General features: G+C 64.4%; 49 protein-coding genes and 1 pseudogene (1 of these 50 only partly in view). 24 read left to right on the top strand and 26 right to left on the bottom strand.

Features of this window, described 5'->3' with window-relative positions:
* Positions 1–38 precede the first annotated feature (38 nt).
* From LB547_RS17235 to rpsP, 4 genes are all read left to right on the top strand, one after another.
* The gene (locus LB547_RS17235; protein WP_140554780.1) at positions 39–1,004 is read left to right on the top strand and encodes a CPBP family intramembrane glutamic endopeptidase; all 966 of its coding nucleotides are present in this window, start codon (positions 39–41) and stop codon (positions 1,002–1,004) included.
* A gap of 289 nt (positions 1,005–1,293) precedes the next feature.
* Positions 1,294–2,877 carry a signal recognition particle protein gene (gene ffh / locus LB547_RS17230; protein WP_140554779.1) on the top strand — a complete coding sequence of 528 codons (1,584 nt, stop codon included), beginning with the start codon at positions 1,294–1,296 and terminating at the stop codon, positions 2,875–2,877.
* Positions 2,878–2,884: 7 nt separating this feature from the next.
* Positions 2,885–3,211: a chorismate mutase gene (locus LB547_RS17225; RefSeq protein WP_140492160.1), complete on the top strand. Its 327-nt coding sequence runs from the start codon at positions 2,885–2,887 to the stop codon at positions 3,209–3,211.
* A 57-nt stretch (positions 3,212–3,268) separates the two neighbouring features.
* Positions 3,269–3,670: a 30S ribosomal protein S16 gene (rpsP, locus tag LB547_RS17220; protein WP_140492156.1), complete on the top strand. Its 402-nt coding sequence runs from the start codon at positions 3,269–3,271 to the stop codon at positions 3,668–3,670.
* Positions 3,671–3,753: 83 nt separating this feature from the next.
* Here rpsP and LB547_RS17215 read toward each other — a convergent pair whose 3' ends face one another.
* Entirely contained in the window at positions 3,754–4,017 is a 264-nt protein-coding gene (locus LB547_RS17215) for a YMGG-like glycine zipper-containing protein (RefSeq protein ID WP_140492153.1), read from the bottom strand.
* 277 nt (positions 4,018–4,294) lie between these two features.
* On the opposite strand from LB547_RS17215, the pseudogene LB547_RS17210 reads away from it, so the two are divergent.
* Positions 4,295–4,704 (top strand): annotated as a pseudogene (locus LB547_RS17210) (ACT domain-containing protein).
* A 176-nt stretch (positions 4,705–4,880) separates the two neighbouring features.
* Here the strand turns inward: LB547_RS17210 and LB547_RS17205 are convergent.
* Positions 4,881–5,915, bottom strand: a complete 1,035-nt coding sequence (locus tag LB547_RS17205; RefSeq protein ID WP_140492147.1) for an aspartate-semialdehyde dehydrogenase — start codon at positions 5,913–5,915, stop codon at positions 4,881–4,883.
* Positions 5,916–6,378: 463 nt separating this feature from the next.
* Between LB547_RS17205 and LB547_RS17200 the strand changes: the two genes are divergently transcribed.
* The 3 genes from LB547_RS17200 to LB547_RS17190 all read left to right on the top strand — a co-directional run bounded on the left by LB547_RS17200 (position 6,379) and on the right by LB547_RS17190 (position 9,815).
* Positions 6,379–8,241 (top strand): DEAD/DEAH box helicase, encoded by a 1,863-nt coding sequence (locus tag LB547_RS17200; protein ID WP_140514040.1) that lies wholly within the window; start codon positions 6,379–6,381, stop codon positions 8,239–8,241.
* A 116-nt stretch (positions 8,242–8,357) separates the two neighbouring features.
* Positions 8,358–9,071, top strand: coding sequence for a DUF805 domain-containing protein (locus LB547_RS17195; RefSeq protein WP_140492138.1), 714 nt, complete (start codon positions 8,358–8,360; stop codon positions 9,069–9,071).
* A gap of 72 nt (positions 9,072–9,143) precedes the next feature.
* Positions 9,144–9,815: a DUF805 domain-containing protein gene (locus LB547_RS17190; protein ID WP_140759129.1), complete on the top strand. Its 672-nt coding sequence runs from the start codon at positions 9,144–9,146 to the stop codon at positions 9,813–9,815.
* On the opposite strand, the gene LB547_RS17185 is transcribed toward LB547_RS17190, so the two are convergent.
* The 5 genes from LB547_RS17185 to LB547_RS17165 form a co-directional block, all read right to left on the bottom strand.
* The gene (locus LB547_RS17185) at positions 9,805–10,287 is read right to left on the bottom strand and encodes a GNAT family N-acetyltransferase (protein ID WP_140759127.1); all 483 of its coding nucleotides are present in this window, start codon (positions 10,285–10,287) and stop codon (positions 9,805–9,807) included. The two genes, LB547_RS17190 and LB547_RS17185, sit on opposite strands and share 11 nt — an antisense overlap.
* A gap of 5 nt (positions 10,288–10,292) precedes the next feature.
* Positions 10,293–11,396, bottom strand: coding sequence for a 3-isopropylmalate dehydrogenase (gene leuB, locus LB547_RS17180; protein WP_140492129.1), 1,104 nt, complete (start codon positions 11,394–11,396; stop codon positions 10,293–10,295).
* A 248-nt stretch (positions 11,397–11,644) separates the two neighbouring features.
* Entirely contained in the window at positions 11,645–11,995 is a 351-nt protein-coding gene (locus LB547_RS17175; RefSeq protein ID WP_140554775.1) for a VOC family protein, read from the bottom strand.
* 13 nt (positions 11,996–12,008) lie between these two features.
* Positions 12,009–12,392, bottom strand: coding sequence for a RidA family protein (locus tag LB547_RS17170; RefSeq protein WP_140554774.1), 384 nt, complete (start codon positions 12,390–12,392; stop codon positions 12,009–12,011).
* Between the two features lie 113 nt (positions 12,393–12,505).
* Positions 12,506–13,609 (bottom strand): saccharopine dehydrogenase family protein, encoded by a 1,104-nt coding sequence (locus tag LB547_RS17165; protein ID WP_140524555.1) that lies wholly within the window; start codon positions 13,607–13,609, stop codon positions 12,506–12,508.
* A gap of 126 nt (positions 13,610–13,735) precedes the next feature.
* Here LB547_RS17165 and LB547_RS17160 point away from each other — a divergent pair, with 126 nt between their 5' ends.
* A complete protein-coding gene (locus LB547_RS17160) occupies positions 13,736–14,164 on the top strand; it encodes an Lrp/AsnC family transcriptional regulator (protein ID WP_140492118.1) in 429 nt (142 codons plus the stop codon).
* Between the two features lie 45 nt (positions 14,165–14,209).
* On the opposite strand, the gene LB547_RS17155 is transcribed toward LB547_RS17160, so the two are convergent.
* From LB547_RS17155 to LB547_RS17135, 5 genes are all read right to left on the bottom strand, one after another.
* Positions 14,210–14,464 (bottom strand): DUF1344 domain-containing protein, encoded by a 255-nt coding sequence (locus tag LB547_RS17155; RefSeq protein WP_140492115.1) that lies wholly within the window; start codon positions 14,462–14,464, stop codon positions 14,210–14,212.
* A gap of 200 nt (positions 14,465–14,664) precedes the next feature.
* Positions 14,665–16,035, bottom strand: coding sequence for a sensor histidine kinase (locus tag LB547_RS17150; protein WP_140492112.1), 1,371 nt, complete (start codon positions 16,033–16,035; stop codon positions 14,665–14,667).
* Positions 16,032–16,715: a winged helix-turn-helix domain-containing protein gene (locus tag LB547_RS17145; RefSeq protein WP_140492109.1), complete on the bottom strand. Its 684-nt coding sequence runs from the start codon at positions 16,713–16,715 to the stop codon at positions 16,032–16,034. Before LB547_RS17145 ends, LB547_RS17150 begins: the two co-directional genes overlap by 4 nt.
* A gap of 103 nt (positions 16,716–16,818) precedes the next feature.
* Complete coding sequence (locus LB547_RS17140) at positions 16,819–17,616, bottom strand: hypothetical protein (RefSeq protein ID WP_140492106.1); 798 nt, start codon at positions 17,614–17,616, stop codon at positions 16,819–16,821.
* 32 nt (positions 17,617–17,648) lie between these two features.
* Positions 17,649–17,906 (bottom strand): hypothetical protein, encoded by a 258-nt coding sequence (locus LB547_RS17135; RefSeq protein ID WP_140514048.1) that lies wholly within the window; start codon positions 17,904–17,906, stop codon positions 17,649–17,651.
* Between the two features lie 261 nt (positions 17,907–18,167).
* Here LB547_RS17135 and LB547_RS17130 point away from each other — a divergent pair, with 261 nt between their 5' ends.
* Positions 18,168–18,791 (top strand): methyltransferase family protein, encoded by a 624-nt coding sequence (locus LB547_RS17130; RefSeq protein WP_140759124.1) that lies wholly within the window; start codon positions 18,168–18,170, stop codon positions 18,789–18,791.
* Positions 18,792–18,838: 47 nt separating this feature from the next.
* Here LB547_RS17130 and LB547_RS17125 read toward each other — a convergent pair whose 3' ends face one another.
* A complete protein-coding gene (locus LB547_RS17125; RefSeq protein WP_140492097.1) occupies positions 18,839–19,324 on the bottom strand; it encodes a hypothetical protein in 486 nt (161 codons plus the stop codon).
* Positions 19,325–19,536: 212 nt separating this feature from the next.
* Here LB547_RS17125 and LB547_RS17120 point away from each other — a divergent pair, with 212 nt between their 5' ends.
* A complete protein-coding gene (locus tag LB547_RS17120) occupies positions 19,537–19,902 on the top strand; it encodes a RidA family protein (protein ID WP_140514050.1) in 366 nt (121 codons plus the stop codon).
* Positions 19,903–19,942: 40 nt separating this feature from the next.
* A complete protein-coding gene (locus LB547_RS17115) occupies positions 19,943–21,178 on the top strand; it encodes an amidohydrolase/deacetylase family metallohydrolase (RefSeq protein WP_140514051.1) in 1,236 nt (411 codons plus the stop codon).
* A 231-nt stretch (positions 21,179–21,409) separates the two neighbouring features.
* On the opposite strand, the gene LB547_RS17110 is transcribed toward LB547_RS17115, so the two are convergent.
* Entirely contained in the window at positions 21,410–23,200 is a 1,791-nt protein-coding gene (locus LB547_RS17110) for an NAD(P)/FAD-dependent oxidoreductase (protein WP_140514052.1), read from the bottom strand.
* A gap of 196 nt (positions 23,201–23,396) precedes the next feature.
* Positions 23,397–24,341, bottom strand: coding sequence for a MurR/RpiR family transcriptional regulator (locus LB547_RS17105; RefSeq protein ID WP_140759122.1), 945 nt, complete (start codon positions 24,339–24,341; stop codon positions 23,397–23,399).
* Positions 24,342–24,667: 326 nt separating this feature from the next.
* Here LB547_RS17105 and LB547_RS17100 point away from each other — a divergent pair, with 326 nt between their 5' ends.
* The 5 genes from LB547_RS17100 to LB547_RS17080 all read left to right on the top strand — a co-directional run bounded on the left by LB547_RS17100 (position 24,668) and on the right by LB547_RS17080 (position 30,518).
* Positions 24,668–25,501, top strand: coding sequence for an ABC transporter ATP-binding protein (locus tag LB547_RS17100; RefSeq protein ID WP_140759120.1), 834 nt, complete (start codon positions 24,668–24,670; stop codon positions 25,499–25,501).
* Positions 25,498–26,352 carry an ABC transporter permease gene (locus tag LB547_RS17095; RefSeq protein WP_140492076.1) on the top strand — a complete coding sequence of 285 codons (855 nt, stop codon included), beginning with the start codon at positions 25,498–25,500 and terminating at the stop codon, positions 26,350–26,352. The genes LB547_RS17100 and LB547_RS17095 overlap by 4 nt, the downstream gene beginning before the upstream one ends.
* Before the next feature lie 78 nt (positions 26,353–26,430).
* The gene (locus tag LB547_RS17090; protein WP_140554766.1) at positions 26,431–27,603 is read left to right on the top strand and encodes an ABC transporter substrate-binding protein; all 1,173 of its coding nucleotides are present in this window, start codon (positions 26,431–26,433) and stop codon (positions 27,601–27,603) included.
* Between the two features lie 172 nt (positions 27,604–27,775).
* Positions 27,776–28,867 carry a Gfo/Idh/MocA family protein gene (locus LB547_RS17085; RefSeq protein WP_140728703.1) on the top strand — a complete coding sequence of 364 codons (1,092 nt, stop codon included), beginning with the start codon at positions 27,776–27,778 and terminating at the stop codon, positions 28,865–28,867.
* Positions 28,868–29,081: 214 nt separating this feature from the next.
* Positions 29,082–30,518: an amidase gene (locus tag LB547_RS17080; RefSeq protein WP_140728704.1), complete on the top strand. Its 1,437-nt coding sequence runs from the start codon at positions 29,082–29,084 to the stop codon at positions 30,516–30,518.
* Between the two features lie 241 nt (positions 30,519–30,759).
* On the opposite strand, the gene LB547_RS17075 is transcribed toward LB547_RS17080, so the two are convergent.
* Both LB547_RS17075 and LB547_RS17070 read right to left on the bottom strand, forming a co-directional pair.
* Positions 30,760–32,001 (bottom strand): M24 family metallopeptidase, encoded by a 1,242-nt coding sequence (locus tag LB547_RS17075; RefSeq protein WP_140662647.1) that lies wholly within the window; start codon positions 31,999–32,001, stop codon positions 30,760–30,762.
* Between the two features lie 149 nt (positions 32,002–32,150).
* Positions 32,151–32,714: an invasion associated locus B family protein gene (locus LB547_RS17070; protein WP_224618147.1), complete on the bottom strand. Its 564-nt coding sequence runs from the start codon at positions 32,712–32,714 to the stop codon at positions 32,151–32,153.
* 284 nt (positions 32,715–32,998) lie between these two features.
* On the opposite strand from LB547_RS17070, the gene LB547_RS17065 reads away from it, so the two are divergent.
* The 6 genes from LB547_RS17065 to LB547_RS17040 all read left to right on the top strand — a co-directional run bounded on the left by LB547_RS17065 (position 32,999) and on the right by LB547_RS17040 (position 49,163).
* The gene (locus LB547_RS17065; RefSeq protein ID WP_140759118.1) at positions 32,999–45,454 is read left to right on the top strand and encodes an S-layer family protein; all 12,456 of its coding nucleotides are present in this window, start codon (positions 32,999–33,001) and stop codon (positions 45,452–45,454) included.
* 256 nt (positions 45,455–45,710) lie between these two features.
* Positions 45,711–46,208: a phage tail protein gene (locus LB547_RS17060; RefSeq protein ID WP_140492058.1), complete on the top strand. Its 498-nt coding sequence runs from the start codon at positions 45,711–45,713 to the stop codon at positions 46,206–46,208.
* Between the two features lie 10 nt (positions 46,209–46,218).
* Positions 46,219–46,722 (top strand): phage tail protein, encoded by a 504-nt coding sequence (locus tag LB547_RS17055; RefSeq protein ID WP_140492055.1) that lies wholly within the window; start codon positions 46,219–46,221, stop codon positions 46,720–46,722.
* 12 nt (positions 46,723–46,734) lie between these two features.
* Complete coding sequence (locus LB547_RS17050) at positions 46,735–47,256, top strand: phage tail protein (RefSeq protein WP_140492052.1); 522 nt, start codon at positions 46,735–46,737, stop codon at positions 47,254–47,256.
* Between the two features lie 30 nt (positions 47,257–47,286).
* The gene (locus LB547_RS17045) at positions 47,287–48,609 is read left to right on the top strand and encodes a hypothetical protein (protein WP_140759116.1); all 1,323 of its coding nucleotides are present in this window, start codon (positions 47,287–47,289) and stop codon (positions 48,607–48,609) included.
* Positions 48,610–48,620: 11 nt separating this feature from the next.
* Entirely contained in the window at positions 48,621–49,163 is a 543-nt protein-coding gene (locus LB547_RS17040; RefSeq protein ID WP_224655814.1) for a GNAT family N-acetyltransferase, read from the top strand.
* Positions 49,164–49,309: 146 nt separating this feature from the next.
* Here LB547_RS17040 and LB547_RS17035 read toward each other — a convergent pair whose 3' ends face one another.
* A complete protein-coding gene (locus LB547_RS17035) occupies positions 49,310–49,585 on the bottom strand; it encodes a DUF6916 family protein (protein WP_140492044.1) in 276 nt (91 codons plus the stop codon).
* 499 nt (positions 49,586–50,084) lie between these two features.
* On the opposite strand from LB547_RS17035, the gene LB547_RS17030 reads away from it, so the two are divergent.
* Complete coding sequence (locus tag LB547_RS17030) at positions 50,085–50,882, top strand: SapC family protein (protein WP_140759114.1); 798 nt, start codon at positions 50,085–50,087, stop codon at positions 50,880–50,882.
* Between the two features lie 63 nt (positions 50,883–50,945).
* Here LB547_RS17030 and LB547_RS17025 read toward each other — a convergent pair whose 3' ends face one another.
* The 8 genes from LB547_RS17025 to LB547_RS16990 all read right to left on the bottom strand — a co-directional run.
* Positions 50,946–51,509, bottom strand: coding sequence for a type 1 glutamine amidotransferase domain-containing protein (locus tag LB547_RS17025; protein ID WP_140759112.1), 564 nt, complete (start codon positions 51,507–51,509; stop codon positions 50,946–50,948).
* A 298-nt stretch (positions 51,510–51,807) separates the two neighbouring features.
* Positions 51,808–52,623, bottom strand: a complete 816-nt coding sequence (locus tag LB547_RS17020; RefSeq protein ID WP_181165194.1) for a substrate-binding periplasmic protein — start codon at positions 52,621–52,623, stop codon at positions 51,808–51,810.
* A 38-nt stretch (positions 52,624–52,661) separates the two neighbouring features.
* Complete coding sequence (locus LB547_RS17015) at positions 52,662–53,321, bottom strand: amino acid ABC transporter permease (RefSeq protein ID WP_140492032.1); 660 nt, start codon at positions 53,319–53,321, stop codon at positions 52,662–52,664.
* On the bottom strand, positions 53,318–53,962 hold the full coding sequence (locus LB547_RS17010) for an amino acid ABC transporter permease (RefSeq protein WP_140650083.1): 645 nt from the start codon (positions 53,960–53,962) through the stop codon (positions 53,318–53,320). The genes LB547_RS17015 and LB547_RS17010 overlap by 4 nt, the downstream gene beginning before the upstream one ends.
* Positions 53,959–54,720: an amino acid ABC transporter ATP-binding protein gene (locus LB547_RS17005; RefSeq protein ID WP_263483292.1), complete on the bottom strand. Its 762-nt coding sequence runs from the start codon at positions 54,718–54,720 to the stop codon at positions 53,959–53,961. Before LB547_RS17005 ends, LB547_RS17010 begins: the two co-directional genes overlap by 4 nt.
* A 39-nt stretch (positions 54,721–54,759) precedes the next feature.
* Positions 54,760–55,929 carry an NAD(P)/FAD-dependent oxidoreductase gene (locus tag LB547_RS17000; protein WP_140759110.1) on the bottom strand — a complete coding sequence of 390 codons (1,170 nt, stop codon included), beginning with the start codon at positions 55,927–55,929 and terminating at the stop codon, positions 54,760–54,762.
* A gap of 62 nt (positions 55,930–55,991) precedes the next feature.
* Positions 55,992–57,287 carry an aspartate aminotransferase family protein gene (locus tag LB547_RS16995; protein WP_224519126.1) on the bottom strand — a complete coding sequence of 432 codons (1,296 nt, stop codon included), beginning with the start codon at positions 57,285–57,287 and terminating at the stop codon, positions 55,992–55,994.
* Between the two features lie 86 nt (positions 57,288–57,373).
* Positions 57,374–57,671: the 3' portion of an aldehyde dehydrogenase family protein gene (locus LB547_RS16990; protein ID WP_140492020.1), read on the bottom strand. It continues 1,250 nt past the right edge of the window; 298 of the gene's 1,548 nt are visible here — the last part of the coding sequence; its start codon lies beyond the right edge, outside the window — the gene reads right to left on this strand; its stop codon occupies positions 57,374–57,376.

The following is a 57,671-nucleotide window of genomic DNA, read 5'->3' as shown; positions in this document are numbered from 1 at the left end:
TAGATCATGCGACGCGAAGCACCAGCTTGCGAGAGAGCGTGATATCTGACCCTGCCGCCTTCGAGCACTATCGAAACACAGCCAACGAAAAGACGACCCTGCCGCGCCTGCTTCTCGGGACCGGGATCGTCGTCCTGTTCTGGGCCGTGTCGACGGCGGTCGTGCTGCTGGGCGGCACCTATGCCTTTTTCGCCTGGCGGACAGCGCAAGGCGCGGCTGCGCCCGCCGGCGGCATGCAGGGTTTCCTTGCGTCGCCCGTCGGCATTCTCACCGCGCTCGCGTCTTTCGCCGGCATCTGGATCGGCTTGTGGATCGCCATGCGCTGGGTGCATGGCGAGAAGCTGTCGGCGCTCCTCGGCAACAGCCGTCGCATTTCGCGCTCGGGTTTCATCAAGGGACTGGTCGCGGTGTTGGTCACTTCGCTCGTGTCCGAGGTCCTGCTCTACCTGATGCAGCCCGAGATCGCGCGCGGCTCCATCGCCCTGTCGTCCTGGCTGCTGTTCCTGATCCCGATCCTCGCGCTCACTTTTCTGCAGACATCATCGGAAGAGGCGCTGTTCCGAGGCTACCTGCTGCGCGGTCTTGCCTACCGGTTCAGGAGCCCGTTCGTCTGGGCGCTGCTGCCGGGCCTGCTGTTCACCTCGCTGCACTGGAGCGCGAGCTCCTCGGCCGCCATCAATGCCTGCGTGCTGGTCTCGATCGCCGCTTTTGCACTGCTTTTGACACTTGTCGTCTATGCCACCGGCAATCTCGGCGCGGCCCTTGGCGCCCATCTCGGCAACAATCTGACCGGCTTCCTGCTGATCTCGCATCAGGAGAGCTACAATTCCTTCGCCCTGTTTACCGCCAGACCACTCGAAGGGCCGGGCTGGGCGACGTCGGACGCGGTCCTCATCGCCACGATCGGCATCGCCTGCAGCCTGCTGACGATACTGCTGCTCTTACACCCGCGCTCGCCGCTGAGCGTCTCGGCCGAACCTGCAGACGGAACGAAGGCGACCTGATTGCTGCGCGGGGAGACCGGCGGAACGGTCCTTGTCTTGACTCCGCGGCCGTTTTCCTGTCTACAGCCCCGAATTCCGCGACGAGTATCCCTCCGAGCAAGCCGACCAGGATGCCGAAGCCTCTTTGAGGCCAAGTGCTGTAAACAGATCCTGGAGGCCAACACCCGGCAGCGCTGTGCGCCCCCGGGTGCTTTTTGGTTTTGGCTTTTGCTTGCCACGAGACTTGGACACTTGGCGCGAACGCATTACCTCTCGGGCACCATCAGGTTGCCAGGGAAAAGGAAACAGAATGTTTGAATCACTTCAGGAGCGCCTTGGCTCCATCCTGAACGGCCTGACCGGCCGCGGCGCGCTGTCGGAGGCGGATGTCTCGGCGGCGCTCCGCGAGGTGCGCCGTGCGCTGCTCGAGGCCGACGTGGCGCTGGAAGTGGTGCGCTCCTTCACCGACAAGGTGCGCGAGAAGGCGGTCGGCGCGGCGGTGCTGAAGTCGATCAAGCCCGGCCAGATGGTCGTCAAGATCGTGCATGACGAGCTGGTCGACATGCTCGGCGCCGAAGGCGTCGCCGTCGACCTCAACGCACCGGCGCCCGTCGTCGTCATGATGGTCGGCCTGCAGGGTTCCGGCAAGACGACGACCTCGGCCAAGATCGCCAAGCGGCTCACCGAGCGTCAGAACAAGAAGGTCCTGATGGCCTCGCTCGACACGCGGCGCCCCGCCGCGCAGGAGCAGTTGCGCCAGCTCGGCGAGCAGGTCAAGGTGGCGACGCTGCCTGTCGTCGTCGGCCAGAACCCGGTCGATATCGCCAAGCGCGCCGTGCAGGCGGCCAGGCTCGGCGGTCACGACGTGGTCATCCTCGACACTGCCGGCCGCACCCATATCGACGAGCCGCTGATGGTCGAGATGGCCGACATCAAGAAGGTGTCGGGCCCGCACGAGATCCTGCTGGTCGCCGACTCCTTGACCGGCCAGGACGCCGTCAACCTTGCCAAGAGCTTCGACGAGCGCGTCGGCATCACCGGGCTGGTGCTGACCCGCATGGACGGCGACGGCCGTGGCGGCGCCGCGCTCTCGATGCGCGCCGTCACCGGCAAGCCGATCAAGCTGATCGGCACCGGCGAGAAGATGGACGGGCTGGAGGAATTTCACCCCAAGCGTATCGCCGACCGCATTCTCGGCATGGGCGACATCGTTTCGCTTGTCGAAAAAGCCGCCGAGAACATCGACGCCGAGCAGGCGGCGGCGATGGCCAAAAAGATGCAGTCGGGCAAGTTCGACCTGAACGACCTCGCCCAGCAGCTTCAGCAGATGTCGAAAATGGGCGGCATGGGCGGCATCATGGGCATGATGCCCGGCATGGGCAAGATGAAGGACCAGATGGCCGCCGCCGGTCTCGACGACAAGATGTTCGGCCGCCAGCTCGCCATCATCTCCTCGATGACCAAGGCCGAGCGCGCCAACCCCGACATTCTCAAGCACTCGCGCAAGAAGCGCATCGCCGCCGGCTCCGGCACCGACGCGGCCGAGATCAACAAGCTCTTGAAGATGCATCGCGGCATGGCCGACATGATGAAGGCGATGGGCGGCAAGGGCAAAGGCGGCGGCCTGATGCGCGGCATGATGGGCGGGCTCGCCTCCAAGATGGGTCTCGGCGGCATGATGCCCGGTGGCATGGGCGGCATGCCTGACCTCTCCAAGATGGATCCCAAGCAGCTCGAAGCCTTGCAGAAGCAGGCGCAGGCCGCCGGCATGAAGGGCCTGCCCAGCGGCCTTCCCGGCGGCGGTGGCCTGCCCGGCTTGCCCGGCGGCATGAAGCTTCCCAGGCTTCCCGGTCTCGGCGGCGGTGGCCTGCCTGGCCTCGGCAAGAAGAAGTGAGGACGCGATGAACGAGGAAAAGGACATGGCGGACGCCCGCACCATCCTGGCCGGCTACCGTGCTTCGATCGACAACATCGATGCCGCCCTCATCCACATGCTGGCCGAGCGCTTCCGCTGCACCAAGGCGGTCGGCCTGCTCAAGGCCGAGCATGGCTTGCCGCCGGCTGACCCGGCGCGCGAGCAGCAGCAGATCGCCCGTCTTCGCCAGCTCGCGGACGATGCGCATCTCGACCCGGATTTCGCGGAGAAATTCCTCAATTTCGTCGTCCGCGAAGTGATCCGCCACCACGAACAGATCGCCGCTGCCAACGGCGTGACGAAAACCGGCTGAAGACAAAGATTTAGCCGCAACCCTACCAACGAAATCAGAGCTTTTAGGAGATAAGAAATGGCACTGAAGATCAGATTGGCCCGCGCGGGCTCGAAGAAGCGTCCCTACTACCACGTCGTCGTCGCCGACGCGCGCTCGCCGCGCGACGGCCGTTTCATCGAGTCGCTCGGCTCGTGGAACCCGCTGCTGCCGAAGGACGGCGAGCGCGTCAAGGTTGACGCCGAGCGCGTCAAGCACTGGCTGTCGCACGGCGCCCAGCCGACCGACCGCGTGCTGCGCTTCCTCGATGAGGCCGGCCTCGCCAAGCGCGACGCCCGTTCCAATCCGAAAAAGGCCGAGCCCGGCAAGAAGGCACAGGAGCGCGCCGCGCTTCTGAAGAAGGCGCAGGACGACGCCGCTGCCGCCGTCGCGGCGGCTGCGGCCGCGCCGGCCGAGGCGGAGCCCGCCACGGCCGAGTAATCGATCACCGATCGTCTTTTTCGAAACGGCGGGCCCTTAGCCCGCCGTTTTCTATTTCGAATTCATTGTGCGGATGCTGCCGCTCAATAGCCGCTCGGGCAACGATCGACATAGACATGGCCGCGGCTGTCGCGATAACGGCAGCGGCCCGGTTCGCTGGCCCGCCCGATCAGCGCGCCGGCTACGGCACCGACCGCGCCGCCGACCACGGCGCCCTGGACGGGATCGCCCGCCACCGCCGCGCCGACCGCTGCTCCGCCCAGGCCGCCGACGGCCGCGCCTTTTTCCGTCTGCGAACAGGCGCCAAGCGCTGCCGTCAGCACCAGAATGGTCATGATTTTCTTCATTGTCGTTCCTCTCTCACGGGGATCGCCGTCCTCGCCGCCATGTTCCTAACTCCCAGGCGGCCGATTTGATCCCTAGACATTGAAGGCCGGTGCTTCGCCGCGCCTGCCAAGGCCATGCCGATCTCCGGCAAGCATTTGAAATCGTTGATGTTCTCACGTCGCAGCGCAGTTCTCTCGCCGGGTTGTCCTTGCAGCGCGCCGGCGTGGCTATCGGCCCGCTTCGGTCGCGTATATGAAGAGCCGGCGGGCGTGGCCCCTCAGACCAAGAGCAGGCAATATGGCCGGAGAGACAGATCTGAAGACATTGCTGGCGTCGATGACGCCGCAATTGATTGCCGGCATCCATGTCTTCGCCACGCTGCCGGCGGGTGTATCGGTTCCGGAAGGACTCGAAGCGGTCATGCTGTTTCGCGAACGCGAAGGCACGACATTGATTCTGCTCGAAGACGAGGCGCAGGCAGCCGGACTGGAAGCCGTTTTCCGCTGCCGCATGATAAAACGCTGAACATCCATTCGTCGCTGGAAGCCGTCGGCTTCCTCGCCGCCATCACCGCACGCCTCGCCGCCGCCGGCATGGGCGTCAATCCCGTTTCCGCTTTCTATCACGACCATCTGTTCGTGCCGGCCGACCGGGCAGAGGAAGCGATGAGGTTGCTACGGGAACTGGCGGCGGAAAATCGGACATAGGCCAGCGCCCCCCCTCATCCGCCTGCCGGCACCTTCTCCCCGTATAAGGACGGGGGGAAGGTGAGCTAACGGCCGAAGGCCGAGCCCGCGACTGCGGGCCGCCGGTCGTCCGGCGCCTCGCGGAGGGCCAGCCGCGTAAGCGGCGGTGCGGCCCGCGAGCGAAAGCCAAACAGCCGTCAGGCTGCCTTCTTCTTCGGCTGGATCAGGCCGCGCTCGACCAGCAGTTCGGCGATCTGCACTGCGTTGAGGGCGGCGCCCTTGCGCAGATTGTCGGAAACGATCCACATCGACAGGCCGTTGTCGATGGTCGAATCCTCGCGGATGCGCGAGATGAAGGTGGCGTCCTCGCCGGCCGATTCCAGCGGCGTGATGTAGCCGCCGTCCTCGCGCTTGTCCAAGACCTGGCAGCCCGGCGCCTCGCGCAGGATGTCGCGCGCCTCGTCGGCGGTGATCGGGTTCTCGAACTCGATGTTGACCGCTTCCGAATGGCCGATGAACACCGGCACGCGCACGCAGGTCGCCGTCAGCTTGATCTTGGGATCGAGCATCTTCTTGGTCTCGGCGACCATCTTCCACTCTTCCTTGGTGAAGCCGTCATCGAGGAAAACGTCGATATGGGGGATCACGTTGAAGGCGATGCGCTTGGTGAACTTCTTGACGTCGACCTGGTCGGCGACGAACACGGCGCGGGTCTGCGTGAACAGCTCGTCCATGCCTTCCTTGCCGGCGCCCGACACCGACTGGTAGGTGGCCACGACGATGCGCTTGATGGTGGCCGCGTCATGCAGCGGCTTCAGCGCCACGACGAGCTGCGCCGTCGAGCAGTTCGGGTTGGCGATGATGTTCTTGCGGGTGAACAGCGAGATCGCATCCGGGTTCACTTCCGGGACGATCAGCGGCACGTCGGCGTCGTAGCGGAAGGCCGAGGAATTGTCGATGACGACGCAGCCCTGCTTGCCGATCTTGGGTGACCATTCCTTCGAGACATTGCCGCCGGCCGACATGATGCAGATGTCGGTGTCGGAAAAGTCGTAGGTGTCGAGTGCGCGGACCTTCAGCGTGCGGTCGCCGAACGACACTTCCGTGCCCTGGCTGCGGCGCGAGGCAAGCGCCACCACTTCGCTGACCGGAAAACCGCGCTCTTCCAGTATGTTGAGCATTTCGCGGCCCACATTGCCCGTGGCGCCAACTACCGCAACCTTGAAACTCATAAAGATCTCCTATCCCTCTCCGCTTGGTTGTTGGAGAAAACCCGCCGGCCAGGTGCGGGTTCCGTCCCCCGGGCCGAACCCGGGAGAGGGTGGTCAGGCCAAGGGAATCACACCGTTTTGGTGGTGGTTTTGGCCGTTACTTTGCTGGAACGGGGGGACGCGCCGAAACGCCCGGCGCAATGATGCTCATTGCGGCTGGGGGCATCGAATGCAAGAAGAGCCATCAAAAGGCCGCGCATCGAAAAACGATCCCGTTCGAAGCGGGCTTTTACGCGGTTTGCGGCAGGAGTCAATCAGTGGTGTTTCTTCCTTCCCTCCTTGCGGGAGAAGGGAAGGCGGTGCCGCCTGCCCTGTACAAGAGCGGCGCCAGCAAGTACGAACGGGCGAGATCGTCTGGCTGGCGCTGCGCCAGCCCTGTATGTGCTCCATGATGAGCGCAAGCCCTGAATTCCGAAAGAGTGAGATGTCCAACTTCGAAGCACTTGTTCCTGCGCTGGCAAAGGCGCTGGAAAAACGCGGCTATGCCGAACTGACGCCGGTGCAGAAGGCGGTCCTGGAACTTGGCCAGGCCGACGCGCTGGTGTCGGCGCAGACCGGCTCCGGCAAGACGGTGGCCTTCGGCCTTGCCATGGCGCCGACGCTCCTCGGCGGCGCCGACCGCTTTGCCCATGCCGCGGCCCCGTTGGCGCTGGCGGTGGCGCCGACGCGCGAGCTGGCGCTGCAGGTGACGCGCGAACTGGAATGGCTCTACGAGCTGACCGGCGCCACGGTCGCCTCCTGCGTCGGCGGCATGGACATGCGCACCGAACGGCGCGCGCTGGAGCGCGGCGCCCATATCGTCGTCGGCACCCCCGGTCGGCTGCGCGACCACATCACGCGGAACTCGCTCGACATGTCGGCGCTGAAGGCGGTGGTGCTGGACGAAGCCGACGAGATGCTCGATCTCGGTTTTCGCGAGGACCTGGAATTCATCCTCGACGCCGCCCCCGCCGAGCGCCGCACGCTGATGTTTTCGGCCACCGTGCCGCGCTCCATCGCAACCCTCGCCCAGGGCTATCAACGTGACGCCGTGCGCATCTCGGCCGCCGGCGAGGAGAAGCAGCATCTCGACATCGAATACCGGGCGCTCAGCGTCGCCCAGGCCGATCGCGAGAACGCCATCATCAATGTGCTGCGTTTCTACGAGGCGAAAAACGCGCTGGTGTTCTGCAACACCCGTGCCGCCGTCAACCATCTCACCGCACGCTTCAACAACCGCAATTTTTCAGTCGTCGCGCTCTCGGGCGAGCTCAGCCAGAACGAACGCAGCCACGCGCTGCAGGCGATGCGCGATGGCCGCGCCAAGGTCTGCATCGCCACCGACGTCGCGGCGCGCGGCATCGACCTGCCCAATCTGGAGCTGGTCATCCATGCCGACCTGCCGACCAACCCGGAAACGCTGCTGCACCGAAGCGGCCGCACCGGACGCGCGGGTCGCAAGGGCGTCAGCGCGCTGATCGTGCCCAACAGCGCCCGCAGGCGAACCGAACGCCTGCTGGCGAGCGCAAAGCTGACCGCGACATGGGCAAGTCCGCCATCCGCCGACGACGTGATCCGCCGCGATGACGAGCGCATCCTTGCCGATCCCACCTTCGATGAACCGGTGAAGGACGACGAACGCGGCTTCATCGACGCGCTTCTCGCCAAGCACGGCGCCGAGCAGGTGACGGCCGCCTTCGTGCGGCTGTGCCGCTCGAGCCGCTCGGCGCCAGAGGATCTGATGGACGTCGCGCCGTTCACGCCGTCGCGTGAAAGACCGGCGGGCGAAAACTTCGCGCGCCGCGACGAGGCGCCCAGCCGCCGCGACGATTTCGGCGCCAGCGTCTGGTTTTCGCTGTCGGTCGGGCGCCGGCAGAATGCCGAGCCACGCTGGCTGATTCCGATGCTGTGCCGCACCGGCAGCATCACCAAGCGCGAGATCGGCGCCATCAAGATGCAGCCGGAAGAGACCTTCGTGCAGATCGCCGCCGACTGGGCCGACCGTTTCCTCGCCGCCGTTGGTCCCGACCGCAAATTGCAGGGTAACATCGTGGTGAAACGGCTGGACGGCATGCCGGACCTGTCGCGCGCCGGCTACCAGCCGCCAGGTCCGGACAAGAAACCGCATCGCGGCAAGGCGCCGTTCGACCCGAACGCGCCGAAGCGCAAATTCGAGAAGCGCGCGCCGGCTGGCGACCAGCGCCCCGCCGCATCTGACGCGAAGCCCTGGGCGAAAAAGCCGGGCAAGCCGAAATTCGACAACGCCGGACCGCCGAAACCCAAGAAGGCGAAGAAGCGGCCGAGCTGAGATCTCCCGGCCATGTCGTCACGATGGCTGCCGCGCCAGCCGTCGCATTTTCATGCTGCCCCTTGCGATCCGCCGGAACTTTGAACAGTCTGGTCGGGCGTTCGGGGGATCGGGGCATGCGCGGCGAAGTTCTTCACTATGACGAGACCCAGGGCTTCGGCTTCATCACCGGGGCGGATGGTGAGCGCTATACTTTCGCGCGTGAGGATCTGCGCCGCGAAATCGCAATTGCCCGAGGCACGGCCGTTGAATTCCAGCCCGGCGGCGGCCAGGCGCGCGACATCTTCCCGGCCGGCGCCCAATCCGCGCCTCCAACCGGCGTGGCCGCCGGCGCCCATGCGCGAACCGGTGCGTCCGTCTCTTCCGCTGCTCAAATCGCACAGCCGCGGCATTTTGGCCGCGCCGCCAGCACCGGGCCGGCCGAGCCCGGCCTGTGGGGTTATTTCTGGCGCGGCATCACCGAGAATTATTTCAACTTCACCGGCCGCGCCCGCCGCAAGGAATACTGGGCCTATTGCCTGTTCTGGTTCGTCGCGCTGCTGGCAGTGACCGGCATCGGCATTTTCGCCGATGCCGCGATGGGCAATCTCGACGACGCTGAAATGCCGGCGGTGACGATTGGCCTGTTCGGCCTTTTCCTACTTGCGACCTTTCTGCCTGGCCTCGGCATGACCGTGCGTCGTCTGCACGATATCGGCCTGACCGGCTGGCTTTTCCTGGTGATCCTGATCCCCACCATCGGCAGCCTGATCATCCTGGTCTTCGCGCTCATCCCGACCCAGGCCCGGGAGAACCAGTGGGGACCGGTGCCGGCGGGCGCCAGAACGTAGCCCTGCGTGCGTATTGCAATTACGTGCAACTTTAAGTAGCGTCTCGCGACGCAATGTGAAGTGGGGCAGAGCATGCGCGGGACGGTGTTCCACTATGACGAAGGCCAGGACTACGGTTACATCAACGGAACCGACGGCAAACGCTACATCTTTTCCCGTATCGATTTCAGCCTGGAACTGCCCCTGGGCAGGGGTACCCTTGTCGAGTTCCAGCCGGGCGACGGCACGGCGCACCACATTGTCGCCACGGCCTCGGCCGCATCGTCGTCAACCACCAGTCAGCCACGGCAGACCAGCCGTTCTGCCCGAAGCCGGCCCGCCTACTCCACGGGGCTGTGGGCTTATTTCTGGCGCGCGGTGATCGCGGATTATGGCAATTTCACCGGACGCTCCCGCCGCAAGGAATTCTGGGCCTTCTGGCTATTCTACACCCTCGGGGTGCTCGCGCTTTTCGGCTTCGGGATACTTGTTGAACTGGCGATCAACGGCTTCGAAACCAACGCGGACAGGACGCCGATGGGGTTCATAGGGTTCATACCCCTACTGGTGTTCTTTTCGGGATTGATCCTGCCTTGCATTGCGCTCCTCGTACGGCGTGCGCATGACGCCGGCCTGAGCGGCTGGTTTGCCCTGCTTTGCTTCATCCCGCTCATTGGCGGCATCGCCGTGCTAGTCTTCGGGCTTATGCCGCCTCAGCTGGGCGAAAATCCTTGGGGACCGGTGCCGGCGGGCGTCAGGGTCTGACCGCCCCCAGCGCCTCGCCCGAAAGCCTGAGAAAGATCTTCTGGCCGTGGCGTTCGGCGCCAAGCCGGTCGTAGAAGCGCAGCGCGCCTTCGTTCCAGTCCTCGGTGGTCAGGTCGATGCGGCCGATGCCGTTGCGCCGGCAATGGTCGGCGAGAAAGCCGACCAGCGCCCGGCCGACGCCGGCGTTGCGAGCCTTGTCGTGCACGAACAGATCCTTGAGGAACAATAGCCGCTCGAGGTCGATGCCGGGATGCGCGATCGCCACAGATGCCAGGCCGCTGATCTCGGCCCCGACGAAAGCCAGCGCGAAATGCGGATAGGCCGGGCTTTCCTCGCCCAGCCATTTGCGTGCCGCCGACAAGGCGCGCTCGTGGTCGAGCGGCGGCTGCCGGTAATGCACCGCCATGTCGCACAGCATCGTGGCGAGCGCCGTCGCGTCGCCGGCCGTCGCCCAGCGGACGTCGACCGTCATGGGGGTCAGCCCAGGAACTTGGCGATGATCGCGTCGCCCATCTCGACGGTGCCGACCTCGGTCATGCCAGCCGAGAGGATGTCCTTGGTGCGCAGCCCGTCGTCGAGCACGGCGGCGATTGCCGCTTCGAGCTTGTCGGCTTCATCGACCATGGCGAAGGAATAGCGCAGGCACATGGCGAAGGAAGCGATCATGGCGATCGGGTTGGCGATGCCCTTGCCGGCGATATCGGGCGCCGAACCGTGCACCGGCTCGTAAAGCGCCTTGCGCTTCTTGGTCTTGGCATCAGGCGCGCCGAGCGAGGCGGAAGGCAGCATGCCGATCGAGCCGGTCAGCATGGCGGCGATATCGGACAGCATGTCGCCGAACAGGTTATCGGTGACGATGACGTCGAACTGCTTTGGCCAGCGCACCAGTTGCATGCCGCCGGCATCGGCCAGCATGTGGTCGAGCTTGACGTCGGAATATCGGGCCTTGTGGGTCTGGGTGACGACCTCGTTCCACAACACGCCGGACTTCATGACGTTGCGCTTTTCCATCGAGGTGACATGGTTCTTGCGCGTGCGCGCCAATTCGAAGGCGACGCCCGAAATGCGCTCGATCTCGAATGTGTCGTAGACCTGGGTGTCGATGCCGCGCTTCTGGCCGTTGCCGAGATCGATGATCTGCTTGGGCTCGCCGAAATAGACGCCGCCGGTCAGTTCGCGCACGATCAATATGTCGAGGCCTTCGACCACCTCTTGCTTCAGCGAGGAGGACGCCGCCAGCGCCGGATAGCAGATCGCGGGCCTGAGATTGGCAAACAGCTCCATGTCCTTGCGCAGGCGCAGCAGGCCGGCCTCGGGGCGAACCTCGTAAGGCACGGCATCCCATTTCGGACCGCCGACGGCGCCGAACAGCACGGCGTCGGCGGCAACAGCCTTTTCCATGTCGGCATCGGAAATCGCGGCACCATGTGCATCGTAGGCGCAGCCGCCGACCAGCCCCTCGTCGGTGGCGAAGCCGCTGCCGAGCTTCTCGTTCATGGCCGCTATCAGCTTCTTGACCTCGGCCATGGCCTCGGGGCCGATGCCGTCGCCGGGAAGCAGGAAGAGATGTTTCGAAGCCATGGAGAGCCGTCCCAGAAAGAATGCGTTTCGATTTTGCACAGCATCCTTCGCGCGCCAATGAGGCGCGCGGCGCTGTGCGACCGCGGCCTTGCTAACCGCCAAGTGGTTGCGACGCAAGGAGGAACAATTGGCGAAGGCGGCTAAGTGCGTAATCTCCCCCCTTGAGGGGGAGATGGCCGGCAGGCCAGAGGGGGGCGCTGTCCGCCAACATGTCCAGGTCTGCAGTCGCCTCGGCGCTTTGCAGATATTCACCGATGCGAGAGAATGTTGACCAGCCGACCGAAAGGGTCGCGCACATAGAAGCGCCGCACGCCCCAGGGCTCGTCGGCCGGCCCGTATTCGATGGCGAAGCCGGCTGCCTTCATGGCGTCGAGTGCGGCATCAACGTCGTCGACCTCGATCGACAGGTCCGGCACCGGCGTGCCCGACCCGCCTTGCGCCATGAAGCTGACCTGTACCTGCATCCTTTCCTCGGACCCGTAGGTGACGATCCAGCCTTGATCCATGAGCACATCGAGGCCGAGCACGTCATGGTAGAAGCGCCTCGCCGATGCCGCGTCCTTTGTTTCGATATTGGCTACGATACGCCGCACTGCCATGGCATTGGCCTCCTCAGTCTGTGCGCCGAAGCGCCGTCACCTCGATTTCGATCTTCATCTCCGGTCTGTTGAGCTGGCACACGATCATCGTTGCCGCCGGCCTGATCTCGCCGAACGCTTCGCCGAGAATGGGGAACACCACGTCGACGAAGGCCCGGTCGGTTATGTAGTAATGCGCGCGCACCACATCCTTCATGCCGAAGCCGCCGTCCAGCAAGGCACTGGCGATGGTTGCCAGGCAGTTGCGCGTCTGCGCCTCGACGGTTTCCGGCATCGTCATCGAGGCATAGTCATAGCCGGTCGTTCCGGACACGAAACACCAGTCGCCCTGCACCACGGCGCGCGAATAGCCGGCGGTCTTCTCGAAGGGCGAACCGGTGGAGATCAGCTTTCGCATGGCATCCTCGCAAGGGGTGTTCGCAACCACTTTGCGGGCAAAGGCCTCGCACGGCCATAGGCCAGACGGAGCTGGCCGTTGTCCCGAGGGCCTTGGCCGTCCGCTGGGGCGCGTCAGCTCGCCAGCCGGCTGACCATCTCGTGCTGGGCGTAGGCACGGCCGAAGCGGTTGGCGAGGAAGGCGTCGAGCGCGATGTCCTCCTGCTTGACGAAGCCGGTCGCCGGCAAGGTGCCGTCGGCCAGCATGTCGAGCACGGCGCAGATTCCCGATGCCGTGGTGATCTGGATGGCGCTGCGCACCGTCTGGCCGACCCGCTTCGAATAGATCTTGTTGGCGTAGGTCTCCTGCAGCAGGCGGCCGTTCTTGCGCCCCGAGACGGTGACGAAGACGATGACCACGTCCTGCAGCGTCGCTGGCAGCGCGCTTTCGAAAATGTCCTTCAGCACCTCGCGGCGGTGGCGCAGGCCGAGGTCGTTGAGCAGCGCCTTCATGATGGCGGCGTGGCCGGGATAGCGGATGGTGCGATAGTTGAGCGTGCGCACCTTGCCCTTCAGCGTCTCGGCCAGCGTGCCGAGCCCGCCGGAGGTGTTGAAGGCCTCGTAGGTCACCCCGTCGAGCGAGAATTCCTCACGCTCCTCCAGCGGCGGCACCTCGACCAGCTCGCCCTCGACGATCGCCTCGCAGGGCTCGCAATATTCGTTGATGACGCCGTCGGTGCTCCAGGTCAGATTGTAGTTCAGCGCGTTCGAAGGATATTGCGGCAGCGCGCCGACCCGCATGCGCACGCTCTCCAGCGTATCGAAACGGCTGGCGAGGTCGTTGGCGACGATCGAGATGAAGCCCGGCGCCAGCCCGCATTGCGGGATGAAGGCGTTGTTGGCCGAACGCGCCAGTTCCTTCACGCGCCGGGTCGAGACGACGTCCTCGGTGAGGTCGAGATAATGCACGTCGGCGCTTGCGGCGGCTTCGGCGATGCGCGTGGTCAGATGGAAGGGAGCGGCGCTGAGCACCGCGAATTTTCCGGCGAGCGCAGCTTCCAGCGTGCCCGCGGCCGCGATGTCGAGTTCCAGCGTCTCGACCCCGTCAGGCAGTTCGGCCGCGGCAAGCTGCGCGGCCGAGCGGTCAACGAGAGTGACGTGATAGTCCCCGGTTGAAAACAGCATCTCGGCAATGGTCGAGCCGATCTTGCCGGCGCCGACGACAACAATTTTCTTCATGACCCGGTTCCCTCGCCCGACAGTTGATTTGTCCCGCTACAATCGCGGCTTGCCGGACGAAAGGAAGCGTGGAATTGTACGAAATGAAGTACCCTTTTTGCCGATATGCCGACCAGGTTCGTTGAAATGCTGAGTGATGCCGACCAGGCCCTGCTTGCCCTGTTGCGCGAGAACGCCCGCGCCTCGACCGCCGCGCTGGCGCGCCGGCTCGGCGTGTCGCGCACCACGGTGCAGAGCCGCATCGAACGGCTGGAGCAGCGCGGCATCATAGCCGGCTACGGCGTCAAGCTTGCGCCCGATTATGAACAGGGACTGGTGCGGGCGCATGTGCTGCTCACCGTAACGCCCAAGCTCGCCGACAAGGTGGTGCGCAGCCTGCGAGCCCTGGCGCCGGTCAGGACGCTGCATTCGGTGAGCGGCAATTTCGACATGATCGTCATCGCCGACGCGCCGTCGATCAAGGACCTGGACACGCTGCTCGACCAGATCGGCGCCCTCGAAGGCGTCGAACGGACGTCGTCATCGATCATCCTGTCGACGCGGATCGATCGGTGATCACCGGTGAAAAACCGGGCCGCAGGCGGCCCGGTCGTGCCGCCTTTACTTGGCAGGCTGGATGTTCGAGACCAGCGATTTGCCGGATTTCGTCGAATAGGTGACGATCACCTTCTTGCCGGGCTTCAGCGTCTCGACCTCTATGCCCTCCGGCAGGTTCAGCGTCTTGCCGTCGGCCAGCGTGATGGCGTCGCCCTTTGCATCGACATTGACGATGGTGCTGGTAACCGTCCTTGCAAGGGCTGCCGTCGAGGATGCGGCCGCCAGCACTGTCGCGGCGGCGATGACGAATTTCCTCATGGTCTTTTCTCCTAACGCTTGTTGTGGTGCCGAAGTGGTTCGGCATCGAGGGGTCGGAACGATTACAGTTGCCGCCCCGCTTCCCCCGGATCGAGAGAAGATCGGTCGATCCTAGCGAGGCGAGTTGTCGGGCAGCTGGCCGGCGCCTTACGGATCCGTAAGACCGGGATGACGGACAGAGGATCCAGGTCTATCGCCGGCTAACCCGACGCCAGCGGGAAACTCACCATCACGGCGAGACCCGGCCGGCAGTCCTCAAGCGTGATCGATGCGCCGTGCAGGTCGGCGATGGCCCTAACGAGGCTGAGGCCGAGGCCGCTGCCTGGCGTCGAGCGGCTGTGGTCCAGCCGGTAGAGCCGCTGGAACACTTTTTCACGCTCGTACGCCGGGATGCCAGGACCGTTGTCGGCGACTCTGGCCAGGATATGCTCGTCCCGGCGTTCGGCCGACAATTTGATCGCGGTGCCGGGCGGGCAATGGCGCAGCGCATTCTCGACCAGGTTGGCGAACATCTGCATCAGCAGCTCGCGATCGCCATGGATCCGGTCCGTCGTCCCGTCCAGCCGCTGCGACGACAGCGACTTGCAGTCGTCCTCTGCCACCTCGGTGTAGATCTCGGCGATGGTTTGCAGAATCTCGCCGAGATCGACATCGGTAAAGCGCGCCTTGCGCGCGCCAGCCTCGATCTGTGCAATTCTAAGCAGCGCGTCAAAGGTCTCGTTGATCTGGTGACCCTCCGCGCGCGCGTCGGCCAGGTCGCCGGAGACATCCTGATCCTGCGCCGCCTTGTCGGCCGCGCCCTCCAGAATCATCTGCAGCCGATTGAGCGGCGTCTTCAGATCGTGCGCAATGTCGGCGCTGACCTGCTTCATGCCTTCGACCAGCGCCGACAGACGATCAAGAGCCGCATTGACCTGATTGGACACGACGTCGATGTCGTCGCCATTGCCGGTCAGTGGAATGCGGGTATCCAGCCGGCCATGCGAGACATCCACCATAGTGGCGGCAATGCCGTCGAGCCGGCGCTGAACGCGCGAGGCGAGCAAGGCGCCGCCGGCCACCGCCAGCCCGGCGATGATCAGCGTCGCCCAGCCGAAGCTCATCAGTATGATAGTTTCCAGTTCCTCCGTCTCGGACAGGCTGAAGGCGATCGTCAGATTGTTGCCGCCAATCGAGCCGGAATAGGCACGGTATTGGGCACCGGCCGGCACACCGGGCATTTTTGCGTCGAGCATCGAGAACCCGTCGGGAACTCCAGCCGCGGTGAAGTTGCCGGCCAGACGGTTGCCGGCCGCGTCGGTCAGCGAAAAGAGCTGTTCCTTCTTGGAGCTGAGCTGCGAATGACTCTCGACCGTGGCGATCAGGTCCTCGAGGTCGCTCTCGGTATACGTTGCGGCGACGACCGAGTAGGTTTCCCTGATGGTTTCGTCGAGCCGTCCCGCAAGATCGGCGCTCATCATCCGGTAGACGATGGCGCCGGACAGCACGAAAGCCAGCATGAACAGGAAGGCGAACGTCAAGGCGAGCCGGAACGGCGTGCTGCGCGGCAGCCGGGACCATGTTGCGGTCATGGTGAAAGCGGTGCGTGCAGGCTGTAGCCGGTATTGCGGACCGTATGGATGAGCTGGGTTTCGAAAGGCCTGTCGATCTTGGCCCGCAAGCGGCTGATATGGGTCTCGACGACGCTGGTCCTGGGATCGAAATGGAAATCCCAGACGCGCTCCAGGAGCATGGTGCGGGTGATCACCCGGCCCTCGCCGCGCATCAGCACCTCCAACAGGCTGAACTCACGCGGTTGCAGGTCGATCGGCTGGCCCTGCCTGGCAACGCGGCGCATGATCAGGTCCATTTCGAGGTCGGCTACCCGCAGAACGGTCTTCTGCTCCAGTGCGGCCGGCCTGCGGCCGAGCGCATTGATGCGGGCAAGCAATTCGGAAAAGGCGAAAGGCTTGACCAGATAGTCGTCGCCGCCAGCCTCGAGGCCCTCGACACGGTCGTCGATGCCGCCGACGGACGTGAGAAAGATCGCCGGCGTGCGCACGCCCGCCGCACGGACCGCCTTAACCATCGACAGGCCGTCGAGGCCTGGGATCATCCGGTCGGCCACGATCACGTCATAGCCGCCGCTGGTCGCGGCGAAGAGCGCGTCGTGCCCGTTGCGCAATAGGTCGCAGACATGGCCGGCCTCGGTCAGGCCCCTGACGATGTAGTCAGCCGTCCTGTGGTCATCCTCGACAAGAAGAAGTCGCATCGCTGTTCCGGTTGATTGCCGATGTTGGGAACAGGCTAGCACCGGCGTGGGTCCGTTCCTAGGATGGCACGTGGCCGGTAAGCTCGGCTGCGCTTGTCCGGCGTCAGTCCGATTCCAGCAAGATCTCGTCGGCATCGTCTGCGGTCTTCTTCAGCGTCATGTAGAGAACCAGGGCAATGATGCAGCCGAGGAAGATCAGGCTGGTGAAGGTGGTGCCGAAACCGAGGCCGCCATATTCGACTGGCTGCGACAGCAGATCGCCGAAGGAGGCGCCAAGTGGCCGCGTCAGGATATAGGCGAGCCAGAAGGCGAGAATGCCGTCCAGATGAAGCAGGTAATAGGCACCGGCGATGACCGCGATTACGCCGCCGAACAGCAGGCCGGTCGTCAGGTAGCCCATGTCGAAGCTCTCGGCGACGAGATCGCCGGCGGCGGTGCCGAGCGAGAAGGTGAACAGGATCGCCAGCCAGTAGAAGATCTCGCGCCGGGTGGTGAAGATGGTGTGGATCGACAGCGTCCGCTCGCTTGCATACCAAACAGCGAATGTGGCGGCGAGCATGACGGTGAAGGCGATCGTGGTCGTTTCGAGACGCACGCCGAAATTGTCGACCAGATTGTCTGATATCAGCGTGCCGACGACGCTGATCAGCACCACCGCCAGCCAGTAAGCCCAGGGCACGTAGCGTTTCTGGGCGAACTGGAGGGCAAGGGCAACGACTAGGACGCCGGTCATGATCAACGACGTGGCGGTCAGCCCAAGGCCAAGATTGACGGCGAGATAGTCAGCCGCCGTCTCGCCCATGGTCACCGCCATCAGCTTGATCAGCCAGAAATCGGCGGTGACGTCCGGGACCCTGTTGTGGGTCGATCCGGCGGGCTTTTGCGCGTTGGAAGTGAGCATGGCGGATGTCCTGCGGTTTGTGATTCGCGGACTTACTTGCCTATGACCTTCATGGCCTGGGCGAAGAAGTCGTCGGCGCGCTTATCATCGTCGGCATTGCAGCGTTCGATGCCCTGGCTCTCCAGTTCCGAGACCTTCGCCTTGTCGGAGGCGCCGAGCTTAACCGTAGCCTCCGCCGCGCGAAGAGCCTTCAGTGTGTCCTCGCAAGGTGCGGTGGCGGCGAAAACGGGCGAGATCGAAGCCGAGACAGCGAGGCTGCCCACCGCAATGGCAAGTGCAAATCTTCTCATCAAACCAGTCCCTGTCCGATGCCGGTGGTCCGGCGGCCATAGTTGATGTCGGCCCATGGCGGACCGGCATCGCAATGATATGGAAGCGACTTCACTCCAGCCTGTCCGCCGGCATACAAATTCGTAAGGTTGGACCTGGTTGGCGCAAAAAGGCTTTACGAACGTCGTGCGCTGCTTTGATAGAAAGCGATTGCCTTGTATCCGCCATCAATGGCGTGCCCGAGTGCACGCGGGCCTCGCCAGCGCCCCAGGAAACCACGAATGACCTACGCTTCCCTCAAGCCGGTCTCAGAGGCCTTCGTCCAGCGCAAACGGCTGATTTTCGTGCGAGTGGCGGCGGTGCTCGCGGTCCTGCTTCTGTTCCTCACCAAGCCTGGGCTCAACGAGGGCTCGCAAGGCCACGAGACGCTCGAATTCCTCGGCTTCTGTCTGGTGCTCGCCTGCGTCGCCGGCCGGCTCTGGAGCATCCTCTATGTCGGCGGCAAGAAAAACGAGGAACTGGTCTCGATCGGACCGTTCTCGATAAGTCAGAACCCGCTCTATTTCTTCTCGACGGTGGGCGCTGTCGGTATCGGACTGCTCTACGGCTCGGTTCTGGCGGCCGTGGCGCTGGGCGCTGCCAGCTTCCTCATCTTCCGCGTCACGGCGCGCAAGGAAGCCGAATACCTCCTGGGCAAATTCGGCCCGGCCTATCTCGCCTACACCAAGGCCACGCCGCGCTTCTGGCCGAACCCGCTGCTCTACCGCGACAATGACGAGTTGCAATTCTCGACGCGCGCGCTGAAGCGCACCTTCTATGACGGGCTCTATTTCCCGGCCATCGAGCTGATCGAATATCTCCGGGAGAGCGGGCTGCTGTTCCCGGCCTTCGTGACGCTCTACTGATCGTCGGATCGGTTGCAAAAACCGACCGCCCTCGACAACAGGCGCTATCAGCCTCCCAGCGGATAGGGCATGTAGCCGACGAAGCCCGCGATCTTCCAGCTGCCGCCGACCTTCCTGCAGAAATACAGCGTCTGCCATTTCAGCCGATCGACGCCGCCATCCGCCTTGGCGACGGTGCCGTCGAATTTCTTGTGCAGCACGGCGCGGTCGCCGTCGACATCGATGTCGCGCAGGTTGGTGACGCGGAACAGCGCCTCGCGCAGCGGCTCGGCGAATTTGGTCGCCGCCGTTTCCTTGGCCTGGCGCAGCCACTCGTCGCGATAGATCTCCAGCCGCGGGAACTGCAGCCGCCAGGCGTCGGCGTTGGCAAGAAAATGCGCGTGCATGCCGAAGAAGCTTTCGGCGACAAAATCGTCCTCGACCATGGACCAGTCCTGACCGATGAAGGCATCGATGTCGCGCCGCACCAGCATCTCCCAGAGGGCGTGGCGGTCGGCATCCCCTGATGGAAACGGGTTCTTGTCGAAGGTCATTCTCGGTTCTCCGCTCTGGAAATGCGCCCGTCCGTTTCAAGCCCGGCCGGCGAGCGCGCACGATGCAAGCGCTTCTGTAATAAAGCAACATGGATTTCCAGGAATGTTGCTTTCCAACAAGACCTCTATCGGGATCGCCTCGATCGGGGTAAATCTCGGCCGAAGCGGGCGCTCCCATCGTGTCCCGTCATAGCATCAGAGGAGGTCCGCTCTTGCCCAAGCAATGTTTTGGAACGTCGCATGTCCCGCTGTCACCCGCAGTGCGGGCCGGCGACTTCGTCTATATCTCTGGCCAGGTGCCGGTCGGCGGCGACGGCATCGTGGTCAGGGGCGGCATATCGGAACAGACCGAGCAGGTGCTTTCCAACGTCAAGGCGGCGCTGGCGCTGGCCGGCTGCACCATGGACGATGTGGTCAAGACCACCGTCTGGCTTGAGGACGCGCGCGACTTCGGCGCCTTCAACGCCGTCTATGCCAGGCATTTCCCGAAGAACCCGCCGGCCCGCACCACGGTCGAATCGCGGCTGATGATCGACATCAAGATCGAAATGGAAGCCGTCGCTTACCGGCCGCTCTGACGGCCGTCGGCGAGGATGGGACGAAGCGGAGGCGCGCCCGATGCAATTTGATCTTCTGTTCAAGGGCGGGCGGCTGATCGATCCGGCGGCCGGGCTCGACGCGCCGCGCGATCTTGCCATCGCCAATGGCCGCGTCGCCGCCATCGACGCCGACATTCCCGCCGACCGCGCGGCCAGCGTCATCGATGCCAAGGGCTGCATCGTGGCGCCCGGCCTCGTCGACCTGCACAGCCACGTCTATTGGGGCGGCACCTCGCTCGGCGTCGATGCCGACCGGCTGGCGGCTAAGAGCGGCACCACCACCTTCATTGATGCCGGCAGTGCCGGCGCCGGCAATTTCCTCGGCTTTCGCCGTCATGTCATGGAGCGCTCGAAGGTGCGCATCCTGGCCTATGTCAACATCTCCTTCGCCGGCATTTTCGGCTTCTCGCAGACCGTCTCGGTCGGCGAGTGCAGCGATCTCAGGCTCTGCGAACCGCGCGAAGTGGTGGCGGCGGTGCGCGAGCACGCGGACGTCGTCGTCGGCGTCAAGGTCCGCTCCGGCAAGCATGCCGGCGGCACCAGCGGCATCGCGCCGGTCGATCTGGCGCTGGAGGCGGCCGACAAATCCGGTCTGCCGCTGATGGCGCACATAGACGAGCCGCCGCCCGGGCGCTCGGAAGTGCTGCCGCGCCTGCGCAGGGGCGATATTCTCACCCATTGCTTCCGGCCGTTTCCCAACGCGCCGGTCTTCGCCTCCGGCGCCGTGCGGCCCGACATGCGGCTGGCGCGCGAGCGCGGCGTCATCTTCGATCTCGGCCACGGCATGGGCTCGTTCGACTTCGAGGTCGCTCGCGCCATGCTGGCCGAAGGGCTGGCGCCCGACGTCATCTCGAGCGACGTGCATCTCTACTGCGTCGACGGTCCGGCCTTCGACATACTGGTGTGCATGTCGAAGCTGCTGGCGCTCGGCATGCCGCTGGTCGAGGTGTTGCGCGCCGCCACCCAAGCGGCGGCGCAGGCGATCGCGCGGCCTGATCTGGGCACGCTCAAGGTCGGAACCGCCGGCGACGTCGCGCTGCTGCGGCAGCACTCCGGCCGCTTCACCTTTGTCGACGCGGTCGGCGCCTCGCTGGTCGCCGACCAGCGGCTGGTCTGCGAAGGCATCGCCATCGGCGGCGCCTGGTGGCCGAACGAGACGATGAACGATGCCGGCGATACCGAGCGTTTCGAGGCGCATGTGGGGCATACGCATGTCGAGGTCGCGGCCAGGCATTTTGGGCACCGGCATGATTGATTGATCTCGGTAGCACTGCGCCGCCTGTCTTGCCGCGGCGGCGCGTTTGGCGAACGGCTTCCCCCACTCCGTCGCTGCTCCGCAGCGCCACCTCTCCCCCCTCCGGAGGGAGAGGAAGGGAGCCTCCCGGCATAAGCTCGCGCCCTTCCTCTCCCCCGTCGATCGGGGGAGAGGTGTCGAGCGAAGCTCGACGGAGTAGGGTCGACCTTCCCTCGAAGCAACGCTTCCGCTTCACCGTCGCGCGTTGCTGACCGCCCCGTAAACCGGCGTATCAATCCCCTCCATCCGCGCCTTGATCTGCAGCGCCACATATTTCGAATAGAAGCGCGAGAGCGCCAGATTGCCGCCGTGGAACCACAGCCCTTCCTGCGCCGTCGGTTTCCACATGTTGCGCAATTCGCCCTGCCATGGCCCGGGATCGCCCTTGACGCCGGAACCGAGACCCCAGCACGGGCCGACCCTGTCGGCGACCTCGCGCGAGACGATTTGCGCCACGGTTTCATTCATCGACTGATAGCCGGTGCAGGCGATGATGGCGTCGGCTTCAAGTTCGCTGCCGTCCTCGAAGAGAATGCCTTTCGCCGTCAGCGACTTGATCGCCACGCCGCTGCGGATGCCGATCTTGCCGTCGATGATCAGGTCCGAAGCGCCGACATCGATGTAGTAGCCGGAGCCGGTGCGGTAGGCCTTCATCAGCAGGCCGGTCTCGTCGTCACCGAAGTCGAGGGCGAAGCCGGCGGCGGCGAGGCGTTCGTAAAAAGCCGCGTCGCGCGTGCGGATAACGTCATAGAGCGCCCGCTGGCCCTTGGGCACCAGCGCGAAGGGCGTCGAGGCGACGATCATGTCGGCCTTTTCGGTGGTGATGCCGCGCGCCAGCGCGTTCTCCGAAAAGATCTCGAAACCGACTTCCATCAGCGTGTCCGATTTGACCACGGTCGTCGGCGAACGCTGGATCATGGTGACCTCGGCGCCGCTTTCCCAGAGATCGACGCAGACATCGTGCCCGGAGCTCGCCGCGCCGATGACCGCGGTCTTTTTGCCGCGGAACTTCTCGCCGCTGGAATACTGGCTGGAATGCAGCAGCTCGCCCTTAAAGTCACCGGCGCCCGGCAGGTCGATCGGCCGCGCCGGACCGTAGGCACCGGTGGCGAAGACGATGTGCTTGGGCTTCAGCGTGATGTGCTGGCCGACGCGGTCCACGACCACGGTCCAGACCTTCTCGGCCTCGTCATAGCTGGCGCTGACGCATCTGGTGGCGACCCAATAGTTGAGCTCCATGACGCGCGTGTACATTTCCAGCCAGTCGCCCATCTTGTCCTTGGGCGTGAAGACCGGCCAATTGTCGGGAAACGGAATGTAAGGCAGATGGTCGTACCAGACCGGATCGTGCAGCACGAGGGTGCGGTAGCGCTTGCGCCAGGAATCGCCCGGCCGGGCATTCTTCTCGATGACGATCGAGGGCACGCCGAGCTGCCTGAGCCGCGCGCCCAGCATGATGCCGCCCTGGCCGCCGCCGATGACCAGGCAATAGGGCTGCTCCGAAGCGCCAAGCTCGCGGGTCTCGCGCGCCCGCGCCTCCGACCAGGTCTCGCGCTCCGGGTCGGCCTTGTGGCGCACGCCCAGCGGCCGCGTCGCGCCCTTGCGCTCCTCGAATCCTTTCAGGTCGGTCATTGCCGTGAACAATGTCCGGCAGCGGCCGTCGCGCAGGCGCATGATGCCCTGGCCCGAGGCCACGGCGGTCTCGAAGGTGAACCAGGCCTCGATTATCCCCTCGTCCGAGGTGGCTTCGCCGGTGAGCTGCCATCTTGCCGGCCGCGTCGCTGCCAGCGTCGCCTTCAGCATGTCGGCGATCGCCTCGCGCCCTTCCATCGTGGTGACGTTCCAGGTGAAGGTCAGGAGGTCACGCCAGTAGCAATCGTCGACGAACAGGTTGGCCGCGGCCGCTATGTCACCGGCTTCGAGCGCCTTGTCGAAAGCGCCGAGCCATGCGGCTGCCTGTTGCGATGGTGCTATTTCGAGCATTTGTTTCCCTCTTTTTCGCGTTGGCGCTGTCCGGTGTTCCCTTCTCCCCTTGTGGGAAGAAGGTGGCCTCGCGGCGCGAGGTCGGATGAGGGGTGCTCCAGCTCGGCACGGACGGCACTCCGTCACCCACCCCTCAACCGTCACGGCGCTGCGCGCCGATCCACCTTCTCCCACAGGGGGAGAAGGGAAAAGCCTCCTAATCCCCGAGCGGCTCCATCTCCTTGCCGGTGCGGTGGATCTGGGCATTGTATTTGATGCGGCGGACCGTCTCGCGGGCCGAGCCGTCAAGCTTGTAGGCGGCAGCCACCGCCATGAGGTCGATCATGGCCAAAAAGGCGAAGCGCGATGCCGTCGGCTTCAGCGTATCGGGATATTCCGGCACCGCTACGGTCAGCCTGACGTCGCCGACGCGCGCGAGCTCGGTGTCGGGCGCCGTCACGCAGATGGCATTGGCGCGGTAGTGCTTGGCGAGTTCGACCGCCTCGATCACCTCGCGCGTGCGCCCCGTCGCCGAAATGGCGATCACCAGGTCGCCGGGCCTCAAGGTCGAGGCGGTCATGCGCATGAGATAAGGGTCGCATTGCGCGCTGATCGATATGCCGTAGCGAAACAGCCGGTACTGCGTTTCCTGCGCCAGCGCCGAGGAACTGCCGCCCAGTCCGAACACCGTAACCTGGCGCGCCTTGGCGATCAGCTCGGCGGCCTTCTGCAGCTGGACCGGATCGAGCTGCCGCTCGGCCTCCTGCAGCGCCCGCCGCGCTTCGCCGAACACCGCGTTCCAGAACGGCATGCCGGTGTCGTTCTCCCTGGCTGGCGAAGTGTCCAGATAGAGCGCGCCGACGACGAGGCTCTGCGCCAGCTTCAGCTTGAAATCACGCACGCCCTCGCAGCCGATGGCGCGGCAGAAGCGGGTCACCGTCGGTTCGCTGACGCCGGCACGTTGGGCAAGGGCGGCGTTGGAGGCATCGACCGCGTATTTGACGTCGTCGAGCACGACATCGGCGACGCGGCGCTCGGCCGGACGCAGCTCGGCATAGGTATCCTTGACCAGCGAGATGATGTCGGGAATGCGCCGCACAGGCTCACCCCCGTCCGCCTCGCCATCCGTCATCAGGTTTTCCCGGCTGTCAGCTTCGGTCATGAAGTGGCCTTCCCTGGTCCCTTGTCGACCTCTTACCATGCTTGCACGCTGTCGTTCCATGTGCACGGCCCCGCTGCAACTGCTGCGTGCCGTTGCGGCATGTCACCCGGCTTTGCCCATCTGCAACGCCCGCTTGTTGTGCCACTTTTCCCGAGTATGTAGGAAAGCAACACGCATTTCAAGATAAAGAAAAGACAGCGAAAGCAGGTATATAGAGGAATAGGCGGCTCTCAACGACGGAACGATCGCGCTCTTCGCTTGACACCAAAGTAGGATAGTTACACACTGACTTTGGCAGTCGATTGGACGCACTCTCCGAGGGGCGGATGAACGCGGGCGAAACAACAGCGCCGAAGCTTGGTGTGCAGGCAGCGACCAAGATCTATCACACCGCATCCGGCGACCTCCTGGCGCTGGACCGCTGCAGCCTCGACGTCCACGCCAATGAAATCGTTTCGATCGTCGGCCCGTCCGGCTGCGGCAAGACCACGCTTTTGTGGTCGATGTCGGGCTTGCACAGCCTGACCGGCGGCGAGATCCGGCTCGACGGCGCCAAGATCACCGGGCCGCATCCCGACATCGGCATCGTGTTCCAGGAAGCGAACCTGCTGCCTTGGCGCAATCTCGATGCCAACATCCGCTTTCCCTTCGAGATCAAGGGCGAGAAACCAGACCGCGCATGGATCGCGCATCTGCTCCACCGCGTCGGGCTCGACGGTTTCGGCGGCAAGTTCCCGCGCGAGCTTTCGGGCGGCATGCAGCAGCGCGCCGCGATCGTGCGGGCGCTGGCGCCAAAACCCTCCGTGCTTTTGATGGACGAGCCGTTCGGCGCGCTCGACAGTTTTACCCGCGAGGAGATGAACCGTCTCGTCGAGGAGATCTGGCTCGACACCAAGACCACCATCGTCTTCATCACCCACAGCATTGAGGAAGCAATCTTTCTCTCCGACCGCGTGGTGGTGCTGAGCGCGCGGCCCGGCCGCGTCGCCAGGGAGTATCGCGTGCCGTTCGCGCGACCGCGCTCGCTGGAGATCATGGCGACGAAAGAGGTTTTCGACCTCACCAACCGGATCAAGATGGACATCGTCGGCGAGCGCGCCAGGCCCAAGGCACCGGAACAGGAACGCGCCAGCGCCGAGATCGTGAGGATCAGGCCGTGAGCGACGCCATCCCGGAATTCTCCAAATCCAAATCGGGTGCCAAGTCCGGCGATGGGCAGGACGTCAGCCTGACCAATCTCTCGGCCTTCGCCAGCGGCCCCGGCATCAAGTCGGGCAAGGAGGTGGCGGCGATCATAGCTGTCGCCGTAATCATAATCGGCGGCATCGAATTGGCGCTGCGCCTGTTCCATGTGCCGCTCTACATCATGCCGCCGCCAAGCTCGATCGCCTATGCGCTGTTCGACGAGTTCCCGCTGATTGCGCCGCATCTCGGCTACACGCTGGTCGAGCTGGTTTCCGGCTTCGCCATCGGAGCCGTCGTCGGCCTGGTGCTGGCCGCCGTCATCACCCAGTTTCCCTTCGCCGAAAAGATCGTCGCGCCCTACATCCTGCTTCTCGTCACCACGCCGATGCTGGCGCTGGTGCCGCTTTTGATCCTTCGCTTCGGTTTCGGCTACACGCCGCGCATCATCGCGGTGGCGCTGGCCGCCGGGCCGATGGTGATGATAAACGCAGCCACCGGCTTTCGCCGCGTCGACAGCGCCAAGATCGCGCTGGCGCGCTCCTACGGCGCCAGCACCTTGCAGATATTCTGGAAGATCCGCGCGCCGATGGCGCTGCCTATGATCCTGGTCGGGCTGATGATCGGCGCCATCTTCGGCCTGCTGACCGCAGTCGGCGCGGAGATGGTCGGCGGCGGCTTCGGCCTCGGCAACCGGCTCACCACCTATTCGTCGATGATCCAGATGCCGCAATTCTTCGCCGTGGTGCTGATCCTGTCGACGCTCGGCATCCTGATCTACGTGCTGTTCTTCCTGATCGGCAAGAAATGGGCGAGCTGGGAGGCTTGAGCACGAGATCATGAACGCCCCGGAGCGGGCGAAAGGCCATCGATCAACAAGAAGGTCAATCAACAAAAGGGGAATGCCATGACCGACCAGAACTCATTCCAGACGGCGACAAGAACGGGCATCAGCCGCCGCACCTTCCTGCAGGTGACGGCAGCCGGCGTCGTGACCGCCACCGCGCTCGGTGCATCGGGCTTGAAGGCCAGGGCGGCGGCCTACGAAAAATTCACCTGGATCTCGCCGCGCGGCACGCTCGAAGTGCTCGACGACTATCCTTATTGGGCAGCCAAGAAGGCAGGCTATTTCGACGGGCTCAGCACCGACATGCAGCCGGGCCCGTCGGACGGCACGGCGACGGTGAAGTTCGTCGATGTCGGCCAGGCCGATATGGGCTTTCCCTCGCCCGGCGTGTTCTCCTTCGCCATCCAGAACGGCATGAAGCTGAAGTCGGTGTTCCACATGGGCGCGCGCGACACGTTCTCCATCGCCTTCCGCAAGGGCGAGGGTACGAACGACTTGAAGAAGCTGGAAGGCAAGACCATCCTGCTCGGCTCCGCCGCCTGGCAGTCGATCACCGATCCGCTGCTCGCCGCGCAAGGCGTCGACATCAAGAAGGTCAAGTATGTCGAGGCCGGCTGGCCGACGTGGGGCACCGCGCTCGCCGGCGGCCAGGGCGACGCTGCCTTGTCGTGGGAGGGGCTGCGCGCCGAATGGATCGCCAAGGGCCTCGACTTCGAATACTGGCTCGGCGTGAAGAATTCCAAGCTGCCGGCCAACACCTTCGTCGTGCGCGCCGCCGATCTCGAAGATCCCGACAAGAAGGCGTTCCTGGAAAAATATCTGCGCGGCTGGGCGATGGGGCTGGAGTTCGGCTACCAGAACCCGCGCGCGGCGGTCGAAGCGGTGTTCGAGCAGTTCCCGACATTGGCCAAGAACCTCGGCCCCGAGCTCGGCACCACCTCGATCCTGCAGCAGATCAACGTCTTCCGCGGCGACATGGACAAGCGCGGCGGCTGGGGCTCGCACGACATGGCGAGCTGGCAAGGCTTCTTCGACGAGATCCACAAGATCGGCCAGATCACCAATCCGGTGAAGGCCGAGGACGTCTGCACCAACGAGCTGATCCCGGCCGCCAACGACTTCGACAAGGCCAAGGTCAAGGCCGATGCCGACGGCGTCAAGCTGACGGAGGGCTTTGCCGCGCTCGATGTCGAGAAGATCAAGGCGCATCTGTTCGATTCGGCGGTGAAGTAAGGGCTGCAAAAGAGGTCGTTCATTGCCCTGTCTTGGCTCCTTTCCTCTCCCTCCGGACAGGGGAGAGGAAAGGGCAGGCGGATGAGGGGCGGCGCCAACCTGAAGTGATTGTTCTGGATGCCCAGGCGCGGCAGCAGCTCGCCAGGTCCTATCAAAAAATTGGGAGGCTGAATTGGCCGACAAAATAAAAGTGCTGGTTGTGGGTCTCGGCAATATGGGCGCCTCGCATGCCAGCGCCTATCACCGCTCGGACGGCTTCGAGATCGTCGGCATCATGAGCCGCTCGATCAAGAGCAACAAGAAAATCCCCGCCGAACTTGCCGGCTATCCGCTCTACGAGGGTTTCGACCGGGCGCTTGCGGAGACCAGGCCGGACGCCGTGTCGATCAACAGCTGGCCCAACACCCATGCCGAATACGCGCTGAAGGCGATAGCGGCCAACTGCCACGTGTTCATGGAAAAGCCGCTCGCCACCAACATCGAGGATGCCGAAAAGGTCGTCGCGGCAGCGCGGGCGAAGAACCGCAAGCTGGTGCTTGGCTACATCCTGCGCGTCCACCCGTCCTGGATAAAATTCATCGAGGTCGGCAAGACGCTGGGCAAGCCGCTGGTGATGCGCCTCAACCTCAACCAGCAGAGCAGCGGCAGCGCCTGGCACTGGCACAAGAACCTGATCGATTCGCTGATCCCGATCGTTGATTGCGGCGTGCACTATGTCGACGTCATGTGCCAGCTCACGGGCGCCAGGCCGGTGCGCGTGCACGGCATCGGCGCGAAGCTCTGGGCGGAAGCCGACAAGCAGAATTACGGCCATCTCCACGTCACCTTCGATGACGGTTCGGTCGGCTGGTACGAGGCAGGCTGGGGCCCGATGATGAGCGAGACGGCCTATTTCGTGAAGGACGTGGTGGGGCCGAAGGGCGCGGTGTCGATCGTCGCCGGCCAGGAGACGAGCAGCGCGGCGGAAGCGGCGGAGGTGTCGAACTCGGCCGACATCGACCGCCACACCAAGACCGACGCGCTGAAGATCCATTATGCGGCGGTAGACGCCGACAAGAACTTTGCGAAGCCCGACGAGATCGTCAGCATGGAAGACGAGCCCGGCCACCAGGAGCTCTGCGACCGCGAGCAGGCCTTCTTCCTGCGCGCCATCCGCGAGGATCTCGATTTGACCGAGCAGATGGACGCCGCCGTCAACAGCCTGCGCATCGTGCTCGCCGCGGAACAGAGCATCGAATTGGGGCGCACCGTCGAGCTGGCGTGAGACAAGCGCGCTGCTGGGGGCAGCAGTTTCAGGTCGGTGCCCCTCACTCAGCCCTCTCCCGAGAAGAACGGGAGGCGGTCGCCAGCATCAGAGCGCTTTCCTTCTCCCCGTCATGACGGGGAGAAGGTGCCGGCAGGCGGATGAGGGGCGGCGCCAACGTCGGCCCGAAGCGATAGCTCGGGCGCGGCGCGAGGCAAAGACTAGGAGGAGAGATATGGTCACCGACAGCCTGCTGAAAACCTATGCGAACTCCGATGCGCTGGACCTTGCTGACTTGGTGCATCGGGGCAAGGTTTCACCTGCGGAACTGGTCGAGGCGGCGATCACGCTGGTCGAGCAGCTCAACCCGGCGCTGAACGCGGTCATCCATCGCCTCTACGACATGGCGCGCGCCCAGGCGCAGACGGTCGACAGATCAGCACCTTTCGCCGGCGTGCCGTTCCTGCTCAAGGAACTGGCCTCGTCCTGGACCGGCGCGCCGAACACCAACTCTTGCCTCTACCTGAAAGATGTCGTCGCCGATTTCGACACCGAAGTCGTGCGCCGTATGAAGGCGGCCGGGCTGGTGCTGGTCGGCAAGTCGAACGCGCCCGAAAACGGCTGGTCGATCACGACGGAACCGAAGCTCTACGGCACGACGAAGAACCCGTGGAAGGAAGGCATCACGCCAGGTGGCTCGAGCGGCGGCGCGGCGGCGGCCGTCGCTTCGCGCATGGTGCCGATCGCCGAGGCCAGCGACGGCGCCGGCTCGATCCGCATTCCGGCCTCCTGCTGCGGCATCGTCGGGCTGAAGCCGTCGCGCGGCCGCGTCAGCCTGGCACCGTTCGGCGACTATTGGTATGGCGGCGCCTACTTCCTGTGCTGCTCGCGCAGCGTGCGCGACACGGCGGCCTATCTCGACGCGGTGGCCGGCGCCTTGCCGGGCGACCCCTATACGCCGCCGGTCCCCGACGCCTCCTGGCTCAGCCTGTCGGCACAGGCGCCGAAGAAACTGCGCATCGGCTTCACCGTCACCCCGCCCAACGGCACGGCCATCGATGCGGAAGTGAAGGCCGCCGTGCTGGCCACCGTGGCGGCGCTGGAGCGGCTGGGACATGACGTCGAGGAACACGACATGCCGCTCGATGCCGATGCCATGTGGACCACCTACACCAACATGACCTGCGTACAGACGGCGGCGACCTTCGACTATCATGAAACGGTGATCGGCCGGCCGGTGACGCCTGATGATGTCGAACCGGTGACCTGGGCGATCATCGAACGCGGCCGTGCGACCAGCGGCACCAGGCACATTTCCGATGTCGAGCAGCTCAGGCAGGTCGGCCGCGACATCGTCGGCGACCTTTCGCCCTACGATCTCTTCATCACCCCGACGCTGACGCAACTGCCGCGTCCGTTCGGCTATTACGATATGTCGGAGACCGACATCGACCGCTACAACGCCAAATGGACGGATGCGGCGTTCGCCTTCCCCTTCAACATCTCAGGCCAGCCGGCCATCTCGCTGCCGCTCGGCTGGTCGAAAGACGGCGTACCGATCGGGGTGCAGCTTGTCGGCCGCTACGGCGACGAGGCGACGGTGCTGGCCGCGTCGGCGCAGCTCGAGCGGGAAATGCCGTGGAGGGACAGGCGGCCGCCGGTGAGCGGTTAATCGCTCGCGGCAGGGCACCCATCGCCGAGTTCTGTGGCGCCCCCCTCTGTCCTGCCGGACATCTCCCCCTCAAGGGGGGAGATTGGAAGTTTCGGCGCCGGCTCATCTTGTTCTTGCAACGTTGAAAATTGGCGAAAGCGGGAGCGATAATCGATCTCCCCCCTTGAGGGGGAGATGCCCGGCAGGGCAGAGGGGGGCGCCGTAGGGCGCTGACAGTGACACCGTCACGATCCCGCCCTCGCTATCCTATCCTCTCCAACCGCCTCGGCAGCCGGTTCATGGCGACGGGCCCGTCCGGCGTGATCAGGAACTGGTCCTCCAAGTTGAAGCTGGCGAGGCCGTCGATGTAGAGCGGGATCTCGAAGGCCAGCACCATGCCGGCTTCGACCACGACATCGCTCTCGGCCGCGATGAACGGCCATTGCTCCGAAAACACAGACTGCCCGACACCGTGGCCGAAATGCCCACGGCGGTAGGAGCGCAGGCCTTGCCGCGTCAGGCTGTCGGTGGCGGCGCGGTGCACATGGCCGAGCGAATTTCCCGGCACGAGTGCCGCCAGCCCGTCCTCGAAAGCGCGCTCGGCGATCGCGTGCAGTTCGACCTGGTCGGCGGAAGCGGGACCGAAAGTGAAGTTGCGCGACATGTCGGACGCATACCCGCCGACCGTGCAGACCATGTCGCATTTCAGCGGATCGCCGGGCATTGCCTTGGCATCGGCACCCTTGGCCCGGGCGCCGAGCGTCACATATTCCGCCGTCGCGACCGGATGGGAGAGGCCCGCCGCCGCCGCGGCCACGCCTTGCCGGTAGAGCGCGACGAGATCGGCCTGGCGCATGCCTGCCATCGCATCGACCTGCAGCCGCTCCAGCCCTGCTTCAGACAGGATAATGCCTTGCTGCAAGAGCTCGATCTCGCGTTGCGACTTGATCGCCCGCAGCCGATCCAGCACCGGCGAGCCGTCGATCATCCGGCACTGCGGCAGCAGCGCCTGCATGGCGGAAAAATCGGCGGCTGGAACAAAGCCGAGATCGATGCCCAGCGTTGCGCGCTCCAGTCCGAATTCGGCAAGCAAGGCTTGCAGCTGGCGCACCGAGCCGGCGAGATCGAAGGTGGCCGGGCGCGCGAAATCCGGCGCGCGGCCAAGCGAGACAAGGCCAGCCTCGATACGCTCCGCCAACGGGCCGCGGGTTCCCGTCTCGACCGGCGCGAATTCGATCCAGATCGGGTGCGAACGCACAACTGCTTCGGGCGCGGCGATCCGCAACTGTCCCGCACTGAAATCCGCGACGACGACGCCGATCGGCAGGTCCTGCCGGGCCGGGATGACAACGAAGCCGGCGCCGGCACGCCGGAACAGTCCCGCCGGTCCGATCGACGCGCCGGTCGCATAGTGGAAGGCCTCGGGCGCTGAGAGCACCAGCGCCTGCAGGCCGGCGCGTTGCATCAGTTGCATCGCGCGCTGGCGGTCGACAAAGCCGGTCATGGTTCTCTCCGGATGGCTGAAGCGACATCGGAGCATTGCGGAAGCGGACAATCAAGCGGCACGATGCCGGTAGTCTCCGCCACAAGATGGAACCTGTCGTGGCCTGGAGCATTGCCCGGCGACGGCGGCGGGGGAGCGCGGCGAGCCCGCTACTTGATCGATTCCAGCTTGGCGATTGCCGCGGTGAAGCCGGCCAGCGAGACCGGGATGGTGACCGGCTTGCGGGTCACCGATTCCATGCCGATGTTGAGATTGGTTCCCGATTTCATCGCCTTGATCAGTTCCGGCGGCAGCGGCGTGGCGGCATAGGCGCCGTTCTGGTCGCTGGTCTGGATGGCGATGGTCGTCTTCTGGCCTTGATCGATCTGGTAGCTGGCGCCGGAGGGCAGGAACAGCCCGTGCGGCAGGGCGAGCAGCATGGCGAGGGAGCCGTTGCCGTTGTCGCGGCGCACGGTCACGGTCAGCACGCGCTGTCCGGTCTTGGCTTCGGTCAGGTTCTGCGACACCTGGCATTGAAGCTCGCTGTTGGCCGCGCCGCTTGAACAGTTCACCGCCCATGGATTGGCGTCGGCCGGCTTGGATTGAGCGGCCGGGGGCTGCGCCGGCTTGGCGTCCTCGGCAAGCGCCGGCCCGGCGACCGATGCGATCAGCCCCAGGGCGCCCAGTGCTGCCGTCACATTTAACAGATTAGCACGCGCTAAAATGGCTGCCATGTTCTTCACGCCCCGCATTTTTCTCGAAACGGCAGGTATTTTCCCACCGGCGGCTTGATACAATACTCCTGACTGTTCCGGAAGCCGCGCACAGGCGAGGAAAGCCGGCAAAATTACTGTTGCGGCATTGCCACAAGTGAGAACTTTACGGCGCAACAACAGCAGTCACGACGTTGGGGACTCGCTATACAATGGAATTCGCGCAAGAATTGGTGCGGGGGCGAGCAGTCCCCAAAGGGCGGCCAGGGATGGGAACTACCGAGACGTCTCGGCAGGTTGGGGAGATGGCGGCGCGCGGGGAGGATTTCCGCGCGCGCGTGGCCTATGGTCGCTCGCGTTTTGCAAGGCATCTCTGGAAGACGACGGCGCTTTCGACGCTGGCGCTGGCGTTGTCAGGCGTGGCCGCCTATGGCGACGACGCCCTCTGGCAGCCGCAGATACGCGCCATCATTGGCGCCGACAACAATGGCGGCAACGCCGCGCTCGAAGGCTTCATCCCGATCAAGCAGACCGCCGAATCGGTGCTGTTCCTGGATGTCAGGGCTAAGCACGATTTCAAGGACGCGTTCGGCCAGGATGTCGGCCTGGGCATTCGCCGCATCGTCAATCCCGACCTGATGCTCGGCGGCTACGCCTATCTCAACGTCGAGAACTACAACTCCAACCAGTTCACGTCAGCCACGCTCGGCGCCGAGGCCATCACCCCGCATTTCGACGCGCATGTGAACGTCTTCGTGCCGATCAAGGGCGACACGACGGACCATTCGGTCTCCTCGACCCTGTCGATGGTCTCGAACCAGTTGATCGAGCAGATTTCGGTGCTCGACCATCGCGACTACGCGGCCTGGGGCATCGAGGGCGAGATCGGCGCGCGGGTGCCGCTCAACCTTCCCGACAAGCATTCGCTGCGGCTCGACATAGGCGGTTACCACTTCGAGGATCCGCATGGCGACGACAGCGGCGTAACCGGGGTCAAGGCCGGCATCGAATATGAGATCGGCGATGTCTTCGGCACCGGAACGGCGCTGACCTTCACCGGCGAGGTGCGCAACGACAATCGCGACGACACCCAGTTCGCCGGCAGCGTGCGGCTGAGCATCCCGTTCAATCCCGGCCAAGGCGGCGCGGACAGCGGGCCGGAGCCGGTCTATCCGATCAGCGAAGGCCTGCGCAAGCGCGTCAACGAGCGGGTGCGCGGCGACATCGGCGTCAGGATCCAGAGCCAGGAACTGCCCGGCGGCTCGACGACGCGCGTCGCCATAAACGCCGCCACCAATGCCGCCTTCGGAAAGTTCTACTACGCCGATGGCGGCCTGGCCGGCGCCGGCACGCTGGCCGATCCGACGACGCTGGACGACGCTGTGGCCAAGGCAGGCGCCAGCGGTTTCGTGGTGGCGCTGGGCGGCAACGGCAACATCACCACCACTGGCACGACGCTCGCAGACGGCCAGACCGTCATCGGCGGCGGCCAAAGCGTCACCGCGAAGCTGTTCGGCGGCGGCACCGGCACCTTCAATCTGGGCGGCAGCGACGGCACCATCCAGGGCACCAACGTCGCTAGCAACGTGATCGCGCTCGGCAATGGCGACACGCTGAACGGCATCACCATCACCGGCGGCGCTGACGGCATCTTCGCCAACAACATCACCGGCGCCACGCTGACCAATGTCACGGTGACAGGCGCCGGCGGCAATGGCGCCGCCTTCACCGGCACCTCGACCGGCATCACCGGTTCCAATTTCACCGCGACCGGCAACGGCCTCGACGGCCTGCACATCGAAGGCGACGGCACCTACAATTTCGCCGGCACGACGCTGCTCCAGGGCAATGGCGACGACGGGCTCGATGCCACCGGCCATGGCACCTATACATTCGCGACGCTTAACGCCAAGGACAATGCCGACCGCGGCATAACCGTTCAGGGCACCTCGACATCAGGCAGCTTCGCCACCACCGGCGGCACCGTGTCGGGCAATGGCGGCGTCGGCGTCTTCATCGATCCGATCACGGCGCATGTGGTGCTGGATTCGATCGACCAGACCGGCGGTCCGTCGGGCGTCGTGCTCGATCACGTGGCGGGCAGCTTCGCCGTCACCGGCGCCACGACCATTTCGGACACCACCGGACCGGCGATCGCCATTTCCAACTCACCGGCGGCGATCCGCTTCGGCGATATCGACATCAGCGCTCCCGCCGGCGACGGCATCTCGTTTACCGGCGTCAACGCGGCGGTGGTGGCAGGCGACATCGTCATCTCGGGCCTCGGCGTCGGCACTGGCCTCGACTTCTCCGGCAGCCATACGAACTTCACCGCACAGTCGCTCAACATCGCCGGCACGGGTGCGGCCGGCTCGATCGGCATCGACCTCGCCTCGCCGACCTCGGGCGGGGCATCGATCGTCATCACCGATGGCGGTGCGATCACAGGCGTCGGCACCGGCGTGCGCTTCGGCATTTCCGGCTCGCTGCTGAACTCGGCCAATGCCGAATTCTCCTTCGGCGGCGGTTCCATTGCCGGCAGCACCGCCTCGCTCGACGTGCGCGGCCTCAACCAGACGCTCGGCCACTACGCCTTCGGTTCGACGACCTTCAGCGGCCCGCAATTGTTCGACCAGCAGAATGTCATCTTCGTCGGCGCGGCCGCAACCGGCTCGGGCACCGGCTCCTCGCTGCTCGACCTTGCCTCGATTGCCACCGCCGATGCCGACACCGACGGCACCGCGATCTTCGTGCTGGTCAACCGCGGCACCATCGACGACACCGACGGGTTCTCGCTGAGCGCCGGACAGACGCTGGCTTCCTTCGGCAACGGCCGCACATTCTCGCTCGGCGGCATCCCGGTTAACGTAACGGGCGACAACATCACGCACGCCAGCGCCATCTCGGACGGCGCGGGCGCGGCGACGCTCACCAGTTCGGCCGGCGCGGACACCGTCACGCTGGCCAACAACAGCGCGCTGCTCGACTTCAACGTCTCGAACGCCAATCCGGGCGGCGGCAACGGCATCCACGGCAACAACGTCACCGGCGTGACGATAAGCGGCGTCAATGTCAGCGGAGCCGGCCTGGACGGGCTGCTGTTCGAAGGCGCCATGAACGTCGCGGCCAACAATGTGACCTCGACGAGCAACGCCAGCGAGGGCCTGCATATCGACGGCGACGGCAGTTATGTCTTCGCCGGCACGACGACACTGTCGAACAATGCCGGCAATGGCCTGTTCGTCGGCGGCGACGGAACATATGCATTCCAGACGCTGAACGCCTCCGACAATTCCGGCTTCGGCGTCAACGTCCTCTCCACCACCGGCACGTTCAGCACCACCGACGGCACGATCTCCGGCAATGGCGCGGCCGGCGTCGCCTTGCTTGGCGCCAATCTCGACGTCAAGCTGGCCAGCCTGACGCAGGACGGTGGCCTGTTCGGCGCGACGGTGGCAGGCGTATCGGGAAATTTCGCCGTTTCCGGCGCAACGACGATCAGCAACACCTTCGTCGGCGGCCTCGGGATCTTCGACAGCACCGCCGATTTCATGTTCGGAGCCGTCGATATTTCGGACATCACCGCCCCCGGCGGCATCGGCATCGACGTCCAGAATTCCGGCGGCGCGGTCACCTTCGGCGGGCCGGTCATGCTGACCCATATCGGCAGCGAGGGCATCCTCGCCACCGACAACACCGGCACGCTCACCTTCAGTGGCCCGGTGAGCATGACCGGCCCCGGCGACGGCGTCTGGCTGGAAAACAACACCGGCGCCGTTTCGTTCGGCGGCGCCGTCACCATCGACCAGCCGCTCGGAAGCGGCATCGACGTCGTCGGCAGCAACGGCGTCATCAGCTTCGACGACATCGACATCACCGGCCTGTGCAATTGCTCCACCGCGCTCGACCTCTCGGGCAGCACGTCGACCTTCACCGCCGCCACGCTCGACATCAGCGGCAGTTCCGGCGGCTCCTCGATCGGCGTCGACCTGTCCGGCACCAATGGCGGCTCGGTGACCATCGGCAGCGGCGTCATCACCGGTGTCGACACCGGCGTCCAGATGGGCACCAACGGCCTGGCCGGAACCACCGCCAGCACGGCGTTCTCGTTCGGTGCGGCCGGCGGCGCATCGATCACCGGCGTCATCGCCTCGCTCGACATGCGCGGCCTGCTGCCCGGCAGCGGCACCTATGCCTTCAACGGCACGCATCTGGTTGGACCGCAGCTGTTCGATGCAGCCAACGTCGTCTTCGTCGGTTCGAGCAGCACCGGAACGGGCGACGGCTCAAGCGTCGCCAACCTGATCGATGCCGCCGCGGCCGACGATCTGACCACCAATGCCAACACGACCTTCGTGCTGGTCAAGACCGCGGCCGTGCAGACCACCGACACCGATGCCAACGGCTTCACGCTGGCCAGCGGCCAGTCGCTGGTCTCCTTCGCCAACGGCGCCACCATCAGCCTGGGCGGGCCGCCGGCCAATGTCACCGGCACGGAGGTCGTCACCGGCGCGACACAGGCCGATCCGTTCGGCTTCGGTGGCGCGACGCTGAACAACGGCGGCGGCAACACCATCGACCTCGCCAGCGGCAACACCGTCTCCAACCTCAGCGTCAACAGCTCGTTCCTGGCGATCGACGGCACGGCGTCGATCAACGGCTTCACCAGCACCGGCGTGACGATCCTGGGCGGGACCATCGGGCTTTACCTCGGCAGCGCGTCGGGCGCGATCACGATCAACGATCTGACCATCCAAGGGTCGGTGCCGACCGGCGTCGTGCTGGCCAACACATCCGCGACGGTCGACTTCACCGGCACCACAACGATCGCCGGCGGCAGCAATATCGCTCTGCTGGTCAATAATTTCGGCGGCACCGCCAATTTCGCCGATCTCGACATATCAGGCGGCAGCGGCCTCGGCATCGTGATCCTCAACGGCTCGAGCGGAAGCCTGGCCTTCGGGGCGGCCAGCTCCATCGCCAATACCGGCGGCAGCGCGATCGTTATCGGCAGTTCGTCGGCCGACGTCACCTATGACGGCACGATTAGCCAGAGCAGCGCGGCAAAAGCCGTCAGGATCGACGGCACCACCGGCGGCCTGATCACATTCGGCGGCGCCATCACCTCGACCGGCACCGGCGGCCTCTTCGATATCGGGGAGATAACCGCTCCCACCGACACCGCGATCCGCTTCACGGGTCCGCTCACGGCGACCGGCGGCGGCGGCGCGTCGATCACCAGCCTTGGCGCCGACTCGACATTCGAGGTCAGCGGCACGCTGTCGATCACCGGCACGACCGGCGCCGCGCTGTCCATCTCGAATGCGGCCGGCAGCGCCACCTTCGGCACGACCAATGTGACGCTGGGCGCGACCAGCACTACCGGCATCGATTTCTCCGGCACCAACAACGACGTCAGCTTCGGCACGACCACCCTCAGCGGCCTCGGCGCGGGCGCCAGCCAGACCGCCATCGACTTCTCCGGCTCGGCCACGACCGCCGATTTCGGGCTGACGACGATCACCGGAAACGACGCCGCGAGCTCGCGCGGCATCGACCTGTCCTCGACCACGGGCAACCGCACCATCACCTTCCTGACCGGATCGTCGATCTCAGGCGCCGGCATCGGCGTCGATCTGTCGTCCGGCCAGACGGTGGCGACCAGCGCCAACGCCAGCCTCACCTTCGGCGACGGCGAATTCGCCGACGCCAACGGCCGCAATTCGACGATCACCGCGGCGGCGGGCAACTTCACCGTCAACACCGTCGGTCTCGCCGCGCTCGGCAATTATGATTTCGATGACGTGCTCTTCACCGGCAGCGCGAATCTGGCCAGCGCCGTCGGCGGGGTGTTCATGGTGTCGCAAAATGGCGGCGTCATCGCCGCCGGCTCATTTGGGCTCAGTACGTCAGTCAATACCATCTCGGTTGCCGATGCCGATCTGAAGACCGGCACCCAGACCTTCGCCTTCGTCGGCACGGTCGACCTCAGCGGCACGCCGTTCACGCTCGATTCCGGCCAATCGATCACCGGCTTCGGCAACGGCAACGCCATCACCACGACCGGCACCATCCAGCCGGTGAACGTGCAGGGCAATCTCGGCGCCACCGGCGGCGACGTCACCGGCGACGAGGGCGTGGTCAAGAGCACGGGCAGCGATACCCTGCATCTGCTCGGCAGCAACCAGGTGCGCAACACCGCCTTCGACTTCACCGGCGGCAGCGGCTCGGTATTCACCATCGACCAGAGCGCGGGCAGCTTCAACAATGCCGGCGGCATCGTCATCGAAGGCGTCACGGTCGGCAATGTCGGCGCCGGCCAGACGGCGTTCAGGGTCGCCGGCCTCGACAGCAATTTGTCGATCACCAACAACAACGTCAACGTCGCCGGCACGCTGCTCGACGTCGGCGGCGGCGCCGGCAACATCAACGTGACGCGCGGCACCTTACCCAACAGCGGGCCTGCCGGCACACTGACCGGCGGCGGCATCTCGATCGCCAATCACGGCGGCGGTCTGATCAATTTCACCGACAAGGTGACTGTTGGCGGCAACGGTGTCTCGCTCACCAACAACGCCGGCACCACCATCAACTTCACGGATGTGGACATTTCCACGAACGGCGTGACGGCGTTCAGCGCCAGTGGCGTCGGCACGGTCAATGTCCTGACGGGTACGGTCAATGCCACCAACGCGCAGGCGGTAGCCCTCGACGGCATCGCCGGCAATATCGATTTCGCCTCGACCAGCGCGTCGTTCGGTTCCGGCAGCGGCATCGACCTGCAGAACCTCAGCGGCACGTTCAATTTCGGCACCGGCACGCTGACCAACACCGGTTCGGGCACGGCCTTCAATGTCGGCTCGGGCACCAATGCGAGCGGCGGCAACGCGAACATATCCTACGCGGGCGCCATCGTCAGCAACGGCACCGGCGCGGCGGTCTCGATCCAGGAACTGACCGGCGGTTCTGTGACGCTGTCGGGCAACCTGACCGATGGCCTTGCGGGCGCCGGCGGCAATATCGTCGTTGCCGGCATCGACAACGGCACGGCGGCGACCGTGACCTTTTCGGGCGCGACCAAGCAGATCAGCTCGGGCGCGACGGACGGCGTCAGCCTGATCGGCAATCCGAACGCCACGATCGGCTTCGACAATGGCGGCCTTGACATAACGACGACGGCAGGAGCGGGTTTTGGCGCGGGCTCCGGCGGCACAATCAGCATCTCCGGCGCCGGCAACACCATCACGACAACGACTGGAACCGCGCTCGATCTCGACGGCGCAACGGTCGGCGCGGGCGGCGTTATTTTCGATTCCGTTTCGGTCAATGGCGCGGCGACCGGCGTTTCGCTCAACAATATAGTCGGCGGCGCCATCGATCTCGGCGCGGTCGACCTGCAGAACATCACCTCGCGCGGTGTCGACATATCCGGCACGCTCGGCTCGACCTTGGGCTTCGACAGCCTGAACATCGGGCTCAATGCAGCCAATGCGGTCGGCTTCGACCTCAACGGCGCTGGGCTCGGCACGAGCAACATCAAGGCCGGCGATTTCGACGTCGACGGCGGCAGCTTCGCCGGCACTATCGGCATCGACATGGCTGGCACGACCGGCACCGGCACGATCCAGCTCGGCGACACTGCCAACAACAATCCGGCGGGCCAGACCTCGAAAATCGAAAATGTCGGCTATGGCGTCCAGTTCTCCAGCGCCACCAACGCCAGGCTGGTGTTCGGCGACGGCGCTGGCCTGGCCGAATCGACGATCGCGACCACCGGCGGCCAGGCCATCCATGCCATCGACACCCTGCCGACCAATGGCGACTACAATTTCAACGACGTCACCTTCACCGGCGACACGTCGAATCTGTCCGCTTACAAGGTCTACTACGTCACCACCGACGCCACCGGCGGCGGCGACGGCAGCTTCGTCAATCCAGGCACCTATGCCAACGCCCAGGCGTCCACGGCCAATGTCATCGTGCTGATCGACAAGAACGGCACCGGTAGCCAGGAAACGATCGACCTGAGCGGCACGTCGTTCCAGCTCGATGACGGGCAGGTGTTGCTCGCCTTCGGGCAAAACGATACGGCCATCGATGTCTCGCAGCTCGGTGTCGACACCAGCAGCGGCGCGTCGGCGGCATTCCACTTCACCACGGTGCAGAATTCGCCGATCATCGCCGCACCGGCCGGCATCGACACGCTGCGGCCGATCCTGCAGAGCAACACTGCCGGGTCGGTGATCACCCTGGCGACCAGTGGTACCAGCCCGATCACCGGCGGCATCGAGAATCTCATCATCCGCAACACCGGCACCGGCGCCGGTGTTGCCGTCGATGCGTCGGCCGCGTCGAGTTTCTTCCTCCGCAACAATGACATATCAGCCGGCGGCAGGGCGCTCGACTTCTCCACGACCGGTGCGGCGGCCAACACGCTGCTGCTTTCGATCGACGGCAATACGCTGCGATCGACGGGATCTGCGCTGGCCGCGTCCTTCGCCGGCCAGAACATCAGCGCGACGGACAATTCGATCGCCATCCGCTCCTTCGCCGTCAACACGGTGCTCGGCGGCACCGGCGGCGGCATTGCCTTCGACAATGTCACGTTCGACTCCACTGGCGCCGGCGGCACGGTCAGCGCCGGCACGCTCGACGTCGGCACATCAGGCGCGCGCGTCCAGGGCAACGGCCTTGCCTTCACCAGCACCAGCGGCACGCTCGATCTCGGCACGTTCACCACGTTCAATGATGGCGGCACTGGCGTCCTCGTCGACACCAAGGGCCCCCCGGCCACAACCTTTGCGCTGAACAGCAGCGGCGGCACCGTCGACACCATCAACGGCGTGGCGTTCAATCTCGATCCGCTGACCGTCAGCATGATCGTAAACAGCGTCAACGCCAGCGGCGGCGCCAGCGGCATCATCTTCGACGGCGTCGCCGGCACGTTCACGGTCACGGGCGCGACCACCGTCACCGGCACGACGGGCTTCGGCATCAATGCCACCAGCACCAATACAGGCACCTTCAGTTTCAACGAGGTGACGGTGAACAACACCGCCTCGACGGGCGGCGGCATCGGCTGGGAGAGCGGCACGCTCAACGTCGGCGGGCTCGCCGACATCGATACGACCAGCGGGGCCGGCCTGTTCCAGGGCGGCGGCACCACCAGCTTCAATGGCGGGCTGACAATCGACACCACCACCGGCGCCGGCATTACCGGCCCCGGCGGGACGATCAACATCATCGCCACCGCCGGCAGCGAAACGGTGAATTCCACCAGCTACAAGGCGATCGATCTCACCAATGCCGCCCTCGACGTCGCGCTCGACTCGACGTCGTCCGGCGGCGGCGGTGTCGTCCTGACCAATGTCACCGGCACCGCCGGCCTCGGCACCGGCACGCTGAGCGGCGGCGGTGGCACGGCATTCAGCGTCGGCGGCGGCACCGTAACCACCACCTATGGCGGCAACATCACCCAGGCGGGCAACGCCGCCCTGGTGTCGGTTTCAGCAGGCCATACGGGCACGCTGACCTTCTCGGGCACGCTGTCGGCGAACAACGGCACCGGCCTGCAGTTCGACAATGCCGACGGCACCTACAATTTCAACGGCACGACGACGTTGAATGGCGGCGACGCCGGCATCGATATCGTCAACAATTCGGGCGGCACGTTCAACTTCGGCGCCGGCACTTCGATCACCAACCCGAACAGCACGGCCTTCAACGTCGACGCAAGCGCGGCGAACATCACCTATAGCGGCAACATCACCCAGGCCGGCAATGCCGCGCTGGTCGCCATCGCCGGCCACACCGCGGGAACGATCACCTTCCAGACGGGCACGCTGTCGGCAACCGACGGCCCCGGCCTGCAGTTCGACAATGCCGACGGCATCTACATTTTCAACGGCACCACGACGCTCAATGGCGGCAATGCCAGCGTCGACATCCTCAACGATTCCGGCGGCACGTTCGGCTTCGGCGTCGGCACCTCGATCACCAGCCCGAACGGAACCGCGTTCAGCGTCGATGGCGGTAACGCGACCGTTACCTATGCCGGCACGATCACACAAGGTACCGGCGGCCAGCGCCTGATCGTCGTCGCCGACACCACCGGCGGCGCGGTGAACTTCACCACCGCCCTGGCGAATGGGCTCAACGACACCAGCGGCACCGGCATCGTGGTCGACGGTGTCGCCGGCAACGTCACCGTGAACAACGCCAGCCTGACCGGGACGACCGGCATCACCATCCTTGGCGATGTGGCGAACAACGCGACCGGTACCTATACGTTCAACAACGTCGCTATCGACACGGTTGCCGGCGCGCTGACGAACCATGCGTTCGCCGTCGACGGCGACCAGGGCACGTTTACCAACGACGACGTGAGCGCCACGATCAATCTCAACAATGTCGACATCACCAACCCTGGCGGCAACGTCGCCAACATTCGCGGCATGGCTGGTGGCTCGGTCAATTTCGACAACGCCAGCTCCATCACCCGAAACGATGGCGGACTGGGCATCGTCGCGCTCAGCAATTCCGGCGGCACGATCAATTTCGGCGGCGCGTCGAAAACGCTCTCGACCGGCGCCAACGCCGCCGTGCTCCTGACCAGCAACGCCGGCGCGACCATCAACTTCACCAATGGCGGCCTGGCGATCACCACCACGAGCGGCATCGGCATCGGCGCCTCGGGCGGCGGCACGGTGAGCGTCACCGGCTCCGGCAACACGATTTCGACCGGCAGCGGCGCTGCGGTCGACATGGACGCCGTCGCTATCGGCGCCGGCGGCATGACCTTCGCTTCCACGAACACGAGCGCCGGCGGCGGCAGCGCCGTGATCCTCGACGCTGTTACCGGCGGACCGGTCAACCTCGGCGGTGGCGCGCTGGTCGGCGGCGGCAGCGCCACGATTCGCATCGGCGACGGCGCCGGCAGCGCCAACACCGGCGGCACGGCGGCTTTCACCTATGCAGGCACCATCACCAGCGGAACCGGCCAGGCGGTCAATATCCAGGATCGCGCCGCCGGCGCCGGCAACATCACGCTGTCGGGCAACATCAGCCACAATGTGGTCGGCCAGACCGGCGTCCTCCTCGACGACAACGCCGCCGGTACCATCACTTTCTCCGGTGCCTCCAAGTCGATCACGTCGGGCAGTTCGGCCGGTGTCAACCTGACCGACAACACCGGCGCGACGATCAACTTCACCAATGGCGGGCTGGTCATCAACACCACCAGCGGCACCGGCTTCGGCGCCACGGGCGGCGGCACGGTGACGGTGACAACCGGCGCCAATCCGAACACGATCACATCCGGTACCGGCACCGCGCTCAACGTCGCCAACACGACGATCGGCGCGAGCGATCTGACATTCAGGAGCATTTCGGCCAATGGTGCCGCCAACGGCATCGTGCTCAACAACACCGGTGCCCTTGGCGGGTTGACGGTGACCGGCGATAGCGGCGGCGCCAACAACGGCTCGGGCGGCACCATCCAGAATTCGACGGGTACCGGTGTCCTGCTGAATTCGACCAGTTCGGTCAACCTCAGCTACATGAATATCATCAACAGCACCAATGACGGTATCGGTGGCACATCGGTGACCAATTTCTCGCTCAACCGGTCGACGCTGTCCAACAATGGCACCGCGGTTGAGGATGCGGGTATCGATTTCGGCGGTGTCAGCACTGTAACGCCCAGCGGTCTGTTCGGCACAGCAAGCATCACCAATTCGACTGTCACCACCTCATTCGCAAAGAACGTCTCGATCCGCAATTCGAACGGGACCTTGTCGCTGACGGTCAACAACAGCAAGTTCAGCAACAATTCGTCCAAGACGCAGAGCGATGACGGCCTGTTCGTTGAGGCCGACGGTACCGCGACAATTTCGGCCACAGTCACCAGCAGCACATTCACGGCCAATCGCGGGGATCATTTCCAGGCGGCTGCGGCAAACTCTGGCAACCTCAATATCGTGTTCTCCGGTAACACGCTCACAGGCGGTCATTCGACAGCTCTTGGCCAAGGCATCACAATCAACGCCGCAACGGGCCTGGCGTTCGGCGGCTATACCGGCACGGTCAACTACGACATTGACAACAACACGATCAGCGGCGCGATCTCGAGCGCAATCACCGTCAACTTGGGCACGTCGGGTTCCGCCGCACTGTTCAACGGCTTCATCCGCAACAACGATATCGGCACGGTTGGCGTTGCCAATTCCGGGTCGGCGCAAGGCTTCGGCATCGACCTCGAAGCTCATGGCAACGGAACCCATACCGCATCTGTAGCCGGAAACGTCGTGGTGGAAGCATTCGACCGCGCGATGAATGTGTTGGCAAACGACGGCAATGGCGTGCTCAATCTAACTGTGCAGAGCAACCAATTCTCCGTCGGAACCGATCCGGCTGGCTCGCGAGAAGCTTTCTTCCTCAACGCGGGGTCAACATCGGCGAACGTCTTTGGCGTCACCGACAGCCATACGGTGCGCCTCAATCTCGGCGGCGCCGGCGCTTTGCAGAATACCTTCGCCCACGGCGTCGGCAGTGTCGACGATTTCCGCATACGGCAACGGTTCGACACCCGGGTCGAGATGCCGGGTTACGCCGGTGCGCCGTTCGACCCGGCTGGGGTCGTCAGTTATATTCAGGGACGCAATATCGGCAGTGGCGGCGGAAGTGCCACGGTCAACGATTCACCGTCGGTGACGACCGATGGCTTCTTCAGCGGGACAGTGCCGTTGCCAAATCCGTTCTAATGCTTATCGCTCAAAACCGAGCTCTGTTCGTGACGTGCACAAACAAAGATTTCGTATGAACTTGGGTCGTCGCGATGTAGTTCTGGAGCACATTGAACGAAATCTGCGCAGCGATTTTCCTTACGGACTTTCGTAAATTCTTAGAAAACTGCCATACTGCTGTTTTCTTTCTATCCTTTCTCGGAAGCCATATCTATTCGACCTGGATTTTAGTTGGAAATCATGCAAATCTAGGCGCGCCAAGGGGGAAGTGCTTATGGCCGAACCGTTTCTGTCTGAAATTCGGATCATGTCATTTGGCTTCGCTCCCAAGGGCTGGGCCTTGTGCAATGGGCAGCTTATGCCGATCAACCAGAACCAGCCGCTGTTTGCATTGCTTGGCACCACCTTTGGTGGCGATGGGCGTGTTAACTTTGCACTTCCCGACTATCGCGGGCGCATTCCCATTCATGCTGGATCGGGCCATTCGCTTGGCGAGCGCGGTGGTGAGCAAGGCCATACGCTCTCGATAGTGGAGATGCCTACTCATACCCATCAATACATGGCGTCTTCGACCAATGCCGGCACGCCTATAGCGACTGGCAACCTGCTCGCGGCGACCAATAATCTCTATGCCGCGCCGACCAATTTGGTGCCTCTCACGCCTTCATCGGTCGGCGACATCGGCGGCAGTCAACCGCATACAAACATGCAGCCATTCCTGACGCTCAATTTCTGCATCGCGCTGCAAGGCATCTTCCCCTCCCACCCCTGACGGAGATACCATGCCACAGCCCTTTGTTGGTGAGGTCCGCATATTTGCCGGCAATTTCGCGCCAGCCGGCTGGATGTTCTGCGAAGGACAATTGCTGCCGATCTCTGAAAACGAGACTTTGTTCCAGCTGATCGGCACTACCTATGGCGGCGACGGCCAAAGCACATTCGCACTGCCCGACCTGCGCGGGCGCGTACCCCTACATCAAGGCAGCGGGTTCATTCTCGCCGAAATCGGAGGTGTTGAGGCGGTCACACTGACGGCGCAGCAACTGCCTGTCCATAGCCATCAATTCATGGCGTCGAGCAGCCCGGGCAGTTCGGTCAACGCGCAAGGCAACGCGATTGCGGAGTCGCCCAACATTTCGATCTATATAGAAGACGTTGCGGGAATAAACCTCAGCGCCACCGCTATTTCGCCGATCGGCGGCAACCAACCGCACGAAAATTTCCAACCCTATCTCTGTGTCAATTTTATCATCTCGCTGTTCGGCGTTTTTCCGTCGCAGACTTGAAAAGGGACCGTCATGTCCGATCCGTTCGTCGCTGAAATTCGTATCTTTCCGTTCAATTTCGCGCCTACGGGCTGGGCGTGGTGCGATGGACAATTGCTGCCGTTATCACAAAACACGGCGCTGTTTTCGTTGCTTGGCACCGTCTATGGCGGCGACGGCAAAAGCAACTTCGCACTACCTGACTTGCAAGGCAGTGCACCGATGCACCCCGGACAGGGACCCGGCCTTTCGCTTCACGATCTTGGGGAAACGGGCGGATCAGAGACGGTAAGCCTCTTGGAATCGGAAATTCCAAGTCACTCTCACTTTTCCCGTGCGGCATCAGACGACGCAGACTTGAAGGCGCCAACGCCGGCGCGCTCCCTCGCCCGCTCGCAAGGGGGCTTTGCCTATATCTCGAGTACGCCCAACGCGCAGATGGCGGATCAGGCACTCGCCCCCGCCGGCGGTGACCAGCCGCACAACAATTTGATGCCTTATCTCACCTGCTACTTCTGCATCGCGCTGCAAGGCGTCTTCCCGCCGAGAGGCTAAATTCCCCGCCAACAGGGCAGGACCAATATCATGGCCAAGACAGCAGAACCAAAATCGAAGGCCCCCACGGCCAAGACGCCGGCAGCAGTGCCAAGGACCGCCTCCAAGGCCCGCGAGAGCGCTCGCTCGCGGCGACCCGGTACTGCGCCGGCCTACCAGCACATGCCCGCCGGCGCGACGTTTTTCGAATTGTCGCGGCTGATGGTCGTCGGCATCGATTCGGCCAAGGGACAATTGATCCAGAAGGCACAGACATCGCCGAACGGACCGTGGCCGTCGGCCTGGTCTGTCATCGCGCCCGGCGCCTGGGTGATCATGACCGCGGGTCTCACCAAGGATGGTCGCGTCGCCGTGGTCGCGCAGCCTTCGGGCACCACCAGCCTCTCCTTCGTCACCGAGGACGCCAACCAGATCGGCCCGATCGACAAGTGGACCGCGCCGGTCGGCATCGGCGCGCCGCCCGGCGCCTTCAGCTACCAGAAGCTTTCCATGGCGCGCGATGCCGATGGCCGCATCGAGATCTTCCTCACCGACAATCTGGGCCGCGTCTGGTGGATCTACCAGAACCCGGATGTGATCGTGCAGGTGCAGAAGACCATCACGCCGCCCGGCACGACGACACCGATCGTCGTCACCGTCGACGAGCTCAGGCCGCCTGCCCAGCCCTGGAGCGCCTGGATTCAGCTCACAGGCCAGCTTGTGGCGATCACCGCATTGCGCCAGGCTGACGGCCGCATCGCCCTGTTCGGCATCAATTCCGGGCTCAACCTCTACCGTTGCCAGCAGGCCAAGGCCCAGGCGCTGACGGTCGCCGACTGGACGCCATGGGTGCAGATCGACGCCGGCTACCCCTTCACGGAAATGGCGCCTATCATCGGTCCGCTGGGCGGCACCAATCTGTTCGCCATGACGCAGCAGGGCCAGGTCCTGCACACCAAGCAATTGCCGGCAGGCTCCGACACCTGGACGGCCTGGGCGACGCCCGGCTACAGCAGGGTTCCCAAATATACGCTCTGCGCCGGCATCCGGGGCGACGGCGACATCATGCTGGTCGCCTCCGACCAGCAGCATGTTCACTCCTTCAACGCCCAATACGACGCCGCCACCCAGAACTGGTCGGGATGGCGCGATTTCAACGCCTCCGGCGCCAACACCCGCCTGTCGCTCGACTACAATGCCGATGGCCGTCTTGCCTTGTTCTCGATGATGATCCAGAACGACGGCACGAATGGTCTGTGGACCATCAATCAGATGGCCATGGACAGTTCGGAATGGGAGTGGACCTGGACGGCGCTGGCCACCAGCAACCTCAAGCAGATTACCGTGGTGCGCGACCTGACGCCGCCGGTGTGACGTCAGGCAGCGTGACAGAAGCGAAACAGGCGCAGCGGCTCCCGGCCTGGCCGCGGTCGCGGCAGGCCGGCCTCGCTTTCCGCCCCGCCGCGGAGGCCGACATGCCGTTCCTGGCGCGGCTCTACGCCTCGACGCGCATGGAAGAGCTCGCCGTGACGGACTGGAACGAGGCGCAGAAGGTCGCCTTCCTCGACATGCAGTTCCAGGCGCAGCACGCGCATTACCGCAAGCATTATCCCGAGGCCGACTGGCTGGTGGTGGAGCGGGCCGGACAGCCCATGGGCCGCCTCTACATCGAGCGCTGGCCGAGCCAGCACCGCATCATCGATATCGCCTTGCTGCCGGCCCATCGCCGCAAGGGCCACGGCGCCGCCCTGCTGCGCGACCTCATCGACGAGGCATGGTCATCGGGCAAATCGGCATCGATCCATGTCGAGAAGAACAATCCGGCCAGGCGGCTCTATCTCGAGCTCGGCTTCGCGGTGATCGAGGACAAGGGCGTCTATGATCTGATGGCGTGCGCGCCACCGCGGGGTGGCGCAGACAGTGGGTGAACGGGGACGCCATCCGCTTCGTCATTCCCGGGCCGAGAATCCTGTTCCGGTCGTCGCACAATTCGGCGGTGCTTGTTCGGTATCGATCCTTCGCGCCAGCGTCTCACAAATCGCACCGCTGCTGCGCTCACGCCTGCTTCCAAACTCTAATTGAACACCGCCTCATACAGCCGCCCCGTAGCGTCGGCGGCCACGGGCACGATGAAGATATCGTGGGTCGCGCCACTGCCGGCGAAGCGGTAAGTCGCCTGCGGCAGCGCGGTTTCGCGCGGACCCTTGAACAGCAGCGAGAAACCGCCGCCCGGGCGCGGGCTGGAGGCGATGCGGTTGACCGCGCTCAATTCGAGCGCGATCTGCCTGCCGCCGGCCTCGACGGTGAATGCCTGTCCGACCGCCTGTTCGAAATCCGATGCCGACGCCATGCCACCCCGCCTCAAAGCGCTTGCTGAGCGGGCGGCCAAGGGCAGACCCGCTCCGGTTCCTCATATCCTCGCAATTTCCGGACGCAAGACCGCTACGGCTCCCGGATTTTGCCATGCGAGGCCACTGTCGCCGCTTCGCGGCAAGCTGTCCATAGAGCCATTCCAGGAAAAGTGTGTACGGTCTTCCCGGGAAAAGCGCGCAGCGCTTTCCCTGGGGAATTGCGCAAAAACAAGGAGATAGCGCGGCTCGCCGTTTCCGCGAAACGGTGAACCGCTCCAGGACCGGCATGGTTGCGGGCGTCCCGCAAGGCGATTAGGGCGCAAACGCCAAAATACAGCAGCGCGTGTCCTTTTATGCGCGCCGGCGACGCTGTAGTACTTTGTCCCTGCGCAGGATTGCTTCGAAGCAAGGCCGGCGCGACAAGAACAGACCCCGCTTTGGGAATTCAATGCTGGACGGGCCGGCCTGGTTGGCCGGCGCGAGGAGGAAAACGGACACATGGCTGACAGCGGTGCGAAGACGGAAACGGCGGGCGAGGCCTTGCCGCTGTTCTATTCCAGGCCCGAGGCGCTCAATCCGGCGCGGCACGGTTCACTCGGCCTGACGGCGCGCAGCGATTTCTCCTTCGCCCGCTCGGCGCATGCCATCCCGGTGGTGGCCTCGGAAATGCCGGCGGCGATGCGCTCCTACCCGATCGTTTTCATCGGCACCGCCAAGGCGCCCGTCATCATCACCGGCCTGCGCCAGGACGAGAACCTGTTCGTCGACGCCGACGGCAACTGGGCCGGGCCGCACTACATCCCCGCCTATGTCCGCCGCTATCCCTTCATTCTCGCCGACGATCCCAAGCAGCCCGGCCGGCTGACGCTGTGCGTCGACCGGGCGAGCGAGCGCGTCATCGACCAGCTGCTGGCGCCGTTCCGCGACGACAAGGTGCTGCCGTTCTTCAGCGGTAACGAGGCGACCCAGGCGACGAAGCAGGCGCTCGCCTTCTGCAACCAGTTCCAGATCGACTTCAGGGCGACCCGCGAGATGGTCGACAAGATCGACGCGCATGCCCTGTTCGCGCCGCGCCAGAGCAAGGTGACGCTGGAAGGAGGCGAGGTGCTGAACCTCACCGATTTCCAGGTGATAGACGAGGCCGCCTTCAACAGATTGAGCGACGAGGCCTTCCTCGACCTGAGAAAATCAGGCGCGCTCAGCCTGCTCTACTGCCACCTTGCCTCGACCAACAGCTGGACGTCGCTGGTGCATCAGGCGTCGCTGCGCAAGGCGGAGGGGGCGAAGAGCGCCTGAACAACCCACGCCGAGATCCTTCGCGGCGCGGCTGGTGAACAAGGTTCGGCGCTAAGTTCGGCGCTAAGCCGCGGCCCGCCTGTCGTGCCGCCCTTCCCTGATCTCTTCCGTGAGCTTGTCGCAGAAGGCCTCGAGATCGCCGGGATTGCGACTGGTGACCAGCCCCTGGTCGGTGACGACCTCGCTGTCTTGCCACAGGCCGCCGGCATTGATCACGTCGGTCTTGATCGACTTGTAGGATGTGACGCGGCGGGCTTTGATGATCCCGGTCTCGACCAGAAGCCAGGGCGCATGGCAGATCGCGCCGACGACCTTGTTGGCCGACCAGAACGAATTGATGAAATCCAGCGCCTTGCGCTCGACCCGCAAGAGGTCGGGATTGATGACGCCGCCGGGCAGAACGATCGCATCGTAGGCATCGGCGCGGGCCTCGTCCAAGGTCTTGTCGACCGGAACTTCGCGGCCCCAATCCTTGTGGTCCCAGCCCTTGATCTTGCCGCTTTCGAGCGACACGATTTCGACCTCGGCGCCGGCCTGGCGCAGCTTGTTCAGCGGTACCTCAAGCTCGGACTGTTCAAAACCATTCGTCGCAAGGATGGCGACGCGCTTGCCGGAAATATCCTGCATCGTTTTTCTCCATGATTGGATTGGATGCAGGGCTAACGAGCCTGAACCGGTACCGTTCCTCGCTGTAACCTTATGTGACCGGAGGGATCTGTGGTAAGCTGTACTGCACTACGGGTCTCCTTTCCTCATCAGCTCTCCTTAGTGAAGGACTGTTACCCTTTTCGTGTCTCAGACTCGGGGTGCACTACGGAATTCTGCTCGTGGATCGCAGCCGCGCAGCAAACGTACAGGCCGCCCCCCGCATCCGGTTTTCTTCCTAGAAGCGGGGGCAGGCAGGGCGGCCCTTCATACCAGCGGCTTACTCGATGACGCGGGCTTCACCGACATCTGCGGCCGACGGATCCAGCCCGTAAGCCTTGAGCGCTTCGGCGATAGCGCCGTTCTTGCGGTAGACATCGAGCGAAGCGTCGACCGCCTTAACGAAGCCCTCATTGCTCTTGTCCAGCAGGAAGGCGGTCTGCGACGGGTTCATGGTCGCATCGATGCGCGGATCCGGCTTCAGGACATGCACCTTGTAGTTCTGCCCTTCGTTCTGAATGACAGCGGAGCCGAAGCCGTCGAGCGCCGCCTCAATACGACCGGCATGAAGGTCCTGAGCGAGGTTCAGCGACGACGGATAGGTCTTGGAGCCTTCGTAGAGCTTCTCCATGTCCTGGACCCACAGATATCCTTCCACGGTGCCGACCTTCTTGCCCAGCAGACCGTCGACGGTATCAATGCCGTTGGTCGAGGTGACGGACAGTTGGTCGAGATAGACCGGCGTGGACAGAGCAACGACCTTCGCGCGGGCGGCGGTACGATAGAAGCCGCCAAGCGCGATGTCCGCGCGCCGCGACTGAACTGCGGAAACCGCGCCTGGATATGTGAAGATCTCATAAGCGATCTCCAGGCAGTTCTCCTTGGCAAAACGCTTCACGAGATCGCCGTCGATACCCGCGATGCCGCCGTCTTTTTCGAGCGAATACGGAGCGGTGTTGGTGAGCGCGACGGTGAGTTTGCCCGCCGACACGGTTTCGAAAGCATGCTGCGGCTTGCAATCCTGTGCGGACGCGACGCTGGCACCCAAGGCCGTGGCAATGGCTGCGGCCGAGATGATCTTACTCCAATTTTTCACTTTGCTCTCCTCTGACATTGATGGTTTTTGATTGCAGGTCAGCCGAGATGGCTGCCCAGCCTACGTTCGGTGTACGAGACCAGCCACCCGAACGGGACGGTGATGGCGAGGTAGAACAGGCCCGCCAGGATCAGGACATCGAGGTAGAGGTAGGTGGCCGCACCCACGCGATAGGCGCGCGCCAGAAGTTCGGGGATGGCGATCGTGTATGTAAGGGCCGTCGCCTGGAAGATGAGAATGGCAAAGCCCATCAGCGCGGGTATTGCGAACAGGATTCCCTGGGGGACCACCACGAAGCGCAGGATGTCCCGGCGGGTCATGCCGAGCGCCAAGCCCGCCTCGATCTCACAATGCGGAACCGCGTTCAGACCGGCCCGAAGGATCTCGCTGGTGTAGGCGCCTGTCGTTAGCGCCAACGCAATCACGCCAGAGGTGAAGGCACTTACGGTCATCCCCGAAGCAGGCAATCCATAGTAGACCATCTGCAGGACGACGAGTGCGGGCGCGCCGCGCCCGATCTCGACAAGTACCACCGCGAAATAGCGGACGAGCCTGTTTCCAGAGGAGGAGGCAAGCGCAAGAACGAGACCGATAGGCAATCCGAACAGCAGCGCCAGGCCCGCCAACTGGAGACTGACAAGAACTCCTTGGAAAAGCTGGGGGGACCAGTCCAGCCAGTTGGCCAGCATCTCGCTCATTTCGCTTGCCCTCTTGAGCGCAGCCGCTCGTCCATGGCGCGTGCCAACACGACAACGGGTATCGACAGCGCGATGTAGAGAAGCGCAGCGAAAATGAACGGCATGAAGCTGCCGCCTCCGCCTTGGGCCTGCTGCGATGCGTACATCATCACGTCGCGGACACCGATCGTGGAGGCCACGGTCGTGTCTTTGAGCAGGCTGACAAGAAAGGTCGCCATGGGCGGAACCGAGACGCGCAGGACCTGCGGCGCCAGGATGTAGCGCAGCGTATCCAGGCGCGTCATACCGAGCGCCGTGGACGCCTCCCGCTGGCCCTTCGAGAGGGCCAGGAAGCCACCCCTGTAGATTTCAGCGAGATAGGCCGTTGATACCAGCCCCATACCCAGGATGGCAGCCTGATAGGAACTGAGAACGATCACTCCGCTGCCCAATCCGAAGAAGATAATGAACAGCCAGACGATCGGCGGGATTCCCCGGACAACGTCGATGTATATGCGCGCCGGCATGCTTAGAAGGAGCCACCGGGAACGTCGCATCAGCACCAGCGGCACGGCTGCGATGGCCCCGACTGCGAAAGCGCCGAAGGTCACCAGCAGCGTGGCCGGAACGCCTCTGAGCAGTGAAACCAGCAGGTCGATCATCTGCGATCGACCACGGCACGGAAGAACTGCCGCGTGCGCGGCGACGACGGGTTGCGGATCACGGCATCAGGCGGACCCTGCTCGATGATCTCTCCATTGGCCATGACGATCACGCGGTCGGCGACGTCTGCGGCAAAGGCGATCTCGTGCGTGACGATGATCATTGTCATGCCTTCCTGGGCGAGCTCGCGCATCACGGCCAACACCTCAAGCCCGAGTTCGGGATCCAGGGCGCTCGTGGGTTCGTCGAAGAGCATCACCTTGGGGTCAAGAGCCAGGGCGCGTGCGATCGCGATACGCTGCTGCTGGCCACCCGACAGGCGCGCCGGGTAGGAGTGCGCCTTGTCCGTAAGGTGTACGCGTTCGAGCAATTGGGCGGTGCGCGCGTCCGCCTGCTCCCTGGTGCGCCCCAGAACCCGCATCTGCGGCAGCGAAATGTTGCGCTGCACGGTCATGTGCGGAAACAGGTTGAAGGACTGGAAAACCATCCCGGTGGAACGTCGGAGCCTCAACAGCTCTCCGGCGGACAGATTGCGGTCGACCGAAAACCGGATGGCGCCCACTTCGAGGGTACCGGATGACGGCTGTTCGAGCATGTTGATCGCACGCAGCAGCGTGCTCTTCCCCGCGCCGCTGGGTCCGACGATCGCCACGACCTCGCCGCGCGTAATGTCGAGCGAGACGTTTTTCACGGCGTGATGGCCGCCATAGATCACGTTGATGTTCTTGATGCGGACGATGTTTTCTGCCTCGGGCATGGCTTCTTTGTCCTTGCGCTAACGCCGGTGTCCTACTGGTCAAGCCGCCGCAGTATGTACGGCGGGGACGTTTCTTTCCGGAGTTGGAGCGAGACTCTCGGTGCCTGGGATCGATGCGGGAGAGCCCTTGAGCACCCAGTCCGCGACGATCAGGCCTATCACCGGCGCGAGCTGTATCCCGTAGCCGCCCGCACCGGCCGCAGTGATCAGACCGGGCTCGGACTGATCGACTGGTCCGACATAGGGACGGTGGTCGGCGGTGACAGGGTAGAGACCTGCCCAGCCCCGGCCGAGCCGGGCGCCCGGCAGATCAGGCACGCGCTCGATCAGCATCTCGGCCAGCATGACCTTGGACCCTTCCTCGCACTGCTCGTTGTAATTGTCCGGATCCTCGGGCGAGGGCGAGCTTACCTTGTGTATCTCGGCGATGAGCTCGCTCGCTTTCTCGTGCCGAAAGTTGAGTCCGGTGCCCTGCCCGTTCACCAGATCCATGACCATCGGCATTGTGTAGGGAAGCGGCGCGTCCAGGTGGATTGTCAGCGCCTCGTGGCGCTCGGGGTGGATGTGAAGCGTCTGTCCAAGCATCCCGGCAACGCGTGGCGCCCAGGCGCCTGCCGCATTCACGATGAAGTCGCAGCCGATCGGACCCTTGCTGGTGTCCAACCGATAGCCACCGGATGTCCGCGCGACTCCAAGCAGCTTGCGGAACTGGAAAACCTCGGAGCCGAGCTTCTTCACCTCTTGCGCCAGCAACGTGCACATTTCGTGGGGATCGAGGAAGCCGTCGTCCGGCCCGAAGATGCCGCCTTCGAGCCCATCTGAACTCAAGTGCGGCACGAGCTGCTGGAGCTCGTCCGCCTGGTAGACCCTGGACCTGAAGCCGGCATCGCGCTGGATCTCCACCGAGCGGGCGAACAGTTCCATCTGCTCGGAGGTGCGCGCCAGACGCAGATAGCCGATAGGGTTGAAGCCGAGACCGAGGCGCTCCTGCCATCGACGGATGCGCTGCACGGATTGCATGCGCAGCTGGATCTCGAACGAATCCGTCAGCTGTGTGCCAACGACGCCGACCGAGCGGCCGCTGGATCCTGACGCAATGGATTGTGCGTCGATGACGGTGACGCGAGCGCCCTGTTCCGCGAGCGCGTGCGCAGAGCACATGCCGAGGGTGCCCGCACCGATGACGACGACGTGAGGAGAAGCTGTCATGTGACTTCCATCTGTTGCTGCGTCGTCCCGTGCCGGATGGATCCGGCGCCGGACGCGCTACGTCATTGCTTTGCGATTGCTGCGAGGGCGCCGTCGATTGCGGAAAGGATTTCGCGTGCGTCTTCCTCGGTCATCGAGGTGGAAAGCGCGAAGAGTCCGTAACTCGCCGAAAGCACGCCGCGGTCGAGCAGACCCTTGTGGAACAGGTCGAGCTTCGTGCGTTCGGACGCACCCGGATAGACCGACCGATAGTCCGTGATCGGCAACGCCGTGAAATGGACTTTGAAGAGCGAGCCGAGACCGACGCACTGCCCGTTGAGGCCGTGGCGAGCAAGCGAGGCCGTGATGCCGTCGCGAAGCAGGCTGCCGATAGCGTCCAGATGCGCGAAGCTGGCCGGGGTCAACGCGCGCATCGCCGCCAGACCGGCTCGCATCGTCACCGGGTTCGCGGTGAAGGTGCCGCCATGCGGCAATGCAGGCTTGCCTCGCGTTGGATCGAACACCGCCATCACGTCGGCGCGGCCGCCGACGGCGCCGACCGGGAACCCTCCGCCGATGATCTTGCCGAGAGCCGTCAGATCGGGCGTGATGCTCCACAGGCCCTGCGCCCCCGAATAGCCAAGGCGGAGCGAGATCACCTCGTCGAAGATCACCAGCGAGCCGGCGGCATGAGCGATCTCGACCATCGCGTCGAGATAATCCTTCCGCGCGGGAATAAGTCCGGCGCGGTTCGGCATCGGGTCGATCAGAACACCCGCTATCGAGTCTCCATGCGCGTCGAAGACGGCACGCAGCGCCTCCGTATCGTTGAACGGCACCGCGATGACGTCGTCGAGAACTCCCTTCGGCGTGCCTTTCGCGTATGCCGTCGAGGCAGGCATGTCGCCCCAGTTGGCGGGCGAGCTGTCCAGGCTGACTTCCGCGAAGTCGTAGGAGCCATGGTAGGCACCTTCGATCTTGACGATCTTCGGCCGCTCAGTGAACGCCCGAGCCGCCTTGATCGCCATCATGACGCCTTCCGTGCCGGAGTTGGCGAAGCGAACCTGCTCGACCGACGGGAGGCGCTCCACCAGCAGTTCAGCAAGATCAAGTTCGCTCTCGGTGGGCGCTCCGAAAGCCGATCCCCGGGGCATCTGGTCCACCACCGCCGCCGTGACGGCGGGATGGCCGTAGCCATGGATCATGGCCGTGAAATTGTTGATGCAGTCGTAGTAGACGTTTCCATCGACGTCCCAGACGCGGCAGCCCTCGCCGCGCTGGGCATAGATCGGAAACGGGTCGATGAAGACCGTTGTCCGGGTGTTCCCTCCCGGCATGACCTTGCGGGCCCGTTCGAACATCTCGCGGGATTTCGACATTGAATCTGGATAGTGGCGCATAATCTTGTAAACCGATGAAGGAGACAGCCTTGGATGGCCGCGGCGAAGAGCGCGACCTCTTTCGATCACCTGGTCATGATCGTGTGGCTCTGCTCGCGCAGGTACTGTGGCAGGAACCACGAGCCGAGACCGCCCTTGCCGCTGACCCCGGTGCCCTTCCAGCCGCAGAATGGCTGCGCGCCTGGCCATGCACCCGTCGTCGCGCCGCTCGCACGGTTGGCGTAGAGAACCCCTGCTTCGGCGGTGTCGAGGAAGTGACGCAACTCTTCCTGGTCGTTGGTAAAGATGCCGGCGGATAGTCCGTAGGCGATGTCGTTGCCCTCTTCGATCGCGGCATCGAGACTATCGAAACCGCGGACGACC

The organism is Mesorhizobium sp. B264B1B (assembly GCF_020165765.1).
Lineage (GTDB): Bacteria > Pseudomonadota > Alphaproteobacteria > Rhizobiales > Rhizobiaceae > Mesorhizobium.
The sequence above is the reverse complement of the archived record's forward strand: the minus strand, read 5'-3'. Positions and strand labels throughout refer to the sequence as shown.

What these genes read in the sequence shown, in the direction of transcription:
- ffh (WP_140554779.1), top strand. Translation starts at nt 1,294, where the DNA reads ATGTTTGAATCACTTCAGGAGCGCCTTGGCTCCATCCTGAACGGCCTG.
- LB547_RS17225 (WP_140492160.1), top strand. Translation starts at nt 2,885, where the DNA reads ATGAACGAGGAAAAGGACATGGCGGACGCCCGCACCATCCTGGCCGGC.
- rpsP (WP_140492156.1), top strand. Translation starts at nt 3,269, where the DNA reads ATGGCACTGAAGATCAGATTGGCCCGCGCGGGCTCGAAGAAGCGTCCC.
- LB547_RS17215 (WP_140492153.1), bottom strand. Translation starts at nt 4,017, where the DNA reads ATGAAGAAAATCATGACCATTCTGGTGCTGACGGCAGCGCTTGGCGCC.
- LB547_RS17205 (WP_140492147.1), bottom strand. Translation starts at nt 5,915, where the DNA reads ATGAGTTTCAAGGTTGCGGTAGTTGGCGCCACGGGCAATGTGGGCCGC.
- LB547_RS17200 (WP_140514040.1), top strand. Translation starts at nt 6,379, where the DNA reads ATGTCCAACTTCGAAGCACTTGTTCCTGCGCTGGCAAAGGCGCTGGAA.
- LB547_RS17195 (WP_140492138.1), top strand. Translation starts at nt 8,358, where the DNA reads ATGCGCGGCGAAGTTCTTCACTATGACGAGACCCAGGGCTTCGGCTTC.
- LB547_RS17190 (WP_140759129.1), top strand. Translation starts at nt 9,144, where the DNA reads ATGCGCGGGACGGTGTTCCACTATGACGAAGGCCAGGACTACGGTTAC.
- LB547_RS17185 (WP_140759127.1), bottom strand. Translation starts at nt 10,287, where the DNA reads ATGACGGTCGACGTCCGCTGGGCGACGGCCGGCGACGCGACGGCGCTC.
- leuB (WP_140492129.1), bottom strand. Translation starts at nt 11,396, where the DNA reads ATGGCTTCGAAACATCTCTTCCTGCTTCCCGGCGACGGCATCGGCCCC.
- LB547_RS17175 (WP_140554775.1), bottom strand. Translation starts at nt 11,995, where the DNA reads ATGGCAGTGCGGCGTATCGTAGCCAATATCGAAACAAAGGACGCGGCA.
- LB547_RS17170 (WP_140554774.1), bottom strand. Translation starts at nt 12,392, where the DNA reads ATGCGAAAGCTGATCTCCACCGGTTCGCCCTTCGAGAAGACCGCCGGC.
- LB547_RS17165 (WP_140524555.1), bottom strand. Translation starts at nt 13,609, where the DNA reads ATGAAGAAAATTGTTGTCGTCGGCGCCGGCAAGATCGGCTCGACCATT.
- LB547_RS17160 (WP_140492118.1), top strand. Translation starts at nt 13,736, where the DNA reads ATGCTGAGTGATGCCGACCAGGCCCTGCTTGCCCTGTTGCGCGAGAAC.
- LB547_RS17155 (WP_140492115.1), bottom strand. Translation starts at nt 14,464, where the DNA reads ATGAGGAAATTCGTCATCGCCGCCGCGACAGTGCTGGCGGCCGCATCC.
- LB547_RS17150 (WP_140492112.1), bottom strand. Translation starts at nt 16,035, where the DNA reads ATGACCGCAACATGGTCCCGGCTGCCGCGCAGCACGCCGTTCCGGCTC.
- LB547_RS17145 (WP_140492109.1), bottom strand. Translation starts at nt 16,715, where the DNA reads ATGCGACTTCTTCTTGTCGAGGATGACCACAGGACGGCTGACTACATC.
- LB547_RS17140 (WP_140492106.1), bottom strand. Translation starts at nt 17,616, where the DNA reads ATGCTCACTTCCAACGCGCAAAAGCCCGCCGGATCGACCCACAACAGG.
- LB547_RS17135 (WP_140514048.1), bottom strand. Translation starts at nt 17,906, where the DNA reads ATGAGAAGATTTGCACTTGCCATTGCGGTGGGCAGCCTCGCTGTCTCG.
- LB547_RS17130 (WP_140759124.1), top strand. Translation starts at nt 18,168, where the DNA reads ATGACCTACGCTTCCCTCAAGCCGGTCTCAGAGGCCTTCGTCCAGCGC.
- LB547_RS17125 (WP_140492097.1), bottom strand. Translation starts at nt 19,324, where the DNA reads ATGACCTTCGACAAGAACCCGTTTCCATCAGGGGATGCCGACCGCCAC.
- LB547_RS17115 (WP_140514051.1), top strand. Translation starts at nt 19,943, where the DNA reads ATGCAATTTGATCTTCTGTTCAAGGGCGGGCGGCTGATCGATCCGGCG.
- LB547_RS17110 (WP_140514052.1), bottom strand. Translation starts at nt 23,200, where the DNA reads ATGCTCGAAATAGCACCATCGCAACAGGCAGCCGCATGGCTCGGCGCT.
- LB547_RS17105 (WP_140759122.1), bottom strand. Translation starts at nt 24,341, where the DNA reads ATGACCGAAGCTGACAGCCGGGAAAACCTGATGACGGATGGCGAGGCG.
- LB547_RS17100 (WP_140759120.1), top strand. Translation starts at nt 24,668, where the DNA reads ATGAACGCGGGCGAAACAACAGCGCCGAAGCTTGGTGTGCAGGCAGCG.
- LB547_RS17090 (WP_140554766.1), top strand. Translation starts at nt 26,431, where the DNA reads ATGACCGACCAGAACTCATTCCAGACGGCGACAAGAACGGGCATCAGC.
- LB547_RS17080 (WP_140728704.1), top strand. Translation starts at nt 29,082, where the DNA reads ATGGTCACCGACAGCCTGCTGAAAACCTATGCGAACTCCGATGCGCTG.
- LB547_RS17075 (WP_140662647.1), bottom strand. Translation starts at nt 32,001, where the DNA reads ATGACCGGCTTTGTCGACCGCCAGCGCGCGATGCAACTGATGCAACGC.
- LB547_RS17070 (WP_224618147.1), bottom strand. Translation starts at nt 32,714, where the DNA reads ATGGCAGCCATTTTAGCGCGTGCTAATCTGTTAAATGTGACGGCAGCA.
- LB547_RS17065 (WP_140759118.1), top strand. Translation starts at nt 32,999, where the DNA reads ATGGCGGCGCGCGGGGAGGATTTCCGCGCGCGCGTGGCCTATGGTCGC.
- LB547_RS17060 (WP_140492058.1), top strand. Translation starts at nt 45,711, where the DNA reads ATGGCCGAACCGTTTCTGTCTGAAATTCGGATCATGTCATTTGGCTTC.
- LB547_RS17055 (WP_140492055.1), top strand. Translation starts at nt 46,219, where the DNA reads ATGCCACAGCCCTTTGTTGGTGAGGTCCGCATATTTGCCGGCAATTTC.
- LB547_RS17050 (WP_140492052.1), top strand. Translation starts at nt 46,735, where the DNA reads ATGTCCGATCCGTTCGTCGCTGAAATTCGTATCTTTCCGTTCAATTTC.
- LB547_RS17045 (WP_140759116.1), top strand. Translation starts at nt 47,287, where the DNA reads ATGGCCAAGACAGCAGAACCAAAATCGAAGGCCCCCACGGCCAAGACG.
- LB547_RS17035 (WP_140492044.1), bottom strand. Translation starts at nt 49,585, where the DNA reads ATGGCGTCGGCATCGGATTTCGAACAGGCGGTCGGACAGGCATTCACC.
- LB547_RS17030 (WP_140759114.1), top strand. Translation starts at nt 50,085, where the DNA reads ATGGCTGACAGCGGTGCGAAGACGGAAACGGCGGGCGAGGCCTTGCCG.
- LB547_RS17025 (WP_140759112.1), bottom strand. Translation starts at nt 51,509, where the DNA reads ATGCAGGATATTTCCGGCAAGCGCGTCGCCATCCTTGCGACGAATGGT.
- LB547_RS17015 (WP_140492032.1), bottom strand. Translation starts at nt 53,321, where the DNA reads ATGAGCGAGATGCTGGCCAACTGGCTGGACTGGTCCCCCCAGCTTTTC.
- LB547_RS17010 (WP_140650083.1), bottom strand. Translation starts at nt 53,962, where the DNA reads ATGATCGACCTGCTGGTTTCACTGCTCAGAGGCGTTCCGGCCACGCTG.
- LB547_RS17005 (WP_263483292.1), bottom strand. Translation starts at nt 54,720, where the DNA reads ATGCCCGAGGCAGAAAACATCGTCCGCATCAAGAACATCAACGTGATC.
- LB547_RS17000 (WP_140759110.1), bottom strand. Translation starts at nt 55,929, where the DNA reads ATGACAGCTTCTCCTCACGTCGTCGTCATCGGTGCGGGCACCCTCGGC.
- LB547_RS16995 (WP_224519126.1), bottom strand. Translation starts at nt 57,287, where the DNA reads ATGTCGAAATCCCGCGAGATGTTCGAACGGGCCCGCAAGGTCATGCCG.